Source organism: Idiomarina sp. Sol25 (assembly GCF_033052775.1).
Taxonomy (GTDB): Bacteria; Pseudomonadota; Gammaproteobacteria; order Enterobacterales; family Alteromonadaceae; genus Idiomarina.
The window spans coordinates 115,343-173,013 of the sequence record NZ_JAUPEW010000004.1 but is presented as its reverse complement, the minus strand read 5'-3'; the positions used below and the strand labels follow the sequence as shown (position 1 = coordinate 173,013).

Sequence of the window (57,671 nt, the reverse complement as noted above, 5' to 3'; positions counted from 1 at the left end):
ATTTCGCGCGAGCCAATTTTCATTACTGGGTGTTTTTCCGGGGTGTTAGCCATGTTGTGTTTTCTCCATAATCTGTTCGGCAAGTTGCAGGTCACTTGCTCTGTCAATGTCGACAGACGCCTCTTCGCTCATAATATAAGGGTAGACATTTTGGCGCGGAATACCGTCGCCAGCTTCGAAGGCTGCTGTACTGAATATATAAATGGCGCCGTTGGGATGAACGGTACGGGGAAGATCCTGGCGGCGCATGTAAGGCGCGTCCAGGTTCAAAAGGCCCGATAAAGACCCATCTGAATTCAGTTTGTATGCTTTTGCGGCAGAATGTGCCGGTTCAATAACACTTAAAACACAGCTGGCGTTACTGGCCGAAAAAATTCGGTAAGCTTCGTCAATATGCTGTGCCGATCTTAACGGCGACGTGGGTTGCAGCAGCGTAACGCTGGTTACATTAAGCGGCTGCTCTTTTAAGTAATGAATAGCGTGTGCAATAACCGGTTCGCTGCTGGTGTCGTCCTGTGCCAGCTTTGCCGGGCGCGGAATAACCTTGGCTCCGGCCTGCTTGCTGATATCGGCAATAGCCTGGTCTTCTGTCGACACGTAAACAGCGTCAACCGACGCCGCCTTTTGTGCAGCCAGTATGGTCCAGACAATAAGCGGCTTACCGTTAAGTAACGCGATATTTTTCCCGGGCAGCCCTTTCGAGCCACCGCGGGCGGTTATCAATGCAACATTCATTCGTTTTATTGACCTGACGACTTAAAAATATCGCGTAGTTTATCACGTTCTACGGTGACTTAGTCTACCTGAGTTATTCGTCCCGGTATTTTTCAAACCAATGCAGAATGTAAGCCACTTTGTTCATCAGGTTACTGGGCCGCGCGTAAATACCGTGGCCTGAGTCCTGAATGCGCACCATAGCAGTGTCCACACCTTTCAGTTTCAGTGCCTGATAGTACTGCTCGGTTTCGGACATGGGCGTACGGTAGTCGTTTTCACCGGTCAGCAACATGGTTGGCGTCGTCACATTGCCGACATAGCTGATAGGCGAATACTTCATGTAATGTTCCATATTCTCCCACGGCAGACCAGGGAACCAGTATTGATAGAAAAAGTTGTACATATCGGCAGTGAGCACAAAGCTGTACCAGTTAATAACTGGCTTAGCCACAACCGCAGCTTTAAAGCGGTCGGTATGGCCGACTATCCAGGCAGTTAACACGCCACCACCGCTACCACCGGTAACGTAAAGCTCGTCTTTGTCGATAAAGCCTTTGTCGATAACCGCGTCGACACCGTCCATTAAGTCGTTGTAGTCGTGGCTGGGGTAGTTGTGATGAATTTCATTGGCAAAGTCCGAACCGTAGCTGGTACTGCCGCGCGGATTAGTATAAAGCACCACATAGCCATCTGCTGAAAACAACTGAATTTCAGCCGCAAAGCGAGGACCATAGTTAGTGTGCGGGCCGCCGTGAATTTCCAGCATTAGCGGATAGTCTTTGTCTTTATCGAAACCCGGCGGATAGGCTATCCAGCCCTGCAGGTCGATGCCGTCAACACTCGATTTATAGCGAATTTCTTCTACCTTGGCTAACTGCTTGTGCGCCAGCGCGTCCTCGTTTAACCGGGTGAGTTGCTGCACGTCACCGTCGTCCCAAAGTGCCAGCTCCGCCGGACGCATTGGGTTAGAGATGGTGAACGCTAAACGGTCGCCTTTGGCTACGCTGAAGTCACCACCGCCGTATGGACGGGCGTAAGACAACCCACCCACGCGGTCGGTCAGTTTCGTATGCTCTCCATTTAATGTGGTGCGGGCCAGTTGGCCAATACCGTTGTCGTCGTAGGTAAAGTACACACCCTGGCTGTCGCTGTCCCACTCAAAGCCTGTAACTCCACGGTCTAAGTCTTCAGTTAGCAGTTCGACGTCGGAACCGTCTAAGTCCATTACGTATAAATTAGCCGCCTGAAAGCTCATTTTGGTGTCGTCATAACCGGTAAAAGCAATTTTCTCCCCGTTTGGAGACACTTTTGGCGAACCATCGGGCCCGTCACGCTCCGTCATTGCCGTGATTTTCTTGCTGCTTAGAGTTAAACGATAAATTTCGCTGTTAACCGGCTGGCGAAAAGCGTCGTCACGACGGTTTGCCGAGAAGAAAATATGCTTACTGTCCGGCGACCACGAGAGTTGCCCTCCGTGATTAAATTCTTCGTCTGTTAGCTGACGTGGGGAGCCACCGGTTGCCGGTATCACGTAAATTTGCTGGTGTCCGTCTTTGGCGTAACCACCGCCGTCGTAACGATAATTGCCTTTGTCGATATATTTAGGCGCAGCAGTCCAGTCCGCACCTTCAGGTTTGCCCGGTAAGCTGACCGGTGCAGGCTGTGATTTCGGCGTAAACATGGAAAACGCGATCTGACTGCCATCGGGTGACCAGCTTAAGCCTGACGGTGCTTGCGTTAACTGGGTAACCGCCGCGCTGTCACCGGAGTCGACCCAGTAAATATGAACCTGTGGAGAGCCGGTTTCGGTTGATACGTACGCCAGGCGGTCGCCACTTGGTGACCAGACCGGCTGGCTTTCACTGCCCTGACTGCCGGTTAACGGGCGAATATCACCGTCTGGCAGGCTAGCCCATAAGCGCCCGACTTTGCGGTCGTTATTTATATCCATAGACTGACGGACAAATACCGTCCATTCGCCGCTAGGGTGAATAGTCGGTGATGATGCATATTCCAGCGTAAAGATGTCTTCTAACTGGAGCTTTTCCTGGGCTGCTGCTGTGCCCGAAAGCATCAGCGCCGCCGCTGTTATTATCCATTTTTTCATTGTTGTTCTCCCGGAAAATGTAACCTGCCGTGATGTAGCCTGACATTTATGTCAGGTGAGATATTGTTCCTGACATAAATGTCAGGCTACATAATAAAAAACCGCCTCAGTAGAGACGGTTTTATCGCGATTCACGGTGTGAATCAACGTATTAGAACGCGTATGAGAAGCTAACTGACGCATAATCGCGGTCAGAGAGCGGATCGAGTTCTTCATCAGAATACATGGTGTAACCCAGACTAATCTTATAAGTTGACAGGTAATCAGCCATCAAATTCAAGCCTAATGACTTACGACCTTCAATAAAGTTACTGTTAGTTGAGTAGCCATTTACGTCGTGATTAAACTGAATAGTTGGGTTTAAACCCCAGCCCTGCCAAACGTTTGAATATTCAAACTGGAAGCGAGTGCGGTAACCCCAGGCTGTTGATGTCGCGAAACCTTCGCAATTGCCATTAGCTGCTGGCCCCGCATCTTGTTCCGTTAAACACTTACCATACAATGGAAGACGACCATAACGTTGTTCTTGTAGTCCAGGCATGTCGTGAACGTTGTTCATAGCCACTTCACCCACGAAAGTCATGCGATCAGAGCCCCACAGACGGTCAACGAAACGTACAAAACTGACTTGCGTTTGGCTGACATCTAAACGGTCATAACCATGCGCCAGGCCACCCTCAACTACATTGTTAGGACGGACGCTATCAACTCGACTTGAGAACGTACTCGGTAAATTAGGACGCAAACCTGCCGTCAATATTTCAGTCGTATTGATTTGTACTGGCACTCCATCGCGGTAGCTGTACTCACCCGAAACAGACCACAAACCTAAGTTGGTGCTGAAGCTAAAGCCATACACTTCGGTGTCTTCAGGATATTCGAGTACTAAACGAGGCCCATCAACAGGATAGCCGTTTGGTGTTGACCAGGTGTAATTTGCATCTTGACCATTTTCAGCAGCTTGCTGGAATGGACGCGGATCTACCGTCCAGTCATAAGCAGAAATAATAGGCGTGTTGTTATGCAAGTTAAGGTAATAAACGCCAAATTCAGCACCAAGATCTAACGAGTAGTAACGTAGGTTAGCACCCCACTGACCGCTGTCAGAGGCTTCTAAAACTGGGTTACTACCAATATAAGCGCCAGCTTGTACCGACTCAAAGTCGCTTAAAAAGTTTCCTTCGGTTAGTTCGGGGTTAAGCGTCACCTTGCCACAGCCCGAGCCACCAATAATATCAACGCTGGAGAAATAGGTACCACAGCCATCGAGTTTGGTGTTATCCCACTCGTACTGGTAAAACGCTTCTAAGTTAAGCGAGTTGGTTAGGCCAATACTGGTACTGAACATTCCTACGGGCAGCAAAGCTTCTTTAACTTCAGCGCCCGGACGACGAGCAGCGTTAACATCTAACGGGTTAATGTCGTTGATGCCATTAAAAATAAAAGAGCTTTCACCCCAGCTTAATACCTGACGACCCAAACGAACGTTAGTTGGCATACCACCTAAGTCGAAGTTAGCATAAACAAAAGCATCCAGTAACTCGACGCCTTTGCCCTGCGAGTAATCGTCAAAGATATCGTCGTTTAACTTGGTGTCAGGGTAATAATTATTACCGGCATGGCCATGCGGCATGTTTTCTTCTGAAACCACATAGTCGTACCAATAGTTGAAACGGATAAAGGCACCGTGGTCGCCACCATCAATGCTTAAATCGTGTACGCCTTTAAAGACCGATGACACTAAGTCACCTTTGTCGAAGTTCAGGTTTCCGTCGTCGCCAACACTAGAGCCCGCTGTTCCTCCGGGCATATTGCCGGGGTGGATGAGATGGCTGGCCTGATCTTCCATACGCCACGAAGCGCCATAAGACAGAATAGAATCGAATTTAATTTCATAATCGCCGACTTCAAAGTCAGCTGCCTGGCTTGGTACTGCGAAGCTCAGTGCAATGGCCGTAGCCAGAGGAAGTTTTTTTAGCATAGTTGTTCTTCTTTTCATTGTGAGCCACCTAATCTTTTTAACTTGTTTGGCGGTTATGTCTGAATCATGTCCGATGAGTTAAAAATATGCAAGTATATGAACACGAAAATATAACAAGTTGTTAGAAAAAGTGCGGGGAAATGTCGCTACTGACGGCTAAAACTGCGCGCCAGCAGCGACTTTTAACAGCTAAATAGAAGTTAAATTTTACTGTTTAATTCCGGTAGTACGTCGAATAAATCGGCAACTAATCCGTAGTCTGCTACCTGGAAGATAGGCGCTTCTTCGTCTTTGTTGATAGCAACAATGACTTTAGAGTCTTTCATACCGGCTAAGTGCTGGATAGCACCACTAATGCCAACCGCAATATAAAGCTGCGGCGCAACAATTTTACCGGTTTGACCAACCTGCATGTCGTTGGGTACGAAACCCGCGTCTACTGCGGCACGTGATGCACCGACTGCAGCGCCCAGTTTGTCAGCTACGTCTTCCAGCAGGTGGAAGTTTTCACCATTTTGCATACCGCGGCCACCAGAAATAACGATTTCTGCTGAGGTCAGGTCAGGACGCTCAGACTCTGCCAGTTGTTCTTCAACAAACTCCGATTTGTCGTTGTTAAAGACCGCATCGATGTTTTCAACGTCGCCACTACCGCCTTCTTCTGCGACAGCATCGAACGCCGTTGCACGAACAGTAATGACTTTAATGTTGTCTTCTGACTGCACAGTGGCAATGGCGTTACCGGCATAGATAGGACGCTTAAAGGTATCGTCGCTTTCTACCGAAATAATGTCAGAAACCTGTGCTACGTCTAATAGTGCAGCAACGCGCGGCATGAAGTTTTTGCCGGTGGTTGTGGCCGGCGCCAGAATGTGGCTGTAGTTTTTGCCTAAATCGGCAACCAGTTCGCTGATGTTTTCAGCTAACTGGTGCTCGTAAGCTTCATTGTCGGCCAGCATGACTTTTTTCACGCCGTCGGCTTTTGCTGCGTTCTCAGCAACGGTTGAGCACCCTTTACCGGCAACCAGCACCTCGATGTCGCCACCGATTTTCTGTGCAGCGGCTAACGTTTTCAGGGTTGATGGATCAACCGCGTTATTGTCGTGTTCTGCTACCACTAAGATGCTCATAATACTTTCGCCTCGTTTTTCAGTTTGTCGACCAGCTCATCTACGTCAGCTACTTTCACACCGGCACTACGTTCAGCAGGCGTTTCAACTTTCAGCAGCTTAATAGTGCGCTTAACTTCCACACCCAGCTCGTCCGGATTTGTGGTTTCCAGCGGCTTACGCTTGGCTTTCATAATGTTTGGCAACGACGCGTAACGCGGCTCGTTCAGGCGCAGGTCGGTAGTGACAACCGCTGGCAGATTCAGCTTGATAGTTTGCAAGCCGCCGTCGATTTCACGAGTGACGTTAACAAAACCATCGCCCACTTCCACTTTAGACGCGAAAGTACCTTGTGGCATACCGGTTAGGGCGCCTAGCATCTGGCCAGTCTGGTTGTTGTCTGAATCGATAGACTGTTTGCCCAGAATAACCATGTCCGGGCTTTCTTTCTCTACGACGCCTTTTAAGATTTTGGCGGCAGATAAAGAGTCTGGCATGTCGTCGGTTTCAACCTGAATGGCACGGTCAGCGCCTAATGCTAAGGCGGTGCGAAGCTGTTCCTGCACGGCTTTAGGGCCAATAGAAACAACCACCACTTCGTCTGCAGTGCCCGCTTCTTTCAGGCGTACGGCTTCTTCTACCGCAATTTCACAGAATGGGTTAAGTGCCATTTTGACGTTAGCCAAATCGACATCGGACTGATCTGGTTTAACACGCACCTTGACGTTGTAGTCAATGACGCGCTTAACCGCGACAAGTATCTTCATGTTGCCTTCCTTTTTCTGGAATGTTCTGAATGTTGGTTTTTATTATGTTGCCATTATCCTAGACTGGCGTCGATCTCACAAGTTATGGGAGAATAAAACTCTATTTCCGTAAGGGAGAGTTTACATGGCCAGCTGGGAGCAGCTTTTTCGTCACTTAGTTCAACAAGCCAAAAGTCTACCAGAATATCCGGAGGAATGTCGTGATGACGATCATCTGGTGGGTGGCTGCGAGGCTAAAGTATGGCTGTGGCTGGATACTTCTAACCCGGAAGCGGTAGTGATTCGCTTTGATTCTGAGTCACGCATTGTACGCGGCTTACTGGCGCTGCTACAGCAGCGGCTGGATGGCTGCTCAGTAGCGGAAATAGCGGCCTTTGATATTGACGCCTTTTACCGCGCCGAAGGCCTCGACAACGCGCTCAGCCCTTCGCGCAGCAACGGCCTGTATCAGGTAGCCAAAACCTTGAAGTTGCGGGTTATTGAGGCGTGAGAGAGCGCCGAGGTTATAGTAACTACTGCGAAGGACGCCCGTGAATACATCCCTGTAGGGCTTGGGCAGCGCCATCCTTGGCGCTGCACACCTCCGCAGTAGCTCCCATAACCGTCGGGCGCGCTCACGATACCTTCAATGTACGGCGCTTTAACCGAGCGGATGCCGGAACCAGGCCAACTTTTAGTCCAAAAGGCTTAAACAGTCTATTAATGACATCACTAGAATAATTACCCAAGTCATTTTCCACTTCCGAAACGGTCTTTCGGGAAGTTTTCGTGAGCTCGGCATAGTCGCTTTGATTCATTGCAGTAATTTTTTTTCTAAACTCCTGCAACGCTTGTCCCTGGCTTATTTCACCCTGTAATAGCTGTAGCGCAATGCGCTCAATAAGAGCTTCTCGCTCTTCGCCGCTAAGCCGGTTATTTTTGCTCATAGCAGCCCCCAGCGTTTCAGTTTTTCTGGAATATTTGCCAGTCCGACTTTGGGCATGGTCATAATACTGTCTGGAACGCCCCGCTCTCTTAATCTGCTTTCCAAGCCAATAAGTTGCTCAGCCGTTGTATTCAGGTCATTGAGCAATTGTTCAGGTTTTATTAAGTCAGAAAGCTCCTCGCAGATGGCGCCAAAGTTATATTCACCACCACTTTCCATTGGCTCTCCCCAAACGGTCGATCTTGGCACTCCTTCGGGGTCTGCTCGCATTGGAGCAAAATCATAAATTGGAGTGAGCTTTATGCCGCTTTCATCTCTAAAAAATGCCGTGTTGCGACCGTGATTATCCGAGTTACCAAAAGCGATATTCAATAGATCCCGCCGTACCCATTCGGTTACGAACGCCTCTACATTAAAATAGGCTCCCTGCTCTTTCACCATGTATGAGTTTTCAATTTTGCTGACTAACTCACGTATTACATCGGCATGACGAAGACGTACACCGGGCGCTCGCTTTAATATTGAATAGACAGACTCCATAGCCTTACGAGTAACGACGCCATTAACAGCTTCAACGTCGAAACGAGGAAGCCAAAGTGACGGAAAGTTATCTCCTTCTTCAAGCCTCATCTGTTCGGTTGCTATGGTGCTAACTCCTATTTCCTCGAGCTCGCAATAAAAGTGATATTCCGCGCGCAGGATATCGCAGTCAATTTGCTTTCGTTGACCTCGGGGAAATTTCACCAGATAAAATGTGTCCTGAGTATTGGTTCCGTCTTGAAACGTATCTATCCAAACTTCGTCATTATTATTGCATCGCAGCAACAGTTTTGGCGCTTCCCCGCCCGCCCCGGTGGCTCCCCCGGCGATGGCTCCTCGCTGTTGAGCATATTCTAGAAAGCTCGCGTTTCTTTCTACAACGTCGCTGACAGTAAACTGGGGAGGCTTCATAGCTTCTTTCTGATTTTCGACGGCTTGCTTTATTCTCAAATGTCCAACAGGCGCAATCGCTGCTTTTTCCAGTAATATCAGATTTTGTTCGCCTAGTGGCGAGTTCGATATTTCAAGCTGATCTACCCAAAACCTTCGTGCCGCGCCACTTGGAATAATATCATCAAGAAAGCGAAGCCAACCGGGTTGATCGTCATCATCAAAATAAAGCTGAACTGGATGGTTTAAGGAAACGGCATGGTGGTCATCCTGCTCCAGGTGCTCAATAGCGTAGTCCGTTTTATACTGCACTTGTACGTCGGGTTCATTCTGCCCGGCTCGTTCAGTAAAAGTTAACATGGCTATGTCCTGCCATTGGCTTTGCAGATAAGCCTGTATCGTCAGACTATTCATGAAGCACCTGAAGTTGAGTGATATTACACTCAAAATAGACAAATAAACCTATTTTTGCAACCTATATCACGCAAAAGGTTATTTTTGGGATGTCAACCGCTTCAATAACGTAGTAGTGGCTTGCATGGCAAAACTGCAGGTGACCACCATGGCGGCACCGAAGCCGGAGCTGCAGTCCATGCGCATGGTTCCGGCGCCTGGTTTTTGCAGTGTGACTTCGCCTTCCTGCTCACCGGAAATGATTGGGTAGCGCAGTTGCTCTTCGGAATAGACACAGTCGACGCCCCATTTGCGTTTGGGGTTCTTGGAAAAGCCGTAGTCGCGGCGCAGTTGTGAGCGTACTTTGGCCAGTAACGGGTCTTGTTTGGCTTTGGCTAAATCACCGACACGGATCATGCCGGGGTCTATCTGCCCACCGGCGCCGCCACACACTACTAAGCGTAGCTTGCGGCGTTTGCACCAGGCCACCAGTGCCGCTTTGGTATTAACGCTGTCTATGGCATCGAGCACGGCATCGGCGCCGGTTAAATAGTCTTCAAAGTTTTCCGGCAGCAAGAAGTCATCAATAACCTTTACTTCGCAGTTGGGGTTAATGCTTTTCACCCGCTGTGCCAGTACTTCTGTTTTGAGTTGCCCAATGGTGTCATCGGTAGCCGGCAACTGACGATTAATATTGGTGGTGCAGACATCGTCTAAGTCAATGAGTGTCAGCTTACCAATGCCGGTGCGCGCCAGTGCTTCCACCGCCCAGGAACCTACACCGCCAAGCCCGGCGACCACAATGTGTAACTGCTGAAAATGCGTTAACGACACTTGCCCGTATACACGGCTTACGCCGCCAAAACGCTGATCAGGTACTGCTTCACTCATGGCTGGGTTGTTCACTCACATCGTAGATAATAATGCCCACCTGGTGCACTTCGCCACGCGGGTTCTTAAGCGGAATTAACGTGACGTTTTGATACATCCATTCACTTTGTCCGCTAATTGGCCGGCTGTGACGAAAACGAAACACATAAGGGCGCTGCTGCCAGGTAATAAATACCCGCGAACTTAACTCTCGCACCCGGTCAATTTTACGCTGAAACCAGACCTTTTCGATACCCGGACAGCAACGAAATAAATTTTTATCGCGCACTTCACTCGGACGCAAGCCGCTGTGGTTCTGCATAAACTCGTTCCACATCTGAATGTTGTTGTCGTTATCAATAACCACAATACCGACATCAATAGCGCCCAAAATACTCAGTTTGCTGTGCAGTTCATCCATATCGTCTATCATTCGTCGTCTCCCTGAAGCCAATGAGCCAACTGCTGGTCAAGAATTTTCACCGCGTCGGCAGGGAATAACAGCAGTAAATCGAAGGCCAGTTTGTGTTCCGGCAACTGATAACCAATTTCTATTGCCAGAATTTTCTGCCAGCGATGTTCGCCGTGCTTAATCAATTCCTGCATTGACTGATGTTCGCCTAGGAGCACCGGCTGCGAAGCCGCAAATTCCACATGCAACTGCTGGCCTAAGCCGTTTAAACACGCCGAGGACAAAATGGACGCGACATCCATTAACGACTCGATGCGTTGTTGCTTAATTGAGCCACTCTCGCCAAACTTAGCCCCTAACAGCTTGCCAATATCGTCAATAGAGGCCTCATTGAACAAGGTTAGTGCTTCGCCCAGTATACCGCTGCCGGAAAACCCCTGACTTACCGCCGCGACCTGCTTGTTTGTGTCGATAGACTCTATTGCCATGTGCAGTTCAGACGGAGCAATGAAATTAACGTTAGGCACAGGCAGTTCAATAAAAGTATCCAGCACCCGGGCTAAATGGTCGCCGGCTTGTCCCATAGCAACATTCGATACTTCCCGGTAAACATCCAATGGATTCGCCGGAGCCTGTGATGTTTCATCGGCCAGTTTCAGCTGACCGGCGGCCGGTTGGTACAGACCAAACTGCTGCAACAGAGTTTGTATGTCCTCTGGCTTCATCGGTTTTTTCACAAAAGCCATAGCGCCCAGAGCCTGAACGCGCTTTTGAGCCTCGGGCTGAATGTCGCCGGACACGACAATAACCAGAGTTTCTAATTGCTCTTCTTTTATTGCCTGAAGGGTTTCATAACCGTCTTTTACCGGCATGTTTAAGTCCAGAAACAGTACTTCAGCACGGCCTTCGCGCACGCACGTCAGCGCCTGCTCGCCATGCTCCGCCTGGTGAACCTCAGCATCCCAGTCATCTGGCAGCGTACGCAGTAGCTGCTTACGCGCCATTTTGGAATCATCGCACAGAGTGACTTTTAAGGTCATAGTTCAAGGCTCCCGGCCATTGGTGAATGCTTTTATTCTAGCGCAGGCCACAATCTGACGCGAATGCACCAGTTGTTATATTGCTTCGTGAATTAACCTGACCTTAGCGTCAGGCTACACGGCGAAGGGGTATTTAATGGGTTCGTGGCACTGATAGCCGCTGACGGTGAAATCGTCTTTGCTGACCCAGGTTTCAATGTCTTCCAGAGATTTAATGTCTGGGTTTATGTGAAGCTGCGGCGATGGGAAAGGTTCACGTTTCAACTGAACGTCGCGCATTAACTCTAACTGGTTTTCGTAAATGTGAGCGTTCACTATCTTGTGGTAGGCCTTGCCTGGCTTGTGACCGGTAATTTGTGCCACCAAAGCTAAAAGAACAAAGCACTGAATTTGATTAAAGTTTAGCCCCAAAGGCACGTCGCAGCTGCGTTGGTACGACGTCAGATACAACGTGTCACCTAACAGCGAAAAGTTGTGGGTATGCATGCACGGACGCAAACAACCCAGTTCAAATTCGCCGGGGTTATAGAAGGTCACGATTTCTCCACGGTCATCAATGCCTTTCGACAGGTTATTAATAACCTTTTTCAACTGATCTAAGTGGCTTCCGTCCGGTTTTTGCCATGAGCGCCCCTGCACGCCATAAACACGTCCCATGTCGTCTTCGCCTTTGCGATTCGGGTTATTCAACCATGCCTGGTTTTCGTTGGCATTGGCGTCCCAGGTTTTGCAGCCAACATCACGGAATTGGGCGGCGCTGTCGTAGCCTCGCAAGTACCCTAGAAGTTCAGCAATAGCCGACTTGTAATAGCTTTTCCGAGTGGTAATTAGCGGGAATTGGTTGTTGGCAACATCGTACTCTAAATCAGCGTTTATGACCGTCAGGCAGTTAATGCCTGTACGTTCATTTTTAACCCAGACCCCTTCGTCGACAATGCGTTGGCACAGTTGTAAATATTGTTTCATTTGTTATGCAGAATCACCTTGTGCGTAATGTTTTATATCGTACCTGATGCTGTAGCCTGATGCTATTGCATCAGGTGAGATCTTATTCGTGGAAAGCCATCTGCAGAGACAAGCCTGACATAAATGTCATCAGGCTACGTCCCGCATACATCAGCCCGTAGGTGATTGTTTCTTTGCGCGCATCATCAGAATAATACCCAGAATGATCATTGGCAGGGTCAGCCATTGCCCCATGGACATACCCAGAGACAGCAGGCCTAAGTGCGCATCGGGTTCGCGGAAAAACTCTACTATGAAACGAGCCACGCCGTAACCTAACAGGAACAGTCCACTAACCGCACCAACGCCACGGGGTTTGCGCTGGAACCACAAAATAACGGCAAACAGCAATAAGCCTTCAAGCAAAGCTTCGTAAAGCTGCGATGGATGCCGCGGCACTGGCCCACCACTGGGGAAGTAAATAGCCCACGGCACTTCTGCCGCACGCCCCCAAAGCTCGCCGTTAATAAAGTTACCAATGCGTCCAAAAAATAGTCCCATAGGCACCAACGGCGCAACAAAGTCGCCTACCTGCAAAAACGAGCGCTGTTTTTTGCGGGCATACAGGTACATAGCCGCAATAACACCCAGCAAGCCACCGTGGAAGGACATACCGCCTTCGTGAATATAAAACAGGTACAACGGGTTATTGATAAAGTAGTCAAAGTGATAGAACAAGGTATAACCAATACGGCCACCCAAAATAACGCCAATAAAGCCCCAGAACATCAAGTCGCTGAACTCTTCCTTGCTCCAGTTGGGGTCTGTTTTGGTCTGACGCATACCCCAAAAATAAGCGAAGGCAAAAGCCGCTATGTAGGCAAGGCCATACCAGCGAATGTCCAAAGGTCCCCAAATATGAAAAAGAACAGGATCAATGGCGGGAAATTGCCAATAGTCATTAGACGGCACTGCTTGTACTCCCTGCTTTATGGTTAATTAAAAATAAGTTGTATGGCGACCAGAATTAAAAACGCCGCAAAAACGCGCTGTAACTGTTTCACTGGTAATTTGTGCGCCAGTTTAGCACCCAGCGGAGCGAATAACACCGACGCAACGGAAATGCCCACCCAGGCGGGCACGTGAATTAAACCTAAAGCGCCGGTTTCCCTACCCGACAACCAGCCATTTAAAATAAACATCACTACCGAGCTGCAACCGATAACAAAGCTGCCGAGCGAGGAAATAGCAATAGCCTGGCGTACCGGCAACCGCATGCGACTTAAAAATGGTACAGTCAGCGCTCCGCCGCCAATACCAACCAGACCAGAAATAGTACCAATAATGTAACTGCCCAGCGCCACTAACCGTTTGGACACCGATGTTAATGGCTCACCGGTTTTCTGCGGCAACGCCATACGAAACGCGAGTGCTATTAGCACCACGGAGAAAATGATTTTTAACCAGTCAGGGTCAACGACAGTCACCAAAAAAGCGCCCGTCATTGCACCAACAGACAAGCCCGGCAACACTCGAATGAGCCAGAACTTTTCCATCAAACCATGTTTCGCGTGCGCGCGCGAAGCACTCGCGGTTGTCATACAAATGGTGGCCAGGCTGGTGGCGATAGCGCTGGGCACAACCAACTCCGGCGGCACGCCAATAATAGGCAGTAAATAAATGAGCAGCGGCACAATAACCAGACCGCCACCAATACCCAACAGGCCGGCCAGTAGACCTGCCACTGCCCCGCCGCTGATACACCAAATCCAGGTGGTGAGTAACATGCTTATTTCCCTGCTCTGACAAAACCACCGAGTCCGATGCTTTCCAGCTTCTCGGCAATCATTTTGCGAATTTGACCGGGGTTACGTGCCTGCAATGCCTTAGCCAGCATTACGTTCAGCGTGCTGGAGCGAACATTACGCAGTATCCAGCGCACCCGGTCGACGTTGTAGCTGTTCATGCTGAGCTGTCGATACCCCATGGCAACCAATAATAGAGCACCGCCCGGGTCACCAGCCAACTCGCCACAGACACTAACGGGTTTACCAATTTCTTCACAGCGCCGGGCAATTTCATCCAGACTGGCTAATACTGCTGGGTGATAGGCGTCGTAAAGGCTCGCAACCCGGCGGTTATTTCTGTCCACCGCCAGTAAATACTGCGTGAGATCGTTACTGCCAACCGAGAAAAAGTCGACTTTATTCGCCATAGCCGATAACTGATAAATGGCGGCAGGTACTTCAATCATAACCCCCAGCTGCGGCTGAAACAGGTTAACACCCACTTCGCAGCCTTGCTCTTCGGCCACCTCAAAATACGCTTGTTTAATAAGCCGAGACGCTTCGTCTACCTCGCTGGTACTGGTTATCATCGGTAGTAAAATACGTAAATTGCTCTTGCCAATACTGGCCCGCAGCATCGCACGAATTTGAACGAGAAAAATCTCGGGATGGTCCAGCGTTAAACGTATGCCGCGCCAGCCTAAGAATGGGTTATCTTCTTTTAGCGGAAAGTACGGCAGTGGTTTATCACCACCCACGTCCAGGGTCCGCATAACGACTGGCTGATCAGGGAATTGCTCCAGCACCTCCTGATACATTTCGGTTTGTTCGTCTTCGGTGGGCAGCTGGTCGCGCATCATAAATGGAATTTCAGAGCGGTACAGGCCCACGCCGTCTATGTTCAGCGTTTTCAGATAGTCGTGCGTAACGTCCAGCCCGAGATTCAGATGCAGACTGACGCGCTGACCGTCTTGCGTTTCTGCCGGCAAATGACTGTGCTCAGTAACAATGTCGCGCAGCTCTTGTTCTTCTTCGGCTAACTGATGAAACTGAGTTAATACCTGCGGTGGCGGATCAACATAAATCTCACCAGTGTAACCATCCACAGCCAGCAACCGGTCCGAGAAGAAATGCAGTTCAATGTCGTCGACACCCAGTACCGCCGGAATGTTCATGCTGCGCGCCATAATGGCGGCATGCGAGTTACTGGAGCCGTTTAAAGAAATAATACCGGCAATTTGTTCGTGTGGCAGCTCAGCCAACATTGAAGCAGTGACTTCGTCGGCGATAAGAATAAAATTGTCTGGCAACGGCTTGCGTTTGCGCTGACGGTTTTGTAAGTGCAAGAGCACCCGTTGGCCTATGTCACGCACATCGGTGGCGCGTTCCTGCAAATAAGAGTCTTCCAGGGCCTCGAACTGAGCAACAAACTGCTCGACCACATATTTCAACGCGGTCTGGACAGCCCACCCCTCTCGTATCGTATTTTCTACAGCATCCCCCATGCTGGCCGCGTCCAGCATGCCCTGATACACATCAAATATGGCCAACGTGTCGTCAGGAACCTGACCTGCCATACGTCTGGACAGTTCTTTTAAGTCGGCACGGGTACGTGCAACTGCCTGACGGAACTTGCGAATTTCGTGAATGGGTTTGTCAGAGCGCCGCGGAGTCACCTCATCTATACGCGCCTCTGGTCGAGACACATAAGCCTCTCCCACGGCCACACCCGGCGAGCCAGGCAGACCTCTTAAGCTGTGTATCCAAGGTGAGTGCTCACTGACCAGTAAGCCTTTAGCATCGGCATGCGCTATAACTGCCGCCAGCTGCGCTGCCAGGGTGACAATAAAAGCTTCTTCTTCACGACTAAAACTGCGCGCCACACTTTGATGCACCACCACAATGCCCAACACTTTACGGCGGTGAATAATAGGTGCGGCTAATAAGCCCTTGTAAATATTCTCGTTGGTGTCGCTGAGTTTTTTGTTGGCGGGGTGCGTACTGGCATCGGCAATATTTAACGGCTCTTCACGTTGTGCCGCTAAACTGATAATGCCTTCGCCGAAATCTACCCGAACGGGTTGACCGTCCTCGGAGCGGAGACCGTCGCTGGCCGCCATCACAAACTGACGCAGGTCGTTGTCCGCTAAAAACACACTGCAACTGTCGGTTTCCAAGGCTTCGCGCACCTGACCCACCATGGTACTTAACGCCATGTTGAAATCGGGCGCTTTATTAACGCCCTGGACTATCCTTTGCAAGGTAACCAACATCATTTTTACCGTTTACGCCTGTGCTGACGCCCTCCCGAAACTCGAAATGGCATCGCCTGCGTGGCAAACTCTTTCATCACCCGACGGTAAACGTCGCGCTTGAAGGATACGACCTGCCGTACCGGGTACCAATAACTGACCCAGCGCCAGCCATCAAATTCAGGGTGACCTGAATGTAATACATCTACGTCTTCTTCACGACATTTAAGCCGTAACAAAAACCACTTTTGCTTTTGTCCAACACACATGGGCCGTTGTTCACGTCGAATTAAGCGCTTTGGCAAGCGATAACGCAACCATTGACGGCTGGTGTACAGAATTTCAACCTGCTCTGGCTTTAACCCGACCTCTTCGTAGAGTTCGCGGTACATTGCCTGTTCAGGGGTCTCGCCTTCGTGAATTCCTCCTTGCGGAAACTGCCAGCTCTGCTGGTTAATTCGACGAGCCCAAAATACCTGCCCATGCCCGTTACAGATGACGATTCCTACGTTTGCCCGGAACCCTTCTGCATCTATCACGCGAGCATCCTCAATTATTCTCTGTTACAGTGGATTCTTCCATAAAGCCCGGTTGCGGGCAAATGCTGATTCACTATTTACGAAGATTTAAGTCATGACCGACAAGCCACAACGCCCTCAGTCCATAGATGAATTGTTTCAGCGCGCAGCGGCTTTAGCCGGCCGCTCTTTTGCAGATTTGGCCGCCGAAAGCGGACTAAAAGTACCAAAAGACTTACGCCGGGATAAAGGCTGGGTAGGCCAGCTGCTGGAGCTGCAACTGGGCGCCACCGCAGGCTCTAAACCCACGCAGGACTTCCCTGAACTGGGTGTTGAACTCAAAACTCTGCCAGTAACGCCCGAAGGTGAACCGCTGGAAACCACGTTTGTCTGTACCGCGCCTTTAGTGAATATTCAGGGAGTCCAATGGGCCACATCTAACGTAAGAAACAAGTTACAGCAGGTTTTGTGGTTGCCTATTGATGGTCGCCGCGAGGTGCCTTTAGCGGAACGAGTGGTTGGCAGTGCGTTTTTGTGGATACCCAGCGAACGGGAAGAAGCCTTGCTGCGCACCGATTGGGAAGAACATATGGATCGTATTGCTTTGGGCCAGGTTGAGAGCGTTACCGCGCGTCAGGGTGAAGCCATGCAAATTCGGCCCAAAGCCGCAGACGGTTCGGCACTAACAGAAGCAATTGGTCCGGAGGGTACTATTATTGAAGTACGCCCACGAGGCTTTTATCTTAAGAAAGATTTCACCCGGCAGATATTGCAACGGATGTTTGCGTAATGTTTGTAGTCTGACGTTTACGTCAGGAGCTGTATCTCACCTGACATAAATGTCAGGCAACGTCTTGGAGGAACTATGCAATTTAATGTCAGCCCTCAAGCTAAACGCAACGCGTTAACCTTTTGCGGGTTGGCGGTATTGTTGTTTGCGCTACTGGTTTTTCTTCATCTGGTGCGGGACGATATTCCAGTTGGGCTTTCTGTGGTGCTTGGCGCAACCTCCGGCATATTTTTGTTGTTAGGCGTTGGTAAAGTGATAGAGCCTCCGGTGTCACTGGTGATCACCGAAGAAGGTATTCGTTATTTGCACCGCCGTGGACAATGGCAGATTCGCTGGGAGAATATTATTCGTTACGACGTTCCCCGCGTGAACCGGGTGCTGGAACTTGAAGACGCCCCCTTTCTGGGGTTTCGATTGTACCGGGTTGAAGAAGTACTGGATGATATTTCTCCCCGGCTGGCTTCTGCTCTTTTGTTCGAACAACGCCAACTGCTGACTATGGCGTTAAGGCACCAGGCGCCGGAGCGTGAGGACTATACGCCGTACTTTGATATTCCGGACAGTTACATCAGCCCCAACGGCACGGTTTACAAGGGGCTAATTGGCGTGTTTGGTAAGCGCATGGAACAAATGCGGGAGCTGCTTGGCTACGACCTATACGTAAGTGCCAACGCGCTGGACCGCGACATTTACGATTTTAAAGCCCATTTACAGAAGTTGCAGACATCGCGTGCGTAGCAAAACGTTTACGTCTGGAGCGATACCCCACCTGACATAAATGTCAGGTTACGGGAAGTTAATGTCCTGGAAGGCTTCCACCATGGGCTTTTGGAAAAAGTAGCCTTGCATTAGGGTGATGCCGGTATCGCGCAGGTATTTGTACTCGTCTTCGGTTTCAATGCCCTCAGCTATTAACTGGATACCCAACTCTTCTCCAATTTGCTGAATGGACCGAACCAGAGTTTGCTTTACCTTACTTTGGTTAATATCACGCACAAGCTTCATATCAATTTTCAGAATGTCCGGTTGAAAATCAGCCAATAAATTCAACCCGGCGTAACCGGAACCAAAGTCATCGATGGCGGTCCTGAACCCTTCTTTACGATAAGCCTCGAACACGTCGACCAGAAACTCCTGGCTTACAACTTGCTCTTGCTCAGTCACTTCAAAAATAATTTTATTGCGGTCGAACCCCGTTTTACGGGCGGTAGCTAAGGTCATTTCCAAGCAAGTTTCGGGATCGTAAATAGCATTCGGCATAAAGTTGATACTTAAATTACCCGGTAACTGAATACGAGAGGCTGTCTCTATTGCTTTAACCCGGCAAGTTTGATCAAAGGTGTACTTATTGTCTTCAGTCACTTGCCCCAGTATTCGCCCTGCACCCTCACCGTTTTCTCCACGCACCAGAGCCTCATGTGCGAATACGTTTTTCCGGGAAATATCGACAATGGGCTGAAAGGCCATTTTTATGCCAAACCCCAAAGGTTTTCGACAATTACAAGATGGGCAAACAGACATAAGCTATCCTTAAGTTGAGTCCTATTGCTAAGTATCTTACTAAATTTAGCAATTTTCAAAACAAACGTGAAAATGAAAGTTCTTGATCAATAAAAATTGCGTTTTATCAAAAATACTGTAATAAGCATTTAAGATTTAACACAAGGTAGCACAATGACAACAATTGGCTGGCAAGAGTGGGGAGTACTTCCTGAACTCAATATTAATCTAATTCATATGAAAGTCGATACTGGCGCGAAAACTTCGTGTCTGCACGCGTTCAAACTTGAACCTTTTGAACGCGACGGGCAAGAGTGGTTGCGTATATTTATGCACCCGGAACAAGACTCTTTGCGCGAGCAGGTTTGCGAAGCGCCGGTATTTGATAAACGCGAAGTGACCGATTCAGGCGGTCATACTGAAATCCGTTATGTGATCAGAACCCGATTACAGCTGGGTCAGTTTGACCAAGCGGTCGAACTGACGTTAACTAACAGAGACACCATGAAATTTCGTATGTTATTGGGTCGACAAGCCATGCGCGGACATTTTATCGTCGACCCACAAGCCTCTCACTTATTAGGAGAAGAGCAATGAGAATTGCGATTTTATCGCGTAACGCCTCACTTTATTCGACCCGCCGTTTAGTGGAAGCCGCTGAAGAGCGTGGACACGAAATTGACGTACTGAACCCGTTAAGATGTTACATGAACATTAATGCGCGTGAGTCTTCCATTCATAAGCATGGCAAGGAGCTCCCTCATTACGACTGCGTTATTCCGCGTATTGGTGCCTCAGTGACCTTTTATGGCACCGCTGTTTTGCGCCAGTTTGAAATGGTAGGCAGCTACCCGTTAAATGAGTCAGTTGCTATTTCCCGTAGCCGCGACAAGTTGCGCTCGCTGCAATTGCTTTCGCGAAAAGGCATCGGTCTGCCGACAACCGGGTTCGCCAGTCAGCCGCAGGACATTCCTGACCTAATTGATATGGTTGGCGGCGCACCGCTGGTCATTAAGTTGCTGGAAGGTACCCAGGGTATTGGTGTGGTATTGGCCGAAACCCGTCAGGCCGCTGAAAGTGTTATTGAAGCCTTTATGGGTCTGCACTCCAACTTTATGGTACAGGAATATATAAAAGAAGCCGGTGGCGCGGACATTCGTTGTCTGGTTATTGGTGACAAAGTCATTGCCGCAATGAAGCGTCAGGCAAAAGCCGGCGAATTTCGTTCAAACCTGCATCGCGGCGGCAGTGCGTCATTAGTCAAACTGACTCCGGCTGAGCGTGCAACGGCGGTTAAAGCGGCTAAAACCATGGGGCTTAACGTGGCGGGTGTGGATATCTTACGCTCCAACCATGGCCCGTTAGTAATGGAGGTTAACTCCTCCCCGGGGCTGGAGGGTATTGAACAAGCAACTGAGAAAGACGTTGCGTCACAAATTATTACCTTCCTTGAGAAAAACGCCAAAGCGCATAAAACCCGCACCAAAGGGCAAGGATAAAATGAACGGCTTTGAACTAGCAGGACAATGGGTAGAGCCGGGGTCGCATCAGCATATTACTCTGCCCGCCCTGCGTTTATATAACGACGCACCACTAGACTTACGCATCGATGTGTTTCATGGCACCAAACCCGGCCCCGTGTTGCTGGTTTGCGCCGCCATTCATGGTGATGAGCTAAACGGCATTGAAGTTTGCCGTCGCTTAATTAATACCACCGACGCCCGCACGCTCAACGGCACCTTAGTGGTAGTACCTATCGTTAACTTGTTTGGTTTTATTCAGCAGTCTCGCTACCTGCCTGACCGGCGTGACTTAAACCGGTGCTTTCCCGGTTCGGAGCGCGGTGCTCTGGGAAGTCGTATGGCCTATTTATTCAGTGAAGAGCTGGTCAAAAAGTCGACGCATATTGTGGACTTACATACTGGGGCAATTCACCGCAGTAACCTGCCGCAAATTCGGGTGGACGTTGAAAACGAAGACGCTCTGGCAATGGCGAAGGCCTTCAGCACACCCGTTATTCTGCATTCGAAAGAGCGCGACGGCTCGCTAAGAGCATTAGCCAACGAACTGGGTATTCCCTTAATTTTGTATGAGGCCGGTGAAGCACTGCGTTTTGACGAGGCATCGATAAATGCCGGCGTTATTGGCGTACAGAATGTGATGAAACACTTAAAAATGATGAAGGGTCGACGCCGTGGTCGTCGTATTACACCCGTCATTGCCCGCCGCTCTACCTGGGTTCGGGCAGAACGCGACGGCCTTATTATTCGCAAAGTTGAGCTGGGGCAAACCATTCAGAAGCAACAAGTATTAGCCTTGAGCGTTAACCCACACGGTGGCGAGGGTGATGCGATTGAATCTCCGGTTCGCGGCATTATTATAGGTTGCAGCAATATTCCGGTGGCCAATGAAGGCGAAGCTTTATTCAATGTTGCACAGTTTGATAAAGACGCTATGTCAGATGCTACCGAAAGTGTCGATTCTTTTACGGAGGTATACGAGAACAAGCCTTATGAGCAGTCATTCAGCACCGATTGATTTTAGTCGCGGTCTGCGCCATTGTGATAACCAGCACGACCTGTATCGGGAAGTGCTGAACTGTTATTTGGAACAGTTTGCTCCTTTGCTGAATACAGAGGACTTGTTAAGAAATATGGAGACTGCGCACTTACAGTTACATACGTTAAAAAGTTTAAGTGCTACTATTGGCGCGGCTGACTTGAGCCTTTTGGCTGCACAACTTTTCAAAGACTGGCAGCATAAGACGCAAAAGCAGCGAACTGAAGCCGTTACACAAGTTAACCTTGAATTAGCTGAAGTGAACAAAAAAATAGCAAGCTACTGTAATGAAGTTATCCCGGACGATTAAAGTTGATACAAAAAAGGGTAAACATTCGTTAAAATAGCCCGATAAAAATTATAATAACCGTTAGAGTACAGGCGTCCTATGTCCAGTCCGGTCACTTTCCGGGTTTCTGAAAGAGAGGTTTACATCAGCATTGACGCTGGCACCCCTCCTACAGAGGTCAAAGTAGATAAACTTCAGAGAGCGTGGCAGGCCTCTAAGTTTTCGACTGCAAAATTACTTGATCCACAAATGCTGCTGCAAACTGCAACAAAGTACGCTCAGCATTACAGTAAAGACTCGACCAGCAGCATTCCCTTTCAAGTCGCTATTGCGGAGATTTTTGACGCTGATTTAACTTTACAGATAAGCGACGATGATATGACAGTCACTGCAAGCGGCATTGTCGGTTATGGCGGTGACGCACTGACGCAGGAATCTATCATTGCCAAGCTGAAGGAAAAGAAAATCACCTCCGGCATTCAGCGTAAGGCTATAGATGCCCTGGTTCAGCACACAAATGAAGCTCCTCCGGGTGCTGAGCTGTCGGTTACTGTAGCAAAAGGTAAACACCCTATTAATGGCAGCAATGCCAAATTTAAACCCCTGACAGACGATGCCCGAAAGCGCGTGCTGCGCCCTCAGTTGCGCGAAGACGGTACGGCAGACATGCGCGATTTAGGTGCTGAAGTCACGGTTGATCCTGACCACCCCCTACTGCAGAAGATACCTCCGAGCAAAGGTCGTGCTGGCTTTACTGTTTTTGGACAAGAGCTGGAAGCCAGAGACGGCGAAGACCGGGACTTTAAACCCGGTGAGGGGACACATATCAGTGATACCGATGCCAATTTAATTGTTGCAGACCGGACCGGCATGCCCAGCTTTAACGAAAATAGCGTGCAGGTTGATGATGTTATGCAGCTAAGCAACGTCGATGTATCAACTGGTCACGTTAAGTTTAAGGGCAGCGTGATTGTCACCGGCAATGTCAGTGAGGGCATGAAAATCACCTGCACAGGCGACATTACGGTTGGAGGCTATGTTGACTCTGCCGAGCTGCGCGCCGACGGCAATATCACTGTGCGTAAAGGCTGTATTGGTCACCTGATTCAGTCAGGTGACAACGCCGGGCAGGACGAAGATGACGATGAATGGATACCCGATGTTTCCACCAAGCTTATTGCCGGAGGCTCCATCTGGTGTGCCTATGCCCAATATTCCTATTTTGAAGCGCAAACCGGAGTCAATACCGACAAACAGCTAACCCATTGCCATGTTATAACGAAGGGCCCCTTGGCCATTGGTGGTGAAGGCCGTAATGCCCGCGGCAAACTTATTGGTGGTACGATTGAAACCTGTGATCACATCTATTGTGGACAGCTTGGCGCTCCGGCTGGCACTAAAACCCGTATTTACTGGTCACTACCGCCTGCTGACCCTCAGTCGCTTGAGCACTTAAACAGTATGCGGACGCTGCTGGCAAAAACCCTGGCTCGGGTAAAAGTGGTGCAGCAAGGGCTAAACCGTTGCGACAAACTGGAAGATGGTGTGAAAAAACTGGAATACCAGAAAAAGCTCAAAATTGAGTTACGCAAACTTAAGGTGCGCATTATTAACACCCGAACCAGTATAGACTCAGTACTGGAAGCTTTCGAACACCACCCGGTTTTGCGCGCTATGGTCAGCAAAGAAGTCTTCCCTGGTATTTTGTTTATCTTTAAAGAGAAAAGTCTGCGCATAAAAGAACGTCGAAATGGTACAATGTTCTTACTTCAGGACAAACAATTACGAGTAGACAGCTTACTCTAAGCCGTTAAATATCACTATGTCAGCTGCAATTTTATCCATGCTTGGACGTCAGTCCGGGCAACCCTGGGCTCATGGCTCATTACTGGTTATTCATCCGGGTGGTGGTGGCGAGTTGGCTGCTTTACCGAATGCCTCAGCCTGGAGCTTTCACGCAGGCCACGCGGCCTGCTGGGAAGCGGCCGGGCGTCCGGTTTTTTGTCAAATTCAGCCACCGGACTTTAGTCATTACGACGGTATTTTATTTCTGGTAGCGAAGGAAAAAGAGCTGAACCAGTATTTACTGGAACAGTTAGCGTCATTGCCAGCCGGAACTCCAGTATGGTTTGCCGGTGAAAAACGCTCCGGCATTCAACCTTTAATGAAGCACTTGCCTGACTGGTTACAGCCAGCACAGAAACTGGCATCGGCAAACCATTGCCTGCTGTTTGCCAGTGAACGCAATGAGCAGGCTCATGAAAGCGCCTCGATTAAAGACTACGCCAAAACCATTCGTTTTGAGTTAGGTCAGCAACAAGAATCCTTTGTTACCTTGCCGGGCGTATTCAGCCGTGAGCATATTGATCCGGCAACCTTACTGTTACTGCAACATATTAACGATCTGCCTCAAGGTCGGGGCATGGACTTTGCCTGCGGCGCGGGAGTTATTGCTAAGCAGCTAGCGTCGGTGGCCACTGAACTTATGGCCTGTGATGTGAGCCCCATTGCCATTGCCGCCAGTGAGATAACACTCGCCGATGAACCAGTAAAAACCGAGTTGCGTTTAGCCGACGGCATACCGGACAATGCCGGACAGTTTGATTTCATTGTCAGTAACCCTCCGTTTCATACCGGTCAGAGAACCGACTATGAAATTGCCCGTGAATTCATTGGCAATGCTCGTCAACATCTTAATAAAAAAGGCGTTTTTAGAGTCGTCGCGAACCGCTTTCTGCCCTGGCCAGAGGTCATTGAATCGGTGTTTGGCAACTGCAGTATTATAGCCGATGATGGTCGTTATCGTGTTTACCATGCAACTTGTCGATAAATAAGCCGTTTTTTTGTTTAATCAATGCCCTTTTTATTAACGATTTGCTAACATTAGTAAGCATATAATTTTTTCAGAAACTGAGCCGTAGACTGAATGCATACCATTTCACTGAAGCGCATATTGATTTATATCGTGTTGTTGGTCACCAGCTTCGCGCTTCTCGTTGGTTTTACGGTTAATATTGTAAGTCAGGTTGCACAATATCAGGAATCATTGCATGAGCAGGCCTTGTCTTATTCCCGAATTGTGGCCGGCAACGCTGCCAGCAGCTTGGTTTTTAATGACAATGCGAACGAAAAACAACGGTTGAGTTCATTAGAAAACACCTCTTTTATCCAGCATGTTCATGTCTACAAAATGGATGAAACCAGTAACGAACTGACTTTTTTCTCAAGTTACAATAAAAAAGGCCTGCCCCCTATTCCGGCGCGGTTCGCTAAACTGGATAAGCTGACAACACCGCAAACTAACGATGATTACATTGAAGTTTCTCAGCCTGTGGTGCTGGACGACGAAGTCATAGGTTACGTGTATTTGCGAGGTTCACTGGAACAGGCCCGCTTATTTATGTGGCGCTCAATTGGTATTGCCAGTGTGGTTTTTGTACTGACTTTGTTACTTTGCTGGCTCATTACTTTGCGTTTGCGAAAAACCATTGTGACACCACTCGATGGAGTGGTAGACGTTATATCTCAGGTTGCCCGAGACAAGAATTATTCACTGCGTCTGGCACCATCAAAGTTGGTTGAGTTTGATATGATGGCACACGCTTTCAATACTATGCTCGACCGCGTGCAGCAACACATAAGTCGCCAGCGCCGGGCTGAAGAAGAAGCCAGTCAGTTAAATACCGAACTGGAACGTCAAGTTACCCAGCGCACTCAGGCACTAAAAGAATCCAACGGTGAGCTGCTTAAAACTCTGGAACAATTACACCAGTATCAGGGACAACTGGTTGAGTCGGAAAAAATGGCGTCGCTGGGGGACATGGTTGCCGGTATTGCCCACGAAGTTAATACACCAATAGGCCTGTCAGTTACCGCTTCCACTTTGCTGCAGGACAAATTAACGATAATGCAGGAGAAATTTGACGAGAAACGAATTTCAACCTCAGAGTTTGAACGCTTTTTAAGTGACTGCGACGAAAACCTGCAAATTATTTACCGTAATTTGGGCCGGGCGGCGGATCTGGTGACCAGCTTCAAGCAAGTGGCAGTCGATCAGTCATCAGAAATTGATCGGGATATTCATATTCCGTCGTTCATGAACGATGTTCTTATTTCAGTTAAGCCCAGACGCCTGGACCCTGAGAAATTTCCTATTCGTATTTCATGCCCTGAAGGGCTGACTGTGCGCGCTAAAGCCGGGCCGTTAAATCAGGTATTGATTAACCTTATTGTCAATTCGATGCTTCATGCTTTTGACGGGTACAGCAACGGCCAGGTTAATATTAGTTTCACTATGCTGGGTGATGACAAGCTGGAAATGATTTATACCGACAATGGTAAAGGTGTTCCCAGTGACATTAACCGCAAAATATTTGATCCTTTTGTGACCACTAAACGAGGTTCCGGTGGCAGTGGGCTGGGTCTGCATTTGGTCTATAATTTAGTGACTCAGGTACTGGGTGGTAATATTCACTTCTTTAGTGAAGAAAAGAACGGTGTGGAGTTTATTGTCCGTTTTCCTGTCACTTTGGTCGGCAATGCTTGAAAAATCTCAAACAAAAGTCATAATATAACGTCATAACTTTTATAAATATAAGTTCAACACCGCACGAACAGCGACGAACTTTCCGGGAAAATCAACGCTTATGAATGCCAGAATACTGATTGTTGAAGACGAAGTTGTTACGCGCCAGACCCTCACACGTCTATTCCAACAAGAAGGCTACGAAGTTTTTGATGCTGCTGATGGTCTGCAAATGGAGAACATCATGCGTCAGGAGCGTGTTGATGTCGTCATTATGGACGTCAATTTGCCAGGTAAAAATGGTCTGGAACTTGCTGAGTCATTACGCGAAAGGGACAACATTGGGTTAATTTTCTTAACAGGTCGTGATAGCGAAGATGACCGCCTTTTAGCATTGGAGTTAGGGGCTGACGACTATCTTATCAAACCTTATAATCCAAAAGAGCTGACCATTCGCGTGCGCAACCTGTGCCGTCGCATTGAAGCCTCGCGTTCAGGCAGTCCGGTTGAAAACAACAGTGTTGAATTCCAGTTCCATGGCTGGCGTTTGAACAGTGACAGTCGCTGTCTGTACTCACCGGAAAATCAAATGTTCCGTTTACCGAAAAGTGAGTATCGTGCGCTGGAGTTATTTCTGTCTAACCCGGGCCGTATCCTTGACCGTGAAACACTGGTTAAACGTATGCTGGATCGCGAGCTTCGCCCGAATGACCGTACGGTTGACGTCGCCATTCGTCGTATTCGTCGGCATTTCGAGTCTCACCCCGAAACGCCGAACTTAATAACCACCATTCATGGTGAAGGCTATCGCTTTATCGGCGAGGTTGATCAGCAAGCTCAGTGATGATCAGCTAACCAGGCATCAATTTGGCGTCGATGCGGGATGACCGCATCGGCCCATTCAATTAATAAACGTTCGGCTACCGGCCATTCCCAGTCTTCTTTCTCAATCTTTTCCATTAACTTAGATAACTCAGTTAAACCGACTGAACCGCAAGCCCCTTTCACCTTATGTGCCTGTTTGCGCAGCTCGTCTTCGTTCCGATTTTTCGCAGCCTGATGCAATAATTGCGCATAGCTTTGAATAATACCGTCAAAAGTCGCCAGCGTTGAATTCACGCCTTCAATACCTAAGGTATCGACGTATTGTTGTAATAGCTCAGTATCTATCGCCGATTTTTCTGCCATCTTTTAATGCTCCACCAATCCAAAACTCTATCGTCGGCGTATTCTTGTTTTGAGTCAACCACTGTGCAGACAGAACCGATTAGGGCAATCGGTGTCACCTGGTGAAATTCTGCGATATAATGCCCACCTTTAGACTGAGCCTCATTGATCAAGATCAAGCAGGCCGGACAATATTCACGACACTTGGAGTTCACAACGAATGCCAACAGTTATGCCCGACGTAGCCAACCAAACGCAGGCCCAGACAGAGGGAGCTCTCGATTGGGTTGGCATGAGCAACATTGAAGTTCCATTGATGGTATCGGCAGCCGGCGTACCAGAACGCCCGGTAGCGGCTAAAGTCGAAGCTTTCGTCAATCTGAAAAACCCGAAAACCAAGGGTATCCACATGTCTCGCTTGTATCTATTGCTGGACAAGCTGTCGACCGAAGGTGAGCTCAGTCACGATACTTTAAAGCAACTGCTGAATGACTTTATTGAAAGTCATAAAGACATCAGTGACCAAGCCTTTATCAAGTTTGATTTTGACTATCACCTGCGCCGCAAATCGTTGATTAGCAAAAAACAGGGCTGGAAAGCTTACCCAGTGAGTTTAACCGGTCGCTACGATGCCGGTCAGTTAAAGCTGGAATTGTCTGTTGATGTGCCTTACTCATCAACTTGCCCTTGCTCTGCGGCTTTAGCGCGTCAGTTAATTCAGGATGCCTTTAGTGAGAAATTTGCCGGTCAGGAGCAGGTGGACGCCAGTGTCATGCACGAGTGGTTAGGCTCTACCGAAGGTATTGTTGCCACACCACACAGCCAGCGCTCAATTGCTGAAGTAAAAGTCGCCCTAAGTGACAGTGTTAATGACTTTCCGATTGTAGAACTCATTGATGCCATTGAAGCGGCTCTTAAAACACCAGTACAAGCCGCCGTTAAACGTGAGGACGAACAAGAGTTCGCACGACTAAATGGACAAAACCTGATGTTCTGTGAGGACGCATCGCGCCGTTTACAACACCAGTTAAACCAAATGCCAAACTTCCGTGATTTCTGGTTGCGGGTAAATCACTATGAGTCGCTGCATGCGCACGACGCGGTGAGTGTCACGACCAAAGGTGTTCCCGGCGGTTACTCAGCCTAATCGGGTTAAATAAATTCCATAAGCAGCCATAGCTGGCACAGCTTTTGCTTCACACCTCACAGAGCGTCAATTTTCTGATGAGGTGTGAAAAATGGAAATTATTCTGTTGTTGTTTGTTGTGGTGTTAATTGCGGTGGCTATTATTGCCAGCCGAATGTCTGAAAACTATGTGCCCTACCCCTATAAGCTAAAAGATGTTGCTTTGTGCACTGCTCAGGAAGATCAGTTTTTGACACTATTGGAAAAGTCCGTCGGCGACAGCTTCCGCATATTCACCAAAGTTCGTTTAAGCGACATTGTTACCGTGCGCTCAGGTTTATCTTCTACCGCACGCAAAGATGCCCACACCAAAGCCAGCCAACGCATTCTTGACTACGTATTGTGTGACATTCACACCATGCAGGTTAAAGCTGCTATAGAGCTGGAACCAGGTCAGTCATCACTTAACCAGCAAAAGCGTAACTTGTTTTTGAAAAACACCTTGGCCGCTGCCGGACTACCTTTCCTGCGCTTTAAAGCGAAGCCCGGTTATCGCGTTGCCGAACTGCACGACTACATTCACGGTAAAATTCGCCAGTCTGAACATGTGCGCGCTGCAGTACCAACGAATAAAGATAAGAATAACCAGCCGATTGCCGCTTAACTTGCTCCGTGGCAGTATAGCTGAATGAACACGGAACTTTTAACCGACATTTTATTATCACCTGTTGCTCTGGCTCTGCTGGCTTTGCTGGCAGAGCGCTGGTTTCCCTGGCCAGAGCAGTGGCATCCCTTTGCCGTTTTGCGGCTAATGGCCGCCTACATGAGCGGCAAGGTTAACAAGCCCAAGCGCCCTGTCGGTCAGCAGCGTCTTGCCGGTTTTTTAGCCTGGTTAACTATGTCGCTGCTGGTGCTGCTGCCAGCGGCTATTGTCTTTGCCGGTGCTGAAGTGGAACTTGCCATTGGCTGGCTTATTTTACTGGTTAGCCTGCGTCAACAACCTGTCAGTCATGCCGTTAAACTGGCCGACAGCCACCTGCAACGTGGCCGTAAAAACGCCGCCCGCGCCTGGCTAAGTCGCATAACCTGGCGCGACTGCGATTTACTGAGTGAACACGGCATTGCCAAAACCAGCATCGAACTGCGCGCGACCAGTATTCTGGAACATCGCTTTACTCCGTTACTGTTTTGGTTTGTTGGCGGGCCACTGGCGGCACTCGGAGTACGAACCCTTTCTGAACTGACTCAGGTGTGGCCGGTTGCACAGGCAAAATACCGACAGTTTGGTCTTGCAACGCACTGGCTTCACACCATAACGCATTTCTTACCATCCTTTTTACTGGCCCTTGCAGCACGGTTTATAGCGCTATTTCAGCGCAATAAGTTCAAGCTGCAACCGTTAAAGCGTAACCCTTTGTTCTCTACAGTTTTGCTCAGCTGGATACAAAGCTTCAGCTATTGCCATCGGGTAAGTTTAGGAGGGCCTATACAAGTGCAGGGAATTCGTATTTCAAGACAGCGTTTTGCCGGACGGCCCGCGGAGCTTTTAATACCCAGAGCTTCCCGCTGGCAAAGGCAATGGCAGGGCTTTCTTGTTACTTGTCTGGTTATTACATTTTTTGCCCTGTTGATTTATCGACCCTGAGTAACTCATCGGGTATACTACCCGCCTGATAAGGCAACCATTTAATACTATGAAAACCATTGATGTAATCGGCATTGGCAATGCGCTGGTGGATCAGGAGTTTGAGGTCTCTGAGGACTTCCTGCAGAAGCACGATTTAAAAAAAGGCATGATGGAGCTGATTGATGAAGACGCTCAAAACACTCTGATTGCAGAACTAAGCCAGCTGGGCGAGTTGAAAAAGCAAAGCGGCGGTGGCTCAGCCGCTAACTCGTTAGTGGCTTTCGCTCAATTTGGCGGCAAAGCCTACTACTGCTGTAAAGTTGCTGACGACGAAGCCGGCATGTTTTACCGTCAGGATTTGGAAAGAATAGGCATAGAAACCAGCCTTCACCAGCAGAAGAACCAAGGCACGACTGGTCGCTGTCTGGTAATGGTGACTCCTGATGCCGAACGCACCATGCGGACTCATTTGGGCATAACGGCCGATTTATCTACCGTTGAAATTGACGACCATGCCATTGCAGCGGCAGACTACCTTTATATAGAGGGTTATTTAATTACCTCAGAAATTGCGCGCGGCGCGATTCAACATGCGAAAAAGGTAGCCCGGGAAAACAATACAAAACTGGTTATGACCTGCTCTGATCCTGCCATGGTGAAGTTTTTCCGCAGCGGAATTGATGAAATTCTGGACGGTGGTGTCGATTTAATGTTCTGTAACCGTGAAGAAGCAGAATTATTAACAGGTAAGGACGATCCTCAGGCCGCTTTATCCGTATTATTAGAGCAGGCCGACACGGTTGCTATTACCTTAGGTAAAGACGGTGCTGTAATTGCCAACCGCGAACGCCAGGTGCATATTCCGGGCGTACCGGTTGAAGCCATTGATACCAATGGCGCTGGTGATATGTTTGCAGGTGCTATGCTTTATGGCTTAACGCGTAATATGTCGCTGGAAGACGCGGGTCGTTTAGCCAGTCATGCGTCTGCTGAACTGGTCACAAAGTTTGGCGCCCGACTGAGTAAAGACCGACAACAGCAATTAATTGAGCGTGTTATGAACGCTCAAACGGCTTGAATTTACTGAAAAATTCACTGACAGAAATCACTGAAAAAGAGAGTCGCTATGAGTGCAGAAGATTGGCAAGATTATAAAGTAGCAGATATTAGCTTAGCCGAATGGGGCCGCAAGGAAATTGCGATTGCTGAATCTGAAATGCCGGCGTTGATGACTATCCGCCGCAAATACGCTGACAGCAAGCCGCTGGCCGGCGCCCGTATTATTGGTTGTATCCATATGACCATTCAAACAGCCGTGTTGATTGAAACATTGCTTGAACTGGGTGCCGAAGTGCGCTGGTCTTCATGCAACATTTTCTCCACTCAGGACCATGCTGCTGCGGCTATGGCTGCTGCCGGTGTACCGGTATTTGCCTGGAAAGGTGAAACCGAAGAAGAATACGAATGGTGCTTGAAGCAGACTTGCCATAAAGACGGCGAGTTGTGGGATGCCAACATGATTCTGGACGATGGCGGTGATTTAACCCTGATGATCCACGATGAATTCCCGCAGATGCTGGAAAAAGTTCACGGCATTACTGAAGAAACCACCACGGGTGTTCACCGTTTGCTGGACATGCTGGAAAAGGGCACTTTGAAAGTACCCGCCATTAACGTGAATGATGCCGTCACTAAGTCAAAAAATGACAACAAGTACGGCTGCCGTCACTCATTAAACGACGCGATTAAACGCTCTACTGACCACTTATTGTCAGGCAAGAAAGCTCTGGTTGTTGGTTATGGCGACGTAGGTAAAGGTTCTGCCGCGAGTTTACGTCAGGAAGGCATGATTGTTAAAATCAGCGAAATTGACCCAATTTGCGCCATGCAAGCCTGCATGGACGGCTTTGAAGTGGTTTCTCCTTACCTTGAAGGTAAAAATACCGGTAACGGCGAGAACATTAACAAAGACTTACTGGGCAATACCGACCTAATTGTGACCACGACCGGTAATATGGACGTTTGTGACCGTCACATGCTGGCGGCACTTAAGTCTACCGCTCTGGTTTGCAACATTGGCCATTTTGATAACGAAATTGATACGGCCTTTATGCGTAAAAACTGGCGTTGGGAAGAAATTAAGCCACAAGTTCATAAAATTTACCGTTCAGACGACGACAACGATTACCTGATTCTGTTAGCCGAAGGCCGTTTGGTCAACTTAGGTAACGCAACCGGTCACCCAAGCCGTATTATGGATGGTTCATTTGCTAACCAGGTACTTGCTCAAATTCACTTGTTCGAGCAAAAATTTGCCGACATGGAAATTAAGAAGCAGGAAGAGTATCTGCGTGTAGAAGTTCTGCCTAAGCAACTGGACGAAGAAGTTGCACGTTATATGGTGCAGGGCTTCGGCGGAGTTATCACTCAGTTGACAGCAGATCAGGCTAACTACATTCATGTTGATGCAGAAGGTCCGTTCAAGACAGACGAGTACCGCTACTAATGAGCGATATCATTTATCGTAAAATAACGGCTGCCGATATGGCGGCCGTTATTGATCTGGCCAACGAAGTTCATGGTGAAAATTACCTGAATGAAGACAGCTTTCAGAAGTATTTAGCCGGCGGAACCGCCGGTAACGTTCAGTTAAACTGGATAGCTCTGCGCGCCGATACCCCTTTAGGTATACGGATTACTCTGGCGCCCGGACAATGGCCAATTGATGATTTTTGCACCCCAGACGCCTGGCCCATTCCTGCCGAGAAGCTGTGCTACTTTAAGTGCGCCGCCGTGTCGGAAAAAGCGCGCGGCCTGGGTATAGGCAAGGAACTGTTATTCCGTAGTATCGATGCCGCCAAAGAGCTGGGCTGCCGTGGTGGTTTAGCGCACATTTGGATGCAGAGCCCCAATAACAGCGCCTATGAGTATTTCACTCGCTGTGGCGGAGAAATGATTAAACAACATGAAAAGCGCTGGTACAAAGCCTCAGTAGAAGACGGCTACTACTGCCCAGTATGCGACGGCACCTGCTACTGCGACGCCGGCGAAATGCTGCTGAAATTCGATACGTAAGGCGGCGGTGAAAGAGCGCTGAGGTTGCATGGGCTTGGGGGCAGACTGCTCACTTGTTTCGCTTGAGCATTGAAGGCCTCTGTGGCGGAGACGCGACGAGCTCATCCATGAGGGCTTGACGAAGGCCATCCATGGCCTTCGACACTCCACCACAGAGGCCTTCAACACTCTTAACGCTCACAAGTGAACAATCTGCCCCTTTTTCCTCCCTCATAACAGCTTAAGTTGGCTTTTTACCTGAGGCGGGAGATAGTGAGCGCGCGAACGGTTGCATAGGGCTATTGTGGAGGTGTGCAGCGCCATGGATGGCGCTGCCCAAGCCCTACAGGGATGTATTCACGGGCGTCCTCCACAATAGTCCTTGTAACCTCAGCGCTCGCTGTCTTCCTTCTCCGTTTTTATAGGTGGGTGATTATGTATGATCCTTTGGTTAATGCGCCTCCGGGGCCTCATGATGCTCCTGAGCCGAGTTACTGGCAGCAGCATACGCAGGCCGATTTCCCGGAGTGTGTGGATGCGCCGGAGAACGTGGAGTTTGCTGTTATTGGAGCTGGGTACACGGGTTTAAACGCTGCCCGGGTTCTGGCTGAAAACGGACATTCTGTTGCCGTTTTTGAAGCCAACCAACTGGCCTGGGGTTGTTCGTCGCGTAATGCTGGTTTTGTGATGAAAAGCACCGGCCGACTGGGCTTGTCGGCCTGGGCTGAACGCCTGGGTACTGATATTGCGCGAGGCATTGCAGGCGAACATCAAAAGGCACTTCAACTCATTGAAGAAACTTTGCGTTATTGCCCGGAGCAGTGCCAGCGCCAAAACGGTGGTTATCTGAAAATAGCGCACAAACCTGGCGCCATTCGTCCGTTAAAGCAACAATATGAGCAGCTCAGGCAATTTAACCAGCCGGTGGAATGGCTAACTCAACAGCAATTAAGCAACATTATTTCAAGCCCGCAGGCGCACGCTGCCTTACGCTTCACTGACTGTTTTGCTTTGAACCCCATGTTACTGGCGGCAGCGACGGCTAGACGCGCCACCGCTGCGGGCGCGCAGTTAGTTGAACACAGTCCGGTGACTAAAGCCGTGTCGCTTGGCGGCAAAGGCGTGTACCTGCAAACCGCGAAAGGCGCTATACGCGCTCGTAAGCTGTTGGTTTGTTCTAATGGCTATACCTCAGGGCAGTTACTGCCGGAGCTTGCCAGCCGCTCGTTACCGGTGCTCTCAAGCATTATTACTACCCCACCTCTGAGTGAAGAGCAGGTTGAGAGCATTAAGCTGTCACCCCAGTACGCCATAATGGATACTCGTATTCTGAAGTACTACTTCCGTTTACTGCCGGATAACCGATTGTTGTTTGGTGGTCGTGGTGCCATTCAGGGGAAAAATGCCGCCAACCCGGTTTATGCTAAACGCTTATTGCAGGCCTTGCACCAAACCTTTCCGCAACTGCGGGGAGTGAACAAGTGGGAGCATTTCTGGAGCGGCTGGGTCAGTGTGTCACTGGACGATTACCCGCGAGTAGGCAAAGTAAAGGCTAATATCTACGCCAGCATGGGCTACTGCGGTGCCGGTGTCAGCTTTACCGCCCTGGCCGGCCAACGACTGGCAGAAGCCGCCATGGAACAGCCCCTGCCAGAACTACCTTACTACCAGTCTCAACTAAAGCCGTTCCCACTCCCCCGCTTCCGCCGTCTGGGCCAATGGCTCTACTACCACTGCGGCCGCCTGCGCGACTGAGCCGGGACAGCCTGTTCACTTGTTTCGCTTGAGCGTTGAAGGCCTCTGTGACGGAGACGCGACGAGCTCATCCATGAGGGCTTGACGAAGGCCATCCATGGCCTTCGACACTCCGCCACAGAGGCCTTCAACACTCGTAACGCTCACAAGTGAACAGCCTGCCCTTTTAACCTTTCTCATAACGGCTCAGATTGGCTTTTTATCTGAGGTGGAGGATAGCGAGCGCGCCGACGGTTACATAGGGCTATTGTGGAGGTGTGCAGCGCCATGGATGGCGCTGCCCAAGCCCTACAAGGATGTATTCACGGGCGTCCTCCACAATAGTCCTTGTAACCTCAGCGCTCGCTATTCAGCTCCGCTACAGGCCGAAGACGATTTTTTCGCTTTTGAGCATTCGGGCTATGTATTTCATTAGCAGCAATGCGGCTACCAGGGTGGCGACTGCGCTGATTACTGTACCCATTACATTCACGTTCTCGCCGCGTATCAGTGACAGGAAGGCCTGATGCTGACCGGTTAGTGGCAGGTAGTAGAGGATCGGGTTTTTAAGTCGCGCAAATTCCACACCAAAAGAAGCCGCCATTGGAATGACCAGTAAGAAGCTAATATAAGTCTGCGCTTCTTTGAAGTTTTTAGCGCGGAAGGACACGAACAATTGCAGCGCGGTCGCAAGCAGAGCCAGCGGCACCAGCAGAGCGAACATCAGTACCATCATACCCACGCTAAAGTTCACGTTCATGCCAATTTCGTGCAGTGGAACGTAGGCAAATATAATAGGGATAAGTACCAGTGACAGTATGGCTCCAAATAGTGAGAAGGTTGTTGCGGTCAGAGCTTTACCGGTAACGATGTCCCAGGTGCTTAACGGTTGACTCAGCAAAAACTCAAGCGAATTACGTTCACGCTCACCTGCACTGATATCGATAGCGACATTCATACCAGACCAGAACACGGACAGAATAATAAACACCAGTACACTGCCCATAATCAAGGCCGCTTTTGAGCCCCGGGTTGCTAAGTCTTGCTTTTGCAGTTGTATTGGTTGCACAACACGCGGATCAACTCCCCGTAATGTCAATCGGTAAGCCGCTATTTGACTCGAGTACGCCTGCACTGCCTGCTCTACACGCTTAATTTCGGTTTGCTGCTTTTGTGCCGACCAGTCAGCGCGCAAGGTGACCTCTACCGGTTCGGCTTTACTAACGCTTTCCTGCCAGTTTTCAGGCAAAGTAAGGACTATAGGCGTTTCGGTTTTTGCCCATTCACCCTGTTTCTGGACGACTCCTCGTTCGTTAAGAAAATCAACCAGCTGAGGTGCGTTTTCTTCACCTTCAATAGTAATTTCAACGTCCGCCGGATCGGTCAGCTGCGTTATTAAGAAAAAAAAGGCTACCGCCATTAATAAAGGTCCGAAAAACGCATAAGACATTGCCGCTAAAACAGAGCGTTTATCACGGATAGCGTCCCGGAATTCTTTTTTCCATACAGAAGTTAATGCACTCATCAGGCTGCTATCCCCTCGTCGGTACCGATAATTTTAACGAAGGCATCTTCCAACTGTTGCTCGCCGGTCATGTCACAAAGTTCCTGTGGTGTTCCTTCAGCTGCAACTTTGCCTTTTGCCATAACCACCACTCGGTCGCATAGCGCAGCAACTTCCTGCATAACGTGGCTGGAAAACAAGATACAGGTGCCTTGAGCGCGTTGTTCGCGCAACACATCTCGTAAAATTCGGGTACTCATAACGTCCAGACCTCGACTGGGCTCATCCAGAATCAAGTGCTTCGGGCTGTGTACTAAAGCCTGAGCCAGTGCAACTTTCATCCGCTGGCCTTGTGAAAACCCTGCTGTTCGGCGGTCTGCAAGCTCTTTAATATCCAGTTTATCTATCACCTTCTCAACGGCCTGCTTTTGCTCCATGCCTTTTAGCCCGTGTAGTCCGGCGAAATAAGCCACTTGCTCGCGCACGGTTAAACGTTCGTATAAGCCAAACTTATCAGGAAATATGCCGAGGTTACGGCGTGCACCAATAGGATTCTGGTTGGCGTCAACACCTTCAATTTCTGCCTTGCCGGTATCAGCCTGCAATAGCCCGTAAATAATACGAAGACACGTGGTTTTTCCTGCACCGTTGGGTCCGAGAAGACCGGTAATTTCGCCATCTTTTGCCTGAAATGATAGAGAATCCAGCGCTTGCACATTTTTAAATGTTTTTGTCAGTGCATCTACGTTTATCATTATTTATAGCCCCGCTGCATTCTGGTTCAGTACAAATGGCTTAAGTCTTTGTTCTTTTAAGCAGCCGCCGTCAATATTTTCGACAGAACCTTGCTCGATAAAATCGGCAATAAGCTGATTAGCGCAGGTATGACTGGCAATAGTATGTCCCGCGTTAGGTGCAACCAGGTGTTTACTGTTGGGTAAAGTTCTATGAGCTATGTCTCCCCATTCTGGAGGCGTCACCGGATCCAGCTCTCCCGATAGCAGTAAAACAGGTTTATCACTGACAACAGGATCGGACCAGTAAGCAGGGACACTTGATGACTGCCAGCCCGCACACATATCAACAAAGGCATCACCTGTTCGGCTACCAATAAACTGATTGTTACCGTCCTCGGCAAAAAGCTCCGGAGTCGCCCGGGGTAAATCTTCGCCACATACAACCGACAGCATAAGGCCCAGGTAAATACTGTTCTGCGACATAGTACCGCCCATCAAACCCAGTATGGCGTGGTGGCTTCCTTCAGCTGCAGAATGAATGGCGTAGGGCAATAGTTGACGAGTATTGGGGTGATATAAGGCAACACGGATAATTGAGCTGAAACGTCCGGGGGTCAGTTTTATCTCAAGCGGCTCAAATGAGAGGGGGTCACGCGTTTCCAGCAGTATATCCCCGGTTTCCAGCTCATTCATAACCTCATAATATTCTTGCTCTAGGTTAGGGAACTTTTCGTGACATGGGCTTTGTTCGGAACAATCCTTGAGCATTTCGTCAAACGCATCGGCTCCGTGCTGACCAAAAGGCCCAATAATGACCTGAGGCGGGGCGACAGCATCGAGGGTAGCCGTGCGAACTGAAGCAGGGGCTTCACGTAAATAGGTTAGACCGACGCGGGTTCCATAAGACCCGCCATAAAGGTTCAGTTGCTCTATACCCAAATGTTCACGTACCCGTTCAAAGTCTTTTACGGCGTTAACGGTATGATATTGCGTGGTGTCTGTATCGGGGTACTGCTCCTGACACTCGCGACTCAAGGCTTTAAGATCCTGCTCATCGTCAGCACGTATCAACTCATCCGGACGCTCAATGTCACATTCAAGCGGATGACTTTTGCCCGTACCGCGCTGATCAATTAGAAGGATATCGCGTCTTTGACGCACCGATTCGAACATACGCGCTATCATTGGAGTTAATTCGGTAGCAGCCTGGCCCGGCCCTCCGGCCAGAATGAGCATAGGATCGGCTTGCGCTCCCTCCTGAATAGCCGGAAGAATAGCGTAATAAATACCAATATGTTTGCCGTCAGGCTGTTCGTAGTTTTCTGGAACTGAAACTGTGCCACAATGCAGTTTCTCTTGCACACCAGGTAAATAACAGCTCGAAGCTTCATTTGATGTTGTCTGTGCCTGACCACTAAGCGGCACCAGACCCAGTAGCAGTAGCGATAATGCCATCCATTGTTTCATAGCGATTCCGTTTATATATGCAACGGATCTATTGTCGTAGAGAACAGGGGAGAATTACAAGGTAAGTCACTGATTGATTTGTTAGAAGATGTAAAAAAAAGCCCGCAAAAAATTGCAGGCTTTTAGAAAATAACTTTGTCGGTGCTAATTACAGGCCAGCGCGATCTTTAATTGCTACAGCAATTGCACTGCTGCCGTGACCGTTAGATTGCGCCCATTCGTAGTCGCCAGAAGCTTTCAGTTCGTCTACTGACAAACGACCAACGATGAACTCACCAATGTCTTGTGAACCGTTAGCCATGGCAAATTGCAATAAGCTTTGACCGTTGCACTGAATGCCAGTGTAAATATCACGCACGCGTACACGAGCATCACGTAATTTTTTACGCATACGCATGGTGTCATCACCTTGCACGTATGTGCATAAGCTTAAGGCTAATTCATTTGCCTCTGCGCTTTTTGAAAAAGTTACGCCTGTTGCCGCAACGGCAGCCATCATGGTGCCTAATACAATTGCTTTCATCTAAAACCCCATCACAAGATTGTTCAAAAATTCATCAAGATGATACTACGAACTCGAGCTTGCTGCAATGGCTTAAAATTCAGGTAAGTTACTGAATTTATAACTTCTTATTAACTTACCTTGTCGAAAATAAGAGTACTAAAGTTATGGGTGTTACGTTCATCAGCGGCAAAGTTTTGCCGCTCTACCTCTTGCCAGTCGCCGACTTCATGATAATCGGGGAAATAGGTATCTCCCTCAACATTTAGTTCTATTTTAGTAACATATAGTCGGTCTGCGAGGGGTAAAAACTTTTCATAAATTTTTCCTCCGCCAATCACCATCAGCTCATCAACCGGTCCTGCAGCGGCGATTGCCTGTTGCACCCCTGACACCCAAACCACAGGGCTGTCCTGATTTTCCGAACGATCCGTTCGACGGCTTAGAACGATATTCTTACGACCGGGCAAAGGACGACCAATTGATTCGAAAGTTCTGCGTCCCATAACAATTGGCTTACCCAAGGTAATTTTTTTGAAATATTGCAGCTCGTCCGGCAGGTGCCATGGCATTTTGTTGTCTTTTCCGATAACCCGGTTATCGGCCATAGCCACCACGAGTGATATTTTCATTCGGCGATACCCTTAATGCTTAGCCTGACGTTTACGTCAGGCTACTTCTGATAAATGACTTCGACGTCGTGATCATCATCATCGTCGTCATCTTCATCGTCCAGTTCTTCTTCCATAACTTCTTCGTGATAGGTGTCCCACATAAACTCGACGGGATCAGCCTCTTCCTGCTTTTCTGTATCAGGCGCAGGCAAGGTTTCCAGATAGGACATAACTTCACGACAAAGCGCATCACTGCCTCGCCCTTCCAGCGCAGCAATTTGGAATACCGGACCGTCCCAATCTAATGCTTTAACCAGTTCATCAACTTTTTCCTGAACTTCTTCATCCAGTAACAAGTCGACTTTATTGATGACCAGCCAGCGTGGCTTTTCTGCCAGCTTAGGACTGTATTTTTCCAGTTCATTGATGATAATGCGCGCCTGCTCAGCAGGGTCGGTTTCATCAAACGGTGCTAAATCGACCAGGTGCAACAATAAGCCACAACGCTCTAAGTGTTTCAGGAATTGTATGCCAAGTCCTGCGCCTTCAGCCGCGCCTTCAATAAGGCCCGGAATATCGGCAATAACAAAACTTTGATGCGGCGCGGGACGCACAACACCCAGGTTTGGTATCAGAGTCGTAAATGGATAGTCGGCTACTTTAGGTCGTGCAGCGGAAACCGAACGAATAAAAGTCGATTTACCGGCATTAGGCATACCCAGCAACCCCACATCAGCCAGCAACATCAGTTCCAGCTTTAGCGGGCGTACCTCACCAGGAGTGCCGTCGGTTTTTTGTCTTGGAGCGCGGTTTATACTGCTTTTGAAACGTGTATTACCCAGACCATGGAAACCACCTTTGGCCACCATCAAACGCTGACCGTGTTTCGTCAAATCGCCAAGAACTTCGCCTGTATCGATATCGGTAGCCCGGGTGCCTGGAGGAACTGGCAGCACTATGTCGTTACCACGTCTGCCCGTACAGTTTTTACCCATACCGTTTTTACCGCGCTCAGCTTTATGAAAACGTTCAAAACGATAGTCGATAAGGGTATTCAGGTTTTCATCTGCCTGCAGATAAACGTCACCGCCGTCGCCACCATCGCCGCCGTCAGGGCCGCCTTTGGGAATATATTTTTCGCGACGGAAACTGATACAACCATTACCACCGTCACCCGCGTCTACGCGGATTTCTACTTCATCAACGAATTTCATCGCAATCTGCTACTTATCACTTGTCGAATACTGTGCAAAATTCTAGCACATATGAAAAAGCCCCGCCGTAAGGCAGGGCTTTCAGAACCGAAACTTTTCAGTTTATGTTCGCGTTATTAATCAGTAATAACACTCACATATTTACGGTTTTTGCTGCCCTTCACTTCAAAAGACACTTTGCCCTCTGAGGTTGCAAACAATGTGTGGTCTTTACCAATGCCAACGTTACTTCCAGCATGGAACTTAGTACCACGTTGGCGAACCAGGATGTTGCCTGCTAATACAGACTCACCACCGAAGCGCTTAACACCGAGACGTTTACTCTCTGAGTCGCGACCGTTTTTAGTAGAACCACCAGCCTTTTTATGTGCCATGTCGTTACCCCTTAATTAGCTGTTGATACCAGTGATTTTCACTTCCGTGAACCACTGACGATGGCCTTGTTGACGGCGAGAATGCTTACGACGACGGAACTTAACGATTTTAACTTTATCGCCACGACCGTGATCAATCACTTCCGCTTTCACTTTACCACCGGATACGAACGGAGCACCGATGTTTACATCGCTGCCGTCTGAAACCATCAAAACCTGGTCGAATTCAACTACATCACCGGTAGCTGCTTCCAGTTTTTCCAGGCGGACGATTTGGCCTTCAGACACACGGTGCTGCTTACCGCCACTTTGGAATACTGCGTACATATTATTCTCCACAACCCTATTGGGCATCCAAATTCAAATCAGGGCGCGAATTGTACGTAATCCCGCCATCGATCGCAACCCTTAATTTGAACTTAAAAGCAGCGCCGCTTAACGCGGATTGAGTTTCCGCTCCGCTATAAATAGTGTACCATCTGTTTTCCGTTAAATTTTGTAAATAAACAGATATCTATGATGGATATGCAGTCCATTAACGCATTAGCCAAAGACGATATGCTTGGTGTTAATGCCTTAATAGGTGAACAACTTCAATCGGATGTTGCCTTAATTAACCAGTTAGGCCTTTATATTGTCAACAGTGGCGGTAAACGCTTACGACCGCTGCTCGCAATATTAGCTTGTCGGGCTCTGGGTTATGAAGGTAACGATCACCGCAAACTTGCTACGATTATCGAGTTTATTCATACCGCGACTCTGCTTCACGACGATGTCGTTGATGAATCGGAACTGCGCCGCGGACGCAAAACTGCCAACGCGGTATTTGGTAACGAAGCTAGCGTATTAGTTGGTGACTTCCTTTATACCCGCGCTTTTCAGTTAATGGTCGATTTAGACTCCCTGCGAATACTGCGTATTTTAGCGGATGCCACCAACATCATTTCTGAAGGTGAAGTGTTGCAGTTAATGAACTGTAACGACCCGGATACCTCAGAAGCCAGCTACTTTAATGTCATTTACGGTAAAACCGCTAAGTTGTTTGAGGCAGCTACAGAGTTAGCCGGCGTATTAACCGCACAAGACGAAAAAGTAACCCATCAACTTGCCGATTACGGTCGTTATTTGGGTACCGCGTTTCAGCTAGTAGATGATTTAATGGATTACACCGCGGATAGCGAATCGATGGGCAAGAACGCCGGTGATGACTTAGCGGAAGGTAAGCCTACGCTCCCCTTGTTATACGCCATGTGGCACGGCAACGAAGTAGAACAAAAGCTGATTCGCGAAGCCATTGAACAAGGCGACGGACGTGAACACTTACAAACCGTGCTGACCGCCATGGAGCGAACAGGCGCCTTACAGTACACCCGCGACAGAGCCTTAGAGGCAGCCGAACAAGCGCGTGAGTCCCTAAGCGAACTCCCCGACTCCGACTACAAACAAGCCCTACTAGCCCTAACCCACCTGGCAGTCGACCGAGTAGCTTAGCCGGGTAGAAATGCCTTGGGGGAGCGGGTTCTGTTTCGGAGGACGCCCGTGAATACATCCCTGTAGGGCTTGGGTAGCGCCATCCATGGCGCTACACACCTCCGAAACAGAACCTTTCCCGCTTTAGGCATTTCCGATTAGCAATTGCCATCCATGGCCTTCGGCACTCTGCCATAGAAACCTTCAACACTCGTAACGCTTGCAATCCAACAGCCTGCCCCTTTTAAGCATCTTCTAGCCTGATAATTAAAAAACTAACGCTGTGTATCAATTGGAATATTTGAGCGTACGTCTAGCTGGAAAAATATTGGGGTTGGTCAGTATTGGCGAAAAGCCGTTGCAGGGTTATCTGGAGAAAGTGTGCAGCGCCAAGGATGGCGCTGCCCAAGCCTTACAGGGACGTACTTGCAGGCGTCTTTCGGAAGGTAACCTGCAATGGCCAGCCGATGCTGGCCTACCCCAATATTTTCAAGAGCGGAGTGCTGAAAGCTTAGCTGGCGAAGTCGATGCCAGTTTGGATGTCGCCTTTCAGGCCGTCTAGCATGTCGTCCATGCATTTTTGTTCAAATGCACTTAGTTTGCCGTAAGACAGGATTTCTTCGGCGCCGTTTTTGCCTAAGCGTACTGGCTGTGCAAAGAACTTAGCGTTGTCGCCAGGACCTTCTACGTAGGTGCACTCAACAGTGTCCTGACCTTGCAGGCCTTTCAGCAGTGACAAGGCAAAACGTGCTGCTGCCTGACCCATAGAAAGGGTTGCTGAGCCGCCGCCAGCTTTAGCTTCGACAACTTCAGTACCGGCATTCTGGATACGGTGAGTTAAGTCTTTGATTTCTTGTTCAGTGAACTCAACGCCTTCCACCTGAGACAGCAATGGCAGAATAGTTGTACCACTGTGACCGCCAATTACCGGAACTTCTACGTTTTCTGGGTTCAGACCACGCAGTTCGCCTACAAAGGCTTCTGAACGAATAACGTCAAGTGTGGTAACACCGAACAGCTTACGCTTGTCGTAGCAACCCGCTTGCTTCAGTACTTCAGCAGCGATTGGAACGGTGGTGTTTACTGGGTTCGTAATGATACCAACGCAGGCGTCAGGGCAGTTGTCTGCTACGCCCTGTACTAAGTTTTTAACGATGCCTGCGTTCATGTTGAACAGGTCAGAGCGATCCATACCTGGCTTACGTGGTACGCCGGCAGGAATTAATACAATGTCGCTGCCCACTAATGCTGATGCTAAGTCGTCTTTACCGAAGCCTGTTACTTTCACGTCGGTAGGGATATGACTTAAGTCAACCGCCACACCTGGAACTACTGGCGCAACGTCATACAACGACAATTCTGAACCTGCTGGTAATTGGGTTTTCAGAAGCAATGACAATGCCTGGCCGATACCACCGGCCGCACCTAATACGGCTACTTTCATCTCAGACTCCGTTTTTGTTGGTCAATTTAAACTGCTTAAAAATGCAAGATTTGGGGCAAAACTGTACTCTTATATCAGTAAAAATACAACTTTGCCCGATACATATTCAGCACTCGAATAGCGCATCTTTATGCAGTACACTGTCCATAATTATAGCATGGAAACAGCATAGGAATTTGACACTCAAATGGTGCAGGACACGTTACTCGAAGCTTTTAAAACCTTGCTCCGCGAAGAGCGGTACGGCTCGCAGGGAGAAATTGTTAATGCCTTGAAAGCCGAGGGCTTTGATAACATTAGTCAGTCTAAAGTGTCGCGCATGTTGAGTAAGCAAGGAGCGGTTCGTACCCGCAATGCAAAGCAGGAAATGGTTTACTGTTTACCACCTGATTTAGCCGTGCCTTCCACCCGGGCGCCATTAAGCCAGCTTGTACTGGATATTCAGCATAATGATGTAATGGTCATTATTCGCACAAGTCCGGGGGCTGCCCAGTTAATTGCCCGGTTGCTGGATTCCGTCGGTAAAAAAGAAGGCGTGCTAGGCACTATTGCCGGCGACGACACGATTTTTATTGCACCGCTTAAAGTGGCTGATATTGAATTCACTCTGCGAAAAGTACGTGAGCTGTTCGCAAATCAGGCGGTGCTGCCCTCTTCATAGTCCACTATGTCTTCGGCAACTTCTTTGTTCGCTTCCATAAAGCGCATTGAAGGAACAAAAAAACCGGAGCTGGATACGGCTTGTGAGTAATCAAGTAAGGGGTCGTAAGCCCCTTGTTCGTCGGCGTAATAACGGTTCTTTAGCCACTGGACAACCCTTTTAGGCGAATGGCTAAAATACATGGCCAGAAGCCCCTGTTCACGCAAGTCGCCCCACGGCATATTCTGCCGTAATAGTGGGATAGGCTGTTCGCTACTGTCAATTAAACGACTTTTCGCGGCGTGAGTGACACCTTCTATTTTGGCTTCTGATAGACGTTCACCGGATACTTTCTCACGCCCCATTAACTGTTCCTGCTTTTCCGGGCCTAAATAGTCCCAACGACGCAAGTCATGCCGAAACTTCTGCACAAATAAGTAGCTGCCGTCGACAAAGTCGGCGTCGTCCTGTACGTCAACTAACGCGACTTTACGCTTACGCATCCCCCGCGGGTTATCCGGCGCATCGATAAAGCCGGTTAAGTCGCGGCCGTCCAGATAACGGAAGGAACGGATTTGTTCAGCCACTTCAATGTCGTAGCCGAACCATTCCATCAGCGTGCGCCCGGCCAGATAGTTAGCATCGAAACGGTCACAGCGAATTTGTATGACAAGATCATAGGGGTGTCTAGGTGCTTCACGGTCTCCATCGCTAAGCTCAGGGAAAGCCTGCAAGTGCAGCGGTCGCTTATGGGGATAGAGAATATCCCAGTAGTCTGCCCCTATCCCAACAAAGCCTGTTAACATGCCTTCAGAGAAACGGGCGTCAAGATCGCGTAAAATAGCTGGAAAACGAGCTAACTTGCGACGTAAACTTTCTACGTCATCGCTCATGACGTGACAAAACAACGTCAGACCATGCAGATTAGGTTCCGCGTAGACTCCTGACTGAGCTTTATCCACCCTATTCTCCCGTTTAACTGTTATTTTTGTGGGTTCGTTCTATTCGCTTTTACATTAATTAGCGCAAGAGGCATTATAGAATGCCTGTATTCGTTATGACACCGCAAGGAAAAATCATGCGTAATCTGATACTTATTTTTGGTTTGCTGGGCGTTACAGCCTGCACCACCACAGCTGATAACCAAACCCAGCGTAGCAGCACACAACAACAAAGTGCTGCTGCTGAGTTTCATCAACTGGCTGACACTATCTGGGAAAAACTGAATAAGTCCAGCGATACTGAGCTGACCGATATGTCACCGGAAGCGTTAGAAAAACGCTACCAACAACGCTCAAAGTGGCTCGAACAGCTTAACGCCGTTAACCTTAACGCGCTTAGCCGGGATGACCAAATCAACCATGCGATGATCCATTATACGTTAAAAAACAAAGTGGATGAGTATCGTTTTAAAGCACACTACATGCCATTAACGGCAGAAGGAAGCTTCCACAGTTCTTTAGCTTTTATGCCATCGTACACTTCGTTCTCTTCAGCTGAGGACTATCAAAATTACATTGCGAAACTGCGTTCAATTCCACGTTATATGGAACAACAAACGCATTGGTTACGTAAAGCGATAGAGGAAGGTTATACGCAACCAGCCGCTGCTATGGCTGGCTTTGAAGAAAGCATACTGGCCTACATTGTACAAGATGCCGACCAAAGCGTGTATTTCTCGCCATTTTCTGATCAACCGGGCTTTATTAATGACCAGCAGTGGAAGCAGCTAAAAGAAGATGCGTTAACCGCTATTGATCAGCAAGTTATGCCGGCGTATGACGACTACTTTAACTTTATGGTCACAGAGTATCTGCCGAATTCTCGTGAGAGTGTTGGTGCCAGCGAGCTACCAAACGGCGATGCTTTCTACCAGAACAGAATTAAACATTACACCACGCTTGATATGAGCGCTGACGAAATCCATGAAATTGGATTGCAGGAAGTTGCGCGTATTCGCGGCGAGATGCTGGAAGTTATTGAGGAAACCGGTTTTGACGGTAACTTTGACGAGTTTGTCGACTTTTTACGTACAGATGACCAGTTTTACCCGGAAACTGCAGAAGAGTTATTGGAGTATGCCGCCTGGATAGCGAAGAAAATGGACGGTGAACTTCCAAAACTGTTTAAAACCTTACCCCGCCAGCCTTACGGTATAGCACCGGTACCTGCTGAGATCGCCCCCAAATACACAACCGGCCGTTATTCAGGTTCAAGCCGGGATGACCGCGCGGGATTCTACTGGGTAAATACCTACGCGCTGGACCGCCGTCCGCTTTACCAGATGGAAGCCTTAACTCTGCACGAAGCAGTACCGGGACACCATTTACAAAGCGCTATAGCGAACGAACTGAAAGACTTACCGGAATACCGCCAGCAAACTTATATTTCCGCTTTTGGTGAAGGCTGGGGTTTGTACTCTGAGTACCTGGGTCTGGAAGCCGGTTTCTATGAAGACCCTTACAGCAACTTTGGTCGTTTAAGCTACGAAATGTGGCGTGCGGCGCGCTTAGTGGTGGATACCGGTATGCATGCCAAAGGCTGGAGCCGTGAGCGAGCAATGGAGTTTATGGCCAATAATACTGCGTTGTCACTTCATAATGTGAAAACCGAAATTGACCGTTACATTACCTGGCCTGCACAAGCGCTTTCGTACAAGCTGGGCGAACTGACCATTAAGCGTTTGCGTGCAGAAGCCGAGCAACAGCTGGGTAATAAGTTCGATATTCGTGAATTCCACGATGCGGTACTGGAAAACGGCAGCGTACCACTGAAAGTACTCGAGCAGCACATCAACAACTGGATTGCTGAGCAGAAATAACGGCATTGAACCATGAGTGCTGAGGTTACAAGGGCTTTTCCGGAGGAAGCCCGCAAGTACTTCCCTGTAGGGTTTGAGCAGCGCCATCCTTGGCGCTGCACACCTCCTGAAAAGCCCTTATAACCATCGGCGCACTCATTATTCACTGCCTAAATCAGCCTATTTTTAAGGCTCAAACTTCTTTGTTCCAACCTCACACCCTAATCTTTCTTTTGCTTCACTAAGAGACAGCAAGTTCTGGTTTCGGATATCCCGCTCAGCTAGATTCATTAGCTTAAGTGTGGCAATAGCTTCTTCGGCATTTAGTGATGCTGTGTTTTGCTTAATATGATGGATAGTTTTTATCTGCATAATTAACTCCTGCCAGACAAACTAAAGTATAGTCCATTAAGAAACGACCCGAAAATTAGGCACAAAAAAACCGCCGAAGCGGTTTTAGGTAAACTTATATGGGAATGAAAACACATTGTGGCCGGTAACAGGAAGTGTCTGGCGCCATGGATGGCGCCAGCCAAGCCTTACAGGGACGTACTTGCAGGCGTCTTCCTGTTACCGGTCATTATGTTTCCATTCCCCATCATTAAGCCACGTTGATGGTTGGGATGATGTTTTCCTTGGCCGCTTTTTCTGCGTCGCGGAAGGCATCCATCTGGTCGAAGTTCAGATATTTGTAGACTTCGCCAGCCATCGAATTGATGTCCTGTGCGTACTCCATGTATTCTTCCGGAGTTGGCAGGCGACCAACGATAGCACCGACAGCTGCAAGCTCTGCAGAAGTCAGGTAAACGTTTGCGCCATCACCCAGGCGGTTCGGGAAGTTACGAGTTGAGGTAGACAATACCGTTGCGCCTGGTTCTACCCGTGCCTGGTTACCCATACACAGTGAACAGCCCGGCATTTCCGTACGAACGCCGTTACGCTCATAAATGTCATAATAGCCTTCGGCTTCCAGCTGGGTTTTATCCATTTTCGTTGGTGGTGCAATCCACAAACGCGTGTTTAATGGGTCAGAGTTTTTCTCTAACAATTTGCCTGCTGCACGGAAGTGACCAATGTTGGTCATGCACGAACCAATGAAAACTTCATCGACGTTGTCGCCGGCAACTTCGCTGAGGAACTTCGCGTCGTCCGGGTCATTCGGGCAACAGACGATAGGCTCTTTAATCTCGTTCAGGTCAATTTCGATAACCGTTGAGTAGTCAGCGTCTTTATCTGCACGGGTCAGCTGTGGGTTTTCTAACCACTCTTCCATCTTACGGGCACGACGTTCCAGCGTACGCGCATCGCCGTAGCCTTCGTTTATCATCCAGCGCAGCATGGTGATATTAGAACGCAGGTACTCCGCAACAGACTCTTCAGACAAGTCGATAGTACAACCAGCCGCTGAACGTTCTGCAGAAGCGTCAGACAATTCAAAGGCCTGCTCTACAGTTAAGTGATCAAGACCTTCAATTTCTAAGATACGACCTGAGAAAATGTTTTTCTTGCCACGCTTATCAACGGTCAGGTGACCTTCTTTGATAGCAAACGCAGGAATGGCATGAACCAGGTCACGTAAAGTAATACCCGGCTGCATTTCGCCTTTGAAACGGACCAATACAGATTCAGGCATGTCCAGCGGCATAACACCGGTAGCTGCAGCAAAGGCAACCAGACCAGAGCCTGCCGGGAATGAAATACCCAGAGGGAAACGCGTGTGTGAGTCACCACCAGTACCAACAGTATCTGGCAACAACATACGGTTTAACCAGCTGTGGATGATACCGTCGCCAGGACGCAAACTTACGCCGCCACGGTTCATAATGAAGTCAGGTAAGGTGTGCTGAGTTTCAACGTCAACCGGCTTAGGATAAGCGGCGGTGTGACAGAACGACTGCATAACCAGGTCTGAGTTAAAGCCAAGGCATGCCAGGTCTTTTAGCTCGTCACGAGTCATAGGGCCAGTGGTATCCTGAGAGCCTACAGTCGTCATTTTAGGTTCACAGTAAGCCCCCGGGCGAACACCTTCCATGCCACAAGCTTTGCCGACCAGCTTCTGCGCCAGCGAGAAACCTTTACCGCTGTCTGCGGGTTGCTCTGGCTTACGGAATAAGTCTGATGGACCCATGCCCAGAGACTCACGTGCTTTTTCTGTCAGGCCACGGCCGATGATCAGGTTAATACGTCCACCGGCGCGTACTTCATCTAAAATGACACGGGATGCATAATCGTACTCAGCGATAACGTCGCCGGCTTCGTTCTCGATTTTGCCTTCGTATGGGTAAATAGTGATGATATCGCCCATGTTCATTTTTTCGACGTCGGCTTCAAATACCAACGCACCTGCGTCTTTCATGGTATTGAAGAAAATTGGAGCAACTTTAGAGCCAATACAGATACCGCCGGCACGTTTATTTGGTGTACCCGGCATGTCTTCGCCAATATTCCACAGTACTGAGTTGGTCGCAGATTTACGTGAAGAACCGGTACCCACTACGTCGCCAACGAAGGCAACCGGGTGACCTTTCTCTTTTAATTCTTCAATTTGCTTGCCTGCGTCAGTAATGCCTTCGCGTGGCATTTTGTACATCGCTTTGGCGTGCAACGGAATGTCCGGACGAGACCAGGCATCCGGCGCCGGAGAAAGGTCATCGGTATTGGTTTCGCCAGTCACTTTAAAGACGGTAGCTTTAATTGATTTAGGCAGCTCGTCGCTGTTGGTGAACCATTCAGCATTGGCCCAGGATTCAACCACTTCTTTCGCCAGCGCATTACCGGCTTTCATTTTCTCTTCCACGTCGTGGAAAGCGTCGAACATTAAGATGGTTTCTTTCAGCTCTTTTGCCGCCAGTTCAGCCAGCTGAGAGTCATCCAGCAACTCCACCAACGTGACGATGTTGTAACCACCGTGCATGTTGCCCAGCAGTTTTACTGCGTATTCTTTGCTTACAACCGGACTTTCAATTTCGCCCTTAACTACGGCGCTTAAGAAGCCTGCTTTAACATAGGCAGCTTCATCCACACCCGGTGGCACACGCTCGGCCAGCAGCTCAACCAGAAAGTCTTCCTCGCCTGCTGGGGGATTTTTCAGTAACTCCACTAAATCGGCTACTTGCTCTGCGTTTAATGGCTTCGGAGGGATGCCTTCTGCGGCGCGCTCTTCTACGTGCTGACGATATTCTTTAAGCACTGATATTACCTCTCATTTGCTTGCATGAATTCTAGGCGGTTCATTAGTGCGGCGCATTATACGGATATTACTGTTAAATTCCCATGACACGGGGCTATAAAACAGATAATTCAGGGTATAAACAGGGTGAATGCGCCCGAGTTACGGGCGCGGTACTCTTTGCACTATGGCGTACATAACAGGTACGACAAACAAGGTCAGTACGGTAGCAAAGCCCAGGCCGAACATAATGACCGTTGCCATGCTGGCAAAGAAGTCGTCAAACAGCAGCGGTATCATACCCAAAATGGTGGTGGCTGCCGCCATTCCTACCGGACGAACACGACTAACCGCGGCATCACTCAACGCCTGGGTTGCTTCTTTACCTGCGTCCAACTCAGCATTAACCTGCTCCAGCAACACCACACCGTTTTTAATCAGCATGCCGGAAAGGCTGAGAAAGCCAAGTAACGCCATGAAGCCAAACGGTTTGTCCAGCAGCAAGAGTCCCACAGTCACACCAATTATGGAAAGCGGCACAGTCGTCCACAGCACAGCGGCCTGGCGAATGCTGTTAAACAACAGCACGGTAATAATAAACATCACCAAAAAACCAAATGGTAAGGCGTTGAATAAGGCCTTTTCAGCATCGCCTGAAACTTCGTGCTCACCTCCCCAATTGAGCTCATAGCCCAGGGGCAGTTCAATAGCTTCAATTTGCGGTTTCACCCGTTCAAAGACTTGAGCGGCGGTTTCATCACGCAATAAGTCATGGTCAGCCATTACAGTAAGAGTACGCTTTCTGTCTCGCCTCAGTATCAATGGGTCCTCCCACCTAACTCCAATGGAGCGTACGACCTGAGCTAACGGCACAAAGCGATCAAACACCGGACTGTAAATTTGCAGCTCTTGCCAATTATTAAGATCGACTCTCTCTGACTCTGGAGCTCGTTGAATAATAGGCAATAGATCGGTTCCGTCTCGGTATACACCTATCCGACGGCCCACAAAATTGGCACGCAAAAGGTTATTCACATCTTCTTTGGTTATACCGGCTCGGCGCCCGGCGGCTTCATCATACTCCGGCCGTAACAATTTAGTTTGATTTCGCCAGTCTGAACGGATGTTTACTGCACCTTCATCCCGATCTAATAAAGCTTGTGCTTTTTTGCTGAGTTGACGTAACACCTCAATGTCTGGACCTGAGAAGCGAGCTTCTATTTTGGCAGGCGTTGCCGGACCAATTTCAACACGAATCAATTTATCTTCGACATCGGGGTGTTCACTTCGAATTCTTTCCCTGGTGTCACGCATCAACGGTTCCATCGCTTCTTTATCTTCGACCCGAACGAGAAGTTGTGCGTAACTCTCATAACTTTTCTCTACCAGGTAGGTTAAGGTGAAACGCGGAGCGCCGCGCCCTACCGTTGTTGCAACTGAAGTGACTACCGGCTTTTCCAGAAGGTAGTCCTCTAAACGCTTAGAGTCTGCCTCGGTATGGCGAATATCTGTTCCCTGTGGATACCACAAGTCGACATAAAATAACGGCGTTGTCGAAGGTGGAAAAAATGACTGCTTGGCTTGTCCGAACCCAAGCACTGCCGCAACTAATAAAGCCAGCATAACAACCATGCTGATTATTCGATGGCGTAGGCAGGTCGATAAAACGGCTTTGTACCCTTTGTACACCGGGTGAGAAAAGGCATCATTTTTCTCGTCACCAATGTCTTTAGCCGAATATAGGCGGTCTGCCAAAAATGGAATGAGAGTAAGCGCAGTGAACCAACTGAGTAGCAGTGATATTAATAAAACCCAGAACAAGCTCCCCGCAAACTCGCCGGTCGCATCGGATGACAACCCAATAGGTGCAAAAGCAATAATGCCAATGACCGTCGCACCCAGCAAGGGCCACTGGTTTTGTCTTACAACACTGACGGCAGCATCGACTTTGCTTTTGCCCTTACGCATTGCCACCATAATACCATCAGCTATAACAATGGCATTATCGACCAGCATACCAAGGGAAATGATAAGTGCACCTAAGGAAACCCGCTGCAAATTTATGTTGGCTAGGTACATGAAAATAAAAGTACCCAGCACGGTTAGCAACAAAACTGTGCCAATTAAAAGCCCACTGCGGAATCCCATGGTCAGCAACAGCGCGATAATAACGATGGCGACAGCTTCGACTAAGTTCAGCAAAAAGTCGTCAACTGAATTCTCGACCTCATGTGGCTGATCGTAGATGCGATCAACCGACATACCTATTGGTTGTGCATACGACAACTCGTCCAGCCGTTTCTGAATGCGCTGACCCACTTCAACCACATTCACGTTATCGGAAAAAGAAACCGCAACCCAAAGTGCTGCCTGACCATTGTAACGCACTACGTGTGAGGGAATTTCTTTAGCCTCGCGGTAAATTGTCGCAACGTCGCGCAAATAAATACGTTCCTCAGCGCCGGGGTTACTGATAACTAGCTTCGACATGTCCTCAACGTTCGCAAACTCGCCACTAGTGGCAATACGCAAAGCTTCTTCGTTTATTGTTACCCGTCCAGCGTCGGCTACTGCATTCTGTGTCTGCAACAGACCCGCAATACGTTTAGGAGAAATACCCAAATTAGCCAGACGCGTGCGCGACACTTCTACTACAACCTGCTCCTGTTGTTCGCCGGCCAGCTTCACTTTGCCTACACCATCGACCAGTACCAGCTCTCGTCTTAAAAAATCAGCGTAACGCTCAATGTCTTTATAAGAGTAATCGGGGCCCGTTATCGCCATCATTACGCCATAGACATCGCCAAAGTCGTCTCGGACAATGGGTTCACCTGTACCTGGTGGTAACTGGTTTTTTACATCGTTAATTTTACGACGCAGTTCATCCCATATCTGATCGAGCTGTTCTGTACGATAAATACTCTTCATCTCAACCGTTATTTGCGACAATCCGGGCTTGGAAATAGAGCGCACGTTGTCGACGTAACTCAATTCTTGTATCGCGTCCTCCAGCCGATAGGTGACTTCTTCCTCTACTTGCTGCGCTGAAGCTCCGGAATAAGGCGTAATGACCATTGCCTGTTTTATGGTGAATTTGGGGTCTTCAAGGCGACCAAGCTGAGTCAGGGCAATTAACCCACCTATCAGCAAGATGAGAAACAACATCCAGCTAGTGGTTTTTCGCTCCATACTGTATTGAGCTATATTCATCACAGACCCCGTTCGCGTTGCCATTCACGAACTTGCTGGTTTTCTTCCAGCTGATGAACACCGGCTGTTACAATTTTTTCGCCGGGCTTCAGTCCATTCAGGAGTGTCAGGCCTTCGTTTGTCATTGGTCCAATAACCACCTTGCGCTTTTGTACGCGCATGTTGTCGTCAACCACCCAAACATAAGCCACATCATCAGTGTCCGTGAACACCGCTTTTGAAGGAACAACCATACCAATGTTTGATGAGCGTAAGACTTCATTTATATCCACAATGACTGTTGCCGTCATACCAGGCAATAAATTGATATCCTCAGGCTTTGGTAAGGTAAAGATCACTTCATAGGCATTTGTCGCCCTATCTGATTGCGAGTTCCACTCCTTTAAATGAGCTGGATAAGTGCTGTCAGGAGCCGCATCAAAGCGAACTTCTGGTTGATAGTCGGCTTGCCTTTTTACTTTGGCAAAGATGTTTTCGGGCACATTAATACTGATATCCAGAGCATTGCTTATCTGTAAGACAACGATGGGTTGCTTTGGCTGAATATTTTCATAATTCTCAACGGCCAATTTAGCGATAACACCATCAAAAGGTGCCGTTAACTTGGTGTAGCGCAAATTTGCTTTGGCGGTTTCGTAATTTGATTTTGCAACGGCTAGCTGCGATTCAATTTGATCGAACTGTCCCTCTGACATAACCCCTTGATTCACCAAAACCTTATTGCGTTCGTACTGCGATAATGCCAGTTCATATTGAGCTTTTGCCTGGTTTACCGCCAGTTGGTAATCGGTCGGATCGAGACGAGCAATTAAATCCCCCTTTTTTACCTCCGTGCCTGGCCGCCCCGGTAGTTCAATGATCTCGCCTGCTACCCGAAAAGTCAGCTGGGCCACTTTGGCCGCCTCGACCACCGCCGGAAATTCACGTAACCGCGGACCGTCAGCTTCAGTCACTTGCATGAGCCGCGCCGGGCGCGCTTGTTGAGTATCATTAACTTGTGCTTGTTCACTGCACGCCGCCATAACAACAGCGACCAGAGCGATAGAAAAAGGTTTCAGCCAGCGCATGAATTTTGGTCCGATATTTTCAGGGAAATTTAATTGGAATAAGTTTACCGTAAGTACAGTTACAGTTATATTGAATTAAAATTAAAAAGACAATCATAAAAACTTAATGAATTTATCTCACCTAAAAATGATGATCACCGTAGCTCATCTCGGCAGTCTGCAAAAAACAGCCGAGCAGCTCAACCGCACACAGTCTGCGGTGAGCATGGCGTTGAAAAAACTGGAAGAAAACGCAGGGTTTGCTTTGTTTAACCGTGCCGGTTACCGCTTAGAGCTTACCGAGCAGGGACGACATTTTTTACGCCAGGCAGAAGAAGTTGTGCGCCAGCAGCAACGTCTGCAGTCGCTGGCGGAAAAACTGAAGCACGGTGCCGAGCCCCTGCTGACGCTATGTTATGACCATACCTGTGACAGCAAACTCTGGATACCCAGTATTCAGCACATTCAACAACAATACCCAGCGACCGAACTGCACGTAGACGGCGAGTCGCAAATGCGGGCACTAAAACGTATCGATAACGGCAGCGCCGACTTAGCTTTGTGCCCCTGGCTACCCCTATTTCGCCAGTACGGTGACTTTGAAACTCTACCGGTGGCACCGTTTGAATTAACGGTGGTGATGTCATCCACGCTGATGAAAGAATTTGGCCGTGAGCCACAAAGCCGCCAAGATTTATTAGAGCTACCTATGCTGGTACCGCAGGATCTAGAGATAGGCATTAACCTGGACGCCGTGCTGCGTTTGCCTAGTCAGCAGCGCATAAGGGTAAATGAAGTGAATACGCAATTTGAATTGCTTGTCGCCGGTTTTGGCTGGGGCATTGTTCCCAGACACATTGCTCTGGAAGCTCTTGAGCAGGGCAAGTTGGTTGAGCTCAGCATTCCCGGATTCGTCCAGAAAGTGCGCCTGGAAATTCATTTGGTGCGCTCCGCAAACAGAACGCTGGGCCCGGCGGCTAATGCCATCTGGGAAAGTTTCGCCTGACATTTCATTTGGGGGAATTGCGCGCGTGACGATCACAGCACGTAGCCTGACACTTATGTCAGGTCGTAGCCTGATGTTCACATCAGGTGGGGTGCTTGGCGGGAAGCGAAATGCAAAATTGCGTCAGGTGCGGTGGCAGATAGTGGGCGCGCCCGACGGTTGCGGCGAGCTATTGAAGAGGTGTGCAGCGCCATGGATGGCGCTGCCCAAACCCTACAGGGATGTATTTACGGGCGCCCTCCTCAATGGTTCCTGCAACCTCCAGCGCTCGCTATATTCCACCTCACCTGACGTGAAAGTCAGCCTACGCACCATTATTTCCGAGCGAGATAGAACACGGCTGGGATCACCAGCATGGAAATTAGCGGAGCTAATACCATACCGCCCACCATGGGAGCGGCGATGCGCTGCATGACTTCGTTACCGACACCGCCGCCCAGCATTATCGGCAGCAGGCCGACGATAATGGTCAGCACGGTCATGGCTTTGGGTCGTACCCGCAACAACGCGCCTTCTTCTACTGCCGCTTTCAACTGACCTTTGTCGTATGCCACAGCTTTCCAGGCATTGTTTAAATACAACAACATGACCACGCCGAATTCCGCGGCAACACCGGCAAGAGCTATCATGCCGACAATAACCGCCAATGACAGGTTGTAATCCAGCAGATAAATCAGCCATAAGCTACCGGTTAATGCCAAGGGTAAGGTACCAATCACCAGTAATGCCTGCGGTAGCGAGCGGAAAGTCATGTACAGCAACAACAAAATAACCAACAGCGTCAGCGGAATGATCTCTTTTAAGTCACTTTCCACCTGCTGCATGGCTTTGTATTGCCCGGTCCAGCTCCAGTTATAACCTACCGGTATTTCCATTTTAGCCATAGCACCGCTGACTTGATTAATGTAGTCGCCGACCGTGATGCCTTTCGCTGGTTCAATAAAGATCCAGCTGCTTAAGCGGGCGTCTTCGCTTTTCAGCATAGCTGGGCCCTGAGTCACCTGAATGTCAGCAACATCCGATAACGTCAGCCATTGTCCGGAGGCCGATTTTACCGGCAGAGTTTTTAGCTTCTCGATATGGTCGCGTTGCTCCCGGGGATAACGCAGATTAATAGGAAAACGCTCATTGCCCTGCACCGATGTCGCAATATTGGCTCCACCAATGGCGTACTGAATATGATCGTGAATGTCGCTTTGGCTAATGCCGTAACGGGCCGCTTCACGCAGTTTCGGCTCCACTTCGATATAACGTCCACCACCAGAGCGTTCTGCGATGACCGAGCCTGTCGCTTCTTGTTCAGAAAGCGTCTCTTCAATACGGGTAGCCAGCGTTTCTATTTCACGAAAG

Annotated in this window: 55 protein-coding genes (2 of these 55 running past the window's edge); 22 read left to right on the top strand and 33 right to left on the bottom strand. The window is 48.9% G+C overall.

Annotated features, from left to right (window positions below; genetic code table 11):
• From neuB to Q5L94_RS08100, 6 genes are all read right to left on the bottom strand, one after another.
• Positions 1–53, bottom strand: the 5' portion of a protein-coding gene (gene neuB, locus Q5L94_RS08125; RefSeq protein WP_317497936.1) for an N-acetylneuraminate synthase. The gene continues 1,006 nt to the left of window position 1, outside the view; the window shows 53 of its 1,059 coding nt (coding positions 1–53); the start codon lies at positions 51–53; its stop codon lies off the left edge, out of view.
• The gene (locus Q5L94_RS08120) at positions 46–735 is read right to left on the bottom strand and encodes an acylneuraminate cytidylyltransferase family protein (RefSeq protein WP_317497935.1); all 690 of its coding nucleotides are present in this window, start codon (positions 733–735) and stop codon (positions 46–48) included. The genes neuB and Q5L94_RS08120 overlap by 8 nt, the downstream gene beginning before the upstream one ends.
• Before the next feature lie 73 nt (positions 736–808).
• Complete coding sequence (locus Q5L94_RS08115) at positions 809–2,824, bottom strand: S9 family peptidase (RefSeq protein WP_317497934.1); 2,016 nt, start codon at positions 2,822–2,824, stop codon at positions 809–811.
• A 151-nt stretch (positions 2,825–2,975) separates the two neighbouring features.
• Positions 2,976–4,823 carry a DUF1302 domain-containing protein gene (locus tag Q5L94_RS08110; protein WP_317497933.1) on the bottom strand — a complete coding sequence of 616 codons (1,848 nt, stop codon included), beginning with the start codon at positions 4,821–4,823 and terminating at the stop codon, positions 2,976–2,978.
• 182 nt (positions 4,824–5,005) lie between these two features.
• Positions 5,006–5,935, bottom strand: a complete 930-nt coding sequence (locus Q5L94_RS08105) for an electron transfer flavoprotein subunit alpha/FixB family protein (protein WP_317497932.1) — start codon at positions 5,933–5,935, stop codon at positions 5,006–5,008.
• A complete protein-coding gene (locus tag Q5L94_RS08100; protein ID WP_317497931.1) occupies positions 5,932–6,681 on the bottom strand; it encodes an electron transfer flavoprotein subunit beta/FixA family protein in 750 nt (249 codons plus the stop codon). The genes Q5L94_RS08105 and Q5L94_RS08100 overlap by 4 nt, the downstream gene beginning before the upstream one ends.
• A gap of 124 nt (positions 6,682–6,805) precedes the next feature.
• On the opposite strand from Q5L94_RS08100, the gene Q5L94_RS08095 reads away from it, so the two are divergent.
• On the top strand, positions 6,806–7,171 hold the full coding sequence (locus Q5L94_RS08095) for a SufE family protein (protein WP_317497930.1): 366 nt from the start codon (positions 6,806–6,808) through the stop codon (positions 7,169–7,171).
• A gap of 124 nt (positions 7,172–7,295) precedes the next feature.
• On the opposite strand, the gene Q5L94_RS08090 is transcribed toward Q5L94_RS08095, so the two are convergent.
• From Q5L94_RS08090 to rppH, 10 genes are all read right to left on the bottom strand, one after another.
• Entirely contained in the window at positions 7,296–7,607 is a 312-nt protein-coding gene (locus Q5L94_RS08090) for a transcriptional regulator (RefSeq protein ID WP_051018709.1), read from the bottom strand.
• On the bottom strand, positions 7,604–8,950 hold the full coding sequence (locus Q5L94_RS08085) for a type II toxin-antitoxin system HipA family toxin (protein WP_317497929.1): 1,347 nt from the start codon (positions 8,948–8,950) through the stop codon (positions 7,604–7,606). The genes Q5L94_RS08090 and Q5L94_RS08085 overlap by 4 nt, the downstream gene beginning before the upstream one ends.
• 78 nt (positions 8,951–9,028) lie before the next feature.
• Positions 9,029–9,820, bottom strand: a complete 792-nt coding sequence (gene tcdA, locus Q5L94_RS08080) for a tRNA cyclic N6-threonylcarbamoyladenosine(37) synthase TcdA (RefSeq protein ID WP_317497928.1) — start codon at positions 9,818–9,820, stop codon at positions 9,029–9,031.
• Entirely contained in the window at positions 9,813–10,232 is a 420-nt protein-coding gene (locus tag Q5L94_RS08075) for a PAS domain-containing protein (RefSeq protein ID WP_317497927.1), read from the bottom strand. The genes tcdA and Q5L94_RS08075 overlap by 8 nt, the downstream gene beginning before the upstream one ends.
• Entirely contained in the window at positions 10,229–11,251 is a 1,023-nt protein-coding gene (locus tag Q5L94_RS08070; protein WP_317497926.1) for a response regulator, read from the bottom strand. Before Q5L94_RS08070 ends, Q5L94_RS08075 begins: the two co-directional genes overlap by 4 nt.
• A gap of 114 nt (positions 11,252–11,365) precedes the next feature.
• Positions 11,366–12,217: a thymidylate synthase gene (locus Q5L94_RS08065; protein ID WP_317497925.1), complete on the bottom strand. Its 852-nt coding sequence runs from the start codon at positions 12,215–12,217 to the stop codon at positions 11,366–11,368.
• Positions 12,218–12,367: 150 nt separating this feature from the next.
• On the bottom strand, positions 12,368–13,168 hold the full coding sequence (lgt, locus tag Q5L94_RS08060) for a prolipoprotein diacylglyceryl transferase (protein WP_317497924.1): 801 nt from the start codon (positions 13,166–13,168) through the stop codon (positions 12,368–12,370).
• Between the two features lie 23 nt (positions 13,169–13,191).
• The gene (locus Q5L94_RS08055; RefSeq protein WP_317497923.1) at positions 13,192–13,983 is read right to left on the bottom strand and encodes a sulfite exporter TauE/SafE family protein; all 792 of its coding nucleotides are present in this window, start codon (positions 13,981–13,983) and stop codon (positions 13,192–13,194) included.
• A gap of 2 nt (positions 13,984–13,985) precedes the next feature.
• On the bottom strand, positions 13,986–16,256 hold the full coding sequence (ptsP, locus tag Q5L94_RS08050) for a phosphoenolpyruvate--protein phosphotransferase (protein WP_317498023.1): 2,271 nt from the start codon (positions 16,254–16,256) through the stop codon (positions 13,986–13,988).
• A gap of 5 nt (positions 16,257–16,261) precedes the next feature.
• Positions 16,262–16,774 carry an RNA pyrophosphohydrolase gene (gene rppH, locus Q5L94_RS08045; protein ID WP_317497922.1) on the bottom strand — a complete coding sequence of 171 codons (513 nt, stop codon included), beginning with the start codon at positions 16,772–16,774 and terminating at the stop codon, positions 16,262–16,264.
• 94 nt (positions 16,775–16,868) lie between these two features.
• Between rppH and mutH the strand changes: the two genes are divergently transcribed.
• Together mutH and Q5L94_RS08035 are read left to right on the top strand one after the other, a co-directional pair.
• Positions 16,869–17,543, top strand: coding sequence for a DNA mismatch repair endonuclease MutH (gene mutH / locus Q5L94_RS08040; RefSeq protein WP_317497921.1), 675 nt, complete (start codon positions 16,869–16,871; stop codon positions 17,541–17,543).
• A 75-nt stretch (positions 17,544–17,618) separates the two neighbouring features.
• Entirely contained in the window at positions 17,619–18,281 is a 663-nt protein-coding gene (locus Q5L94_RS08035; RefSeq protein WP_317497920.1) for a DUF2982 domain-containing protein, read from the top strand.
• 48 nt (positions 18,282–18,329) lie between these two features.
• Here the strand turns inward: Q5L94_RS08035 and Q5L94_RS08030 are convergent, their stop codons facing one another.
• On the bottom strand, positions 18,330–19,064 hold the full coding sequence (locus Q5L94_RS08030) for an EAL domain-containing protein (protein ID WP_317497919.1): 735 nt from the start codon (positions 19,062–19,064) through the stop codon (positions 18,330–18,332).
• A gap of 153 nt (positions 19,065–19,217) precedes the next feature.
• On the opposite strand from Q5L94_RS08030, the gene Q5L94_RS08025 reads away from it, so the two are divergent.
• The 8 genes from Q5L94_RS08025 (at position 19,218) to arcA (ending at position 27,260) form a co-directional block, all read left to right on the top strand.
• Entirely contained in the window at positions 19,218–19,640 is a 423-nt protein-coding gene (locus Q5L94_RS08025) for an ATP-dependent zinc protease (RefSeq protein WP_317497918.1), read from the top strand.
• A complete protein-coding gene (rimK, locus tag Q5L94_RS08020) occupies positions 19,637–20,542 on the top strand; it encodes a 30S ribosomal protein S6--L-glutamate ligase (protein WP_317497917.1) in 906 nt (301 codons plus the stop codon). The genes Q5L94_RS08025 and rimK overlap by 4 nt, the downstream gene beginning before the upstream one ends.
• A 1-nt stretch (position 20,543) precedes the next feature.
• Positions 20,544–21,581: a succinylglutamate desuccinylase/aspartoacylase family protein gene (locus Q5L94_RS08015; protein WP_317497916.1), complete on the top strand. Its 1,038-nt coding sequence runs from the start codon at positions 20,544–20,546 to the stop codon at positions 21,579–21,581.
• Positions 21,556–21,912, top strand: a complete 357-nt coding sequence (locus tag Q5L94_RS08010) for an Hpt domain-containing protein (protein ID WP_317497915.1) — start codon at positions 21,556–21,558, stop codon at positions 21,910–21,912. Before Q5L94_RS08015 ends, Q5L94_RS08010 begins: the two co-directional genes overlap by 26 nt.
• A gap of 78 nt (positions 21,913–21,990) precedes the next feature.
• Positions 21,991–23,697: a FapA family protein gene (locus tag Q5L94_RS08005; protein ID WP_317497914.1), complete on the top strand. Its 1,707-nt coding sequence runs from the start codon at positions 21,991–21,993 to the stop codon at positions 23,695–23,697.
• A gap of 16 nt (positions 23,698–23,713) precedes the next feature.
• Positions 23,714–24,721, top strand: a complete 1,008-nt coding sequence (locus tag Q5L94_RS08000; protein ID WP_317497913.1) for a class I SAM-dependent methyltransferase — start codon at positions 23,714–23,716, stop codon at positions 24,719–24,721.
• Positions 24,722–24,817: 96 nt separating this feature from the next.
• Complete coding sequence (locus Q5L94_RS07995) at positions 24,818–26,437, top strand: ATP-binding protein (RefSeq protein ID WP_317497912.1); 1,620 nt, start codon at positions 24,818–24,820, stop codon at positions 26,435–26,437.
• Between the two features lie 100 nt (positions 26,438–26,537).
• Positions 26,538–27,260 carry a two-component system response regulator ArcA gene (arcA, locus tag Q5L94_RS07990; protein ID WP_317497911.1) on the top strand — a complete coding sequence of 241 codons (723 nt, stop codon included), beginning with the start codon at positions 26,538–26,540 and terminating at the stop codon, positions 27,258–27,260.
• Here the strand turns inward: arcA and Q5L94_RS07985 are convergent.
• Positions 27,254–27,604, bottom strand: a complete 351-nt coding sequence (locus Q5L94_RS07985) for an Hpt domain-containing protein (RefSeq protein ID WP_317497910.1) — start codon at positions 27,602–27,604, stop codon at positions 27,254–27,256. The genes arcA and Q5L94_RS07985 overlap by 7 nt on opposite strands.
• A 199-nt stretch (positions 27,605–27,803) precedes the next feature.
• Here Q5L94_RS07985 and folE2 point away from each other — a divergent pair, with 199 nt between their 5' ends.
• The 7 genes from folE2 to Q5L94_RS07950 all read left to right on the top strand — a co-directional run bounded on the left by folE2 (position 27,804) and on the right by Q5L94_RS07950 (position 35,145).
• On the top strand, positions 27,804–28,730 hold the full coding sequence (gene folE2 / locus Q5L94_RS07980; protein WP_317497909.1) for a GTP cyclohydrolase FolE2: 927 nt from the start codon (positions 27,804–27,806) through the stop codon (positions 28,728–28,730).
• A gap of 91 nt (positions 28,731–28,821) precedes the next feature.
• On the top strand, positions 28,822–29,373 hold the full coding sequence (locus Q5L94_RS07975; RefSeq protein ID WP_317497908.1) for a DUF2726 domain-containing protein: 552 nt from the start codon (positions 28,822–28,824) through the stop codon (positions 29,371–29,373).
• Between the two features lie 24 nt (positions 29,374–29,397).
• Positions 29,398–30,354, top strand: a complete 957-nt coding sequence (locus tag Q5L94_RS07970) for a cobalamin biosynthesis protein (RefSeq protein WP_317497907.1) — start codon at positions 29,398–29,400, stop codon at positions 30,352–30,354.
• A gap of 49 nt (positions 30,355–30,403) precedes the next feature.
• The gene (locus tag Q5L94_RS07965; RefSeq protein ID WP_317497906.1) at positions 30,404–31,414 is read left to right on the top strand and encodes an adenosine kinase; all 1,011 of its coding nucleotides are present in this window, start codon (positions 30,404–30,406) and stop codon (positions 31,412–31,414) included.
• Between the two features lie 48 nt (positions 31,415–31,462).
• Positions 31,463–32,842 (top strand): adenosylhomocysteinase, encoded by a 1,380-nt coding sequence (gene ahcY / locus Q5L94_RS07960; protein ID WP_317497905.1) that lies wholly within the window; start codon positions 31,463–31,465, stop codon positions 32,840–32,842.
• On the top strand, positions 32,842–33,411 hold the full coding sequence (locus Q5L94_RS07955) for a GNAT family N-acetyltransferase (RefSeq protein WP_317497904.1): 570 nt from the start codon (positions 32,842–32,844) through the stop codon (positions 33,409–33,411). Before ahcY ends, Q5L94_RS07955 begins: the two co-directional genes overlap by 1 nt.
• 414 nt (positions 33,412–33,825) lie before the next feature.
• On the top strand, positions 33,826–35,145 hold the full coding sequence (locus Q5L94_RS07950; protein ID WP_317497903.1) for an FAD-binding oxidoreductase: 1,320 nt from the start codon (positions 33,826–33,828) through the stop codon (positions 35,143–35,145).
• A 358-nt stretch (positions 35,146–35,503) separates the two neighbouring features.
• Here Q5L94_RS07950 and Q5L94_RS07945 read toward each other — a convergent pair whose 3' ends face one another.
• The 8 genes from Q5L94_RS07945 to rplU form a co-directional block, all read right to left on the bottom strand.
• Positions 35,504–36,649, bottom strand: a complete 1,146-nt coding sequence (locus tag Q5L94_RS07945; RefSeq protein ID WP_317497902.1) for an ABC transporter permease — start codon at positions 36,647–36,649, stop codon at positions 35,504–35,506.
• On the bottom strand, positions 36,649–37,383 hold the full coding sequence (locus Q5L94_RS07940) for an ATP-binding cassette domain-containing protein (protein ID WP_317497901.1): 735 nt from the start codon (positions 37,381–37,383) through the stop codon (positions 36,649–36,651). Before Q5L94_RS07940 ends, Q5L94_RS07945 begins: the two co-directional genes overlap by 1 nt.
• Positions 37,384–37,386: 3 nt before the next feature.
• Positions 37,387–38,832, bottom strand: coding sequence for an alpha/beta hydrolase (locus tag Q5L94_RS07935; RefSeq protein WP_317497900.1), 1,446 nt, complete (start codon positions 38,830–38,832; stop codon positions 37,387–37,389).
• A 148-nt stretch (positions 38,833–38,980) separates the two neighbouring features.
• Entirely contained in the window at positions 38,981–39,355 is a 375-nt protein-coding gene (locus Q5L94_RS07930; protein ID WP_317497899.1) for a DUF3718 domain-containing protein, read from the bottom strand.
• A 110-nt stretch (positions 39,356–39,465) separates the two neighbouring features.
• Positions 39,466–39,966 (bottom strand): type 3 dihydrofolate reductase, encoded by a 501-nt coding sequence (gene folA / locus Q5L94_RS07925; protein ID WP_317497898.1) that lies wholly within the window; start codon positions 39,964–39,966, stop codon positions 39,466–39,468.
• Positions 39,967–40,007: 41 nt separating this feature from the next.
• Positions 40,008–41,162, bottom strand: a complete 1,155-nt coding sequence (gene cgtA / locus Q5L94_RS07920) for an Obg family GTPase CgtA (RefSeq protein WP_317497897.1) — start codon at positions 41,160–41,162, stop codon at positions 40,008–40,010.
• 116 nt (positions 41,163–41,278) lie between these two features.
• Positions 41,279–41,536, bottom strand: a complete 258-nt coding sequence (gene rpmA / locus Q5L94_RS07915) for a 50S ribosomal protein L27 (protein ID WP_317497896.1) — start codon at positions 41,534–41,536, stop codon at positions 41,279–41,281.
• A gap of 15 nt (positions 41,537–41,551) precedes the next feature.
• On the bottom strand, positions 41,552–41,863 hold the full coding sequence (rplU, locus tag Q5L94_RS07910) for a 50S ribosomal protein L21 (RefSeq protein ID WP_317497895.1): 312 nt from the start codon (positions 41,861–41,863) through the stop codon (positions 41,552–41,554).
• A 192-nt stretch (positions 41,864–42,055) separates the two neighbouring features.
• On the opposite strand from rplU, the gene ispB reads away from it, so the two are divergent.
• Positions 42,056–43,027, top strand: a complete 972-nt coding sequence (gene ispB / locus Q5L94_RS07905) for an octaprenyl diphosphate synthase (protein ID WP_317498022.1) — start codon at positions 42,056–42,058, stop codon at positions 43,025–43,027.
• A gap of 490 nt (positions 43,028–43,517) precedes the next feature.
• Here the strand turns inward: ispB and mdh are convergent, their stop codons facing one another.
• The gene (gene mdh, locus Q5L94_RS07900; RefSeq protein WP_317497894.1) at positions 43,518–44,450 is read right to left on the bottom strand and encodes a malate dehydrogenase; all 933 of its coding nucleotides are present in this window, start codon (positions 44,448–44,450) and stop codon (positions 43,518–43,520) included.
• 187 nt (positions 44,451–44,637) lie between these two features.
• On the opposite strand from mdh, the gene argR reads away from it, so the two are divergent.
• Positions 44,638–45,111: a transcriptional regulator ArgR gene (argR, locus tag Q5L94_RS07895; RefSeq protein WP_011233732.1), complete on the top strand. Its 474-nt coding sequence runs from the start codon at positions 44,638–44,640 to the stop codon at positions 45,109–45,111.
• On the opposite strand, the gene Q5L94_RS07890 is transcribed toward argR, so the two are convergent.
• Positions 45,087–46,052, bottom strand: a complete 966-nt coding sequence (locus tag Q5L94_RS07890; RefSeq protein ID WP_317497893.1) for a Dyp-type peroxidase — start codon at positions 46,050–46,052, stop codon at positions 45,087–45,089. The two genes, argR and Q5L94_RS07890, sit on opposite strands and share 25 nt — an antisense overlap.
• 116 nt (positions 46,053–46,168) lie before the next feature.
• On the opposite strand from Q5L94_RS07890, the gene Q5L94_RS07885 reads away from it, so the two are divergent.
• Complete coding sequence (locus Q5L94_RS07885) at positions 46,169–47,911, top strand: DUF885 domain-containing protein (RefSeq protein WP_317497892.1); 1,743 nt, start codon at positions 46,169–46,171, stop codon at positions 47,909–47,911.
• A 165-nt stretch (positions 47,912–48,076) separates the two neighbouring features.
• Here Q5L94_RS07885 and Q5L94_RS07880 read toward each other — a convergent pair whose 3' ends face one another.
• From Q5L94_RS07880 to Q5L94_RS07865, 4 genes are all read right to left on the bottom strand, one after another.
• Complete coding sequence (locus Q5L94_RS07880) at positions 48,077–48,262, bottom strand: hypothetical protein (RefSeq protein ID WP_317497891.1); 186 nt, start codon at positions 48,260–48,262, stop codon at positions 48,077–48,079.
• Positions 48,263–48,491: 229 nt separating this feature from the next.
• Entirely contained in the window at positions 48,492–51,080 is a 2,589-nt protein-coding gene (acnB, locus tag Q5L94_RS07875) for a bifunctional aconitate hydratase 2/2-methylisocitrate dehydratase (RefSeq protein WP_317497890.1), read from the bottom strand.
• A gap of 141 nt (positions 51,081–51,221) precedes the next feature.
• Positions 51,222–54,269: an efflux RND transporter permease subunit gene (locus Q5L94_RS07870; RefSeq protein ID WP_317497889.1), complete on the bottom strand. Its 3,048-nt coding sequence runs from the start codon at positions 54,267–54,269 to the stop codon at positions 51,222–51,224.
• Positions 54,269–55,336 (bottom strand): efflux RND transporter periplasmic adaptor subunit, encoded by a 1,068-nt coding sequence (locus Q5L94_RS07865; protein WP_317497888.1) that lies wholly within the window; start codon positions 55,334–55,336, stop codon positions 54,269–54,271. The genes Q5L94_RS07870 and Q5L94_RS07865 overlap by 1 nt, the downstream gene beginning before the upstream one ends.
• 106 nt (positions 55,337–55,442) lie before the next feature.
• Here Q5L94_RS07865 and Q5L94_RS07860 point away from each other — a divergent pair, with 106 nt between their 5' ends.
• Entirely contained in the window at positions 55,443–56,321 is an 879-nt protein-coding gene (locus Q5L94_RS07860) for a LysR family transcriptional regulator (RefSeq protein WP_317497887.1), read from the top strand.
• Positions 56,322–56,635: 314 nt separating this feature from the next.
• Here Q5L94_RS07860 and Q5L94_RS07855 read toward each other — a convergent pair whose 3' ends face one another.
• Positions 56,636–57,671 carry the end of a CusA/CzcA family heavy metal efflux RND transporter gene (locus tag Q5L94_RS07855; protein WP_317497886.1) on the bottom strand. It continues 2,066 nt past the right edge of the window, so 1,036 of the gene's 3,102 nt are visible here — the last part of the coding sequence; its start codon lies off the right edge, out of view; its stop codon occupies positions 56,636–56,638.

Coding starts and splice junctions, on each gene's coding strand:
- Q5L94_RS07985 (WP_317497910.1), bottom strand. CDS start 27,604: ATGGCAGAAAAATCGGCGATAGATACTGAGCTATTACAACAATACGTC.
- Q5L94_RS08065 (WP_317497925.1), bottom strand. CDS start 12,217: ATGAAACAATATTTACAACTGTGCCAACGCATTGTCGACGAAGGGGTC.
- Q5L94_RS08070 (WP_317497926.1), bottom strand. CDS start 11,251: ATGACCTTAAAAGTCACTCTGTGCGATGATTCCAAAATGGCGCGTAAG.
- Q5L94_RS08120 (WP_317497935.1), bottom strand. CDS start 735: ATGAATGTTGCATTGATAACCGCCCGCGGTGGCTCGAAAGGGCTGCCC.
- Q5L94_RS08115 (WP_317497934.1), bottom strand. CDS start 2,824: ATGAAAAAATGGATAATAACAGCGGCGGCGCTGATGCTTTCGGGCACA.
- Q5L94_RS07945 (WP_317497902.1), bottom strand. CDS start 36,649: ATGAGTGCATTAACTTCTGTATGGAAAAAAGAATTCCGGGACGCTATC.
- Q5L94_RS08055 (WP_317497923.1), bottom strand. CDS start 13,983: ATGTTACTCACCACCTGGATTTGGTGTATCAGCGGCGGGGCAGTGGCA.
- ahcY (WP_317497905.1), top strand. CDS start 31,463: ATGAGTGCAGAAGATTGGCAAGATTATAAAGTAGCAGATATTAGCTTA.
- Q5L94_RS08015 (WP_317497916.1), top strand. CDS start 20,544: ATGAACGGCTTTGAACTAGCAGGACAATGGGTAGAGCCGGGGTCGCAT.
- Q5L94_RS07860 (WP_317497887.1), top strand. CDS start 55,443: ATGAATTTATCTCACCTAAAAATGATGATCACCGTAGCTCATCTCGGC.
- Q5L94_RS07965 (WP_317497906.1), top strand. CDS start 30,404: ATGAAAACCATTGATGTAATCGGCATTGGCAATGCGCTGGTGGATCAG.
- Q5L94_RS07970 (WP_317497907.1), top strand. CDS start 29,398: ATGAACACGGAACTTTTAACCGACATTTTATTATCACCTGTTGCTCTG.
- Q5L94_RS07880 (WP_317497891.1), bottom strand. CDS start 48,262: ATGCAGATAAAAACTATCCATCATATTAAGCAAAACACAGCATCACTA.
- rplU (WP_317497895.1), bottom strand. CDS start 41,863: ATGTACGCAGTATTCCAAAGTGGCGGTAAGCAGCACCGTGTGTCTGAA.
- Q5L94_RS07975 (WP_317497908.1), top strand. CDS start 28,822: ATGGAAATTATTCTGTTGTTGTTTGTTGTGGTGTTAATTGCGGTGGCT.
- Q5L94_RS08085 (WP_317497929.1), bottom strand. CDS start 8,950: ATGAATAGTCTGACGATACAGGCTTATCTGCAAAGCCAATGGCAGGAC.
- Q5L94_RS08030 (WP_317497919.1), bottom strand. CDS start 19,064: ATGTCTGTTTGCCCATCTTGTAATTGTCGAAAACCTTTGGGGTTTGGC.
- Q5L94_RS08105 (WP_317497932.1), bottom strand. CDS start 5,935: ATGAGCATCTTAGTGGTAGCAGAACACGACAATAACGCGGTTGATCCA.
- Q5L94_RS08095 (WP_317497930.1), top strand. CDS start 6,806: ATGGCCAGCTGGGAGCAGCTTTTTCGTCACTTAGTTCAACAAGCCAAA.
- cgtA (WP_317497897.1), bottom strand. CDS start 41,162: ATGAAATTCGTTGATGAAGTAGAAATCCGCGTAGACGCGGGTGACGGT.
- Q5L94_RS08090 (WP_051018709.1), bottom strand. CDS start 7,607: ATGAGCAAAAATAACCGGCTTAGCGGCGAAGAGCGAGAAGCTCTTATT.
- Q5L94_RS07950 (WP_317497903.1), top strand. CDS start 33,826: ATGTATGATCCTTTGGTTAATGCGCCTCCGGGGCCTCATGATGCTCCT.
- Q5L94_RS08000 (WP_317497913.1), top strand. CDS start 23,714: ATGTCAGCTGCAATTTTATCCATGCTTGGACGTCAGTCCGGGCAACCC.
- Q5L94_RS08110 (WP_317497933.1), bottom strand. CDS start 4,823: ATGAAAAGAAGAACAACTATGCTAAAAAAACTTCCTCTGGCTACGGCC.
- tcdA (WP_317497928.1), bottom strand. CDS start 9,820: ATGAGTGAAGCAGTACCTGATCAGCGTTTTGGCGGCGTAAGCCGTGTA.
- arcA (WP_317497911.1), top strand. CDS start 26,538: ATGAATGCCAGAATACTGATTGTTGAAGACGAAGTTGTTACGCGCCAG.
- Q5L94_RS07930 (WP_317497899.1), bottom strand. CDS start 39,355: ATGAAAGCAATTGTATTAGGCACCATGATGGCTGCCGTTGCGGCAACA.
- mdh (WP_317497894.1), bottom strand. CDS start 44,450: ATGAAAGTAGCCGTATTAGGTGCGGCCGGTGGTATCGGCCAGGCATTG.
- Q5L94_RS07885 (WP_317497892.1), top strand. CDS start 46,169: ATGCGTAATCTGATACTTATTTTTGGTTTGCTGGGCGTTACAGCCTGC.
- Q5L94_RS08035 (WP_317497920.1), top strand. CDS start 17,619: ATGCAATTTAATGTCAGCCCTCAAGCTAAACGCAACGCGTTAACCTTT.
- rpmA (WP_317497896.1), bottom strand. CDS start 41,536: ATGGCACATAAAAAGGCTGGTGGTTCTACTAAAAACGGTCGCGACTCA.
- Q5L94_RS07935 (WP_317497900.1), bottom strand. CDS start 38,832: ATGAAACAATGGATGGCATTATCGCTACTGCTACTGGGTCTGGTGCCG.
- Q5L94_RS07865 (WP_317497888.1), bottom strand. CDS start 55,336: ATGCGCTGGCTGAAACCTTTTTCTATCGCTCTGGTCGCTGTTGTTATG.
- ispB (WP_317498022.1), top strand. CDS start 42,056: ATGGATATGCAGTCCATTAACGCATTAGCCAAAGACGATATGCTTGGT.
- Q5L94_RS08075 (WP_317497927.1), bottom strand. CDS start 10,232: ATGATAGACGATATGGATGAACTGCACAGCAAACTGAGTATTTTGGGC.
- rimK (WP_317497917.1), top strand. CDS start 19,637: ATGAGAATTGCGATTTTATCGCGTAACGCCTCACTTTATTCGACCCGC.
- Q5L94_RS08005 (WP_317497914.1), top strand. CDS start 21,991: ATGTCCAGTCCGGTCACTTTCCGGGTTTCTGAAAGAGAGGTTTACATC.
- Q5L94_RS07995 (WP_317497912.1), top strand. CDS start 24,818: ATGCATACCATTTCACTGAAGCGCATATTGATTTATATCGTGTTGTTG.
- Q5L94_RS08100 (WP_317497931.1), bottom strand. CDS start 6,681: ATGAAGATACTTGTCGCGGTTAAGCGCGTCATTGACTACAACGTCAAG.
- Q5L94_RS08025 (WP_317497918.1), top strand. CDS start 19,218: ATGACAACAATTGGCTGGCAAGAGTGGGGAGTACTTCCTGAACTCAAT.
- folA (WP_317497898.1), bottom strand. CDS start 39,966: ATGAAAATATCACTCGTGGTGGCTATGGCCGATAACCGGGTTATCGGA.
- Q5L94_RS07955 (WP_317497904.1), top strand. CDS start 32,842: ATGAGCGATATCATTTATCGTAAAATAACGGCTGCCGATATGGCGGCC.
- ptsP (WP_317498023.1), bottom strand. CDS start 16,256: ATGTTGGTTACCTTGCAAAGGATAGTCCAGGGCGTTAATAAAGCGCCC.
- folE2 (WP_317497909.1), top strand. CDS start 27,804: ATGCCAACAGTTATGCCCGACGTAGCCAACCAAACGCAGGCCCAGACA.
- argR (WP_011233732.1), top strand. CDS start 44,638: ATGGTGCAGGACACGTTACTCGAAGCTTTTAAAACCTTGCTCCGCGAA.
- mutH (WP_317497921.1), top strand. CDS start 16,869: ATGACCGACAAGCCACAACGCCCTCAGTCCATAGATGAATTGTTTCAG.
- Q5L94_RS08010 (WP_317497915.1), top strand. CDS start 21,556: ATGAGCAGTCATTCAGCACCGATTGATTTTAGTCGCGGTCTGCGCCAT.
- Q5L94_RS07940 (WP_317497901.1), bottom strand. CDS start 37,383: ATGATAAACGTAGATGCACTGACAAAAACATTTAAAAATGTGCAAGCG.
- Q5L94_RS07870 (WP_317497889.1), bottom strand. CDS start 54,269: ATGAATATAGCTCAATACAGTATGGAGCGAAAAACCACTAGCTGGATG.